Annotated in this window: 50 protein-coding genes, 8 tRNA genes and 1 pseudogene (1 of these 59 only partly in view); 46 read left to right on the forward strand and 13 right to left on the reverse strand. The window is 61.8% G+C overall.

Annotated elements, in window-relative coordinates; all coding sequences use genetic code 11:
• Nucleotides 1-483: 483 nt before the first annotated feature.
• Nucleotides 484-978, reverse strand: coding sequence for a redox-sensitive transcriptional activator SoxR (gene soxR / locus AO268_RS19835; protein ID WP_099169582.1), 495 nt, complete (start codon nt 976-978; stop codon nt 484-486).
• 108 nt (nt 979-1086) lie between these two features.
• Here soxR and AO268_RS19840 point away from each other — a divergent pair, with 108 nt between their 5' ends.
• The 6 genes from AO268_RS19840 to AO268_RS19865 all read left to right on the forward strand — a co-directional run bounded on the left by AO268_RS19840 (nt 1087) and on the right by AO268_RS19865 (nt 10226).
• The gene (locus AO268_RS19840) at nt 1087-2181 is read left to right on the forward strand and encodes an efflux RND transporter periplasmic adaptor subunit (RefSeq protein ID WP_099169583.1); all 1095 of its coding nucleotides are present in this window, start codon (nt 1087-1089) and stop codon (nt 2179-2181) included.
• Nucleotides 2178-5279: a MexW/MexI family multidrug efflux RND transporter permease subunit gene (locus tag AO268_RS19845; protein WP_076961324.1), complete on the forward strand. Its 3102-nt coding sequence runs from the start codon at nt 2178-2180 to the stop codon at nt 5277-5279. The genes AO268_RS19840 and AO268_RS19845 overlap by 4 nt, the downstream gene beginning before the upstream one ends.
• Nucleotides 5276-6715 carry an efflux transporter outer membrane subunit gene (locus tag AO268_RS19850; protein ID WP_099169584.1) on the forward strand — a complete coding sequence of 480 codons (1440 nt, stop codon included), beginning with the start codon at nt 5276-5278 and terminating at the stop codon, nt 6713-6715. The genes AO268_RS19845 and AO268_RS19850 overlap by 4 nt, the downstream gene beginning before the upstream one ends.
• 10 nt (nt 6716-6725) lie before the next feature.
• Complete coding sequence (locus AO268_RS19855) at nt 6726-7211, forward strand: DUF2165 family protein (RefSeq protein ID WP_099169585.1); 486 nt, start codon at nt 6726-6728, stop codon at nt 7209-7211.
• 83 nt (nt 7212-7294) lie between these two features.
• Nucleotides 7295-7990, forward strand: a complete 696-nt coding sequence (locus tag AO268_RS19860) for a tRNA (adenine(22)-N(1))-methyltransferase (protein WP_099169586.1) — start codon at nt 7295-7297, stop codon at nt 7988-7990.
• Nucleotides 7991-8168: 178 nt separating this feature from the next.
• Complete coding sequence (locus tag AO268_RS19865; RefSeq protein ID WP_099169587.1) at nt 8169-10226, forward strand: methyl-accepting chemotaxis protein; 2058 nt, start codon at nt 8169-8171, stop codon at nt 10224-10226.
• Nucleotides 10227-10240: 14 nt separating this feature from the next.
• Here AO268_RS19865 and AO268_RS19870 read toward each other — a convergent pair.
• The 4 genes and pseudogenes from AO268_RS19870 to AO268_RS19885 all read right to left on the reverse strand — a co-directional run.
• Nucleotides 10241-10315 (reverse strand): annotated as a pseudogene (locus AO268_RS19870) (glutathione S-transferase); the annotation flags it as partial.
• A 69-nt stretch (nt 10316-10384) separates the two neighbouring features.
• Complete coding sequence (locus AO268_RS19875; protein ID WP_076961329.1) at nt 10385-10552, reverse strand: DUF2986 domain-containing protein; 168 nt, start codon at nt 10550-10552, stop codon at nt 10385-10387.
• Nucleotides 10553-10699: 147 nt separating this feature from the next.
• Entirely contained in the window at nt 10700-11386 is a 687-nt protein-coding gene (locus tag AO268_RS19880) for an MOSC domain-containing protein (RefSeq protein ID WP_099169588.1), read from the reverse strand.
• The gene (locus AO268_RS19885) at nt 11383-11952 is read right to left on the reverse strand and encodes a MarR family winged helix-turn-helix transcriptional regulator (protein WP_076961331.1); all 570 of its coding nucleotides are present in this window, start codon (nt 11950-11952) and stop codon (nt 11383-11385) included. The genes AO268_RS19880 and AO268_RS19885 overlap by 4 nt, the downstream gene beginning before the upstream one ends.
• Nucleotides 11953-12067: 115 nt before the next feature.
• Here AO268_RS19885 and AO268_RS19890 point away from each other — a divergent pair, with 115 nt between their 5' ends.
• From AO268_RS19890 to AO268_RS19910, 5 genes are all read left to right on the forward strand, one after another.
• Nucleotides 12068-12298, forward strand: a complete 231-nt coding sequence (locus AO268_RS19890; RefSeq protein WP_076961332.1) for a thioredoxin family protein — start codon at nt 12068-12070, stop codon at nt 12296-12298.
• 32 nt (nt 12299-12330) lie between these two features.
• Entirely contained in the window at nt 12331-12585 is a 255-nt protein-coding gene (locus AO268_RS19895) for a DUF2024 family protein (protein ID WP_076961333.1), read from the forward strand.
• Nucleotides 12586-12595: 10 nt separating this feature from the next.
• Nucleotides 12596-12874 (forward strand): Rho-binding antiterminator, encoded by a 279-nt coding sequence (locus tag AO268_RS19900; protein WP_076961334.1) that lies wholly within the window; start codon nt 12596-12598, stop codon nt 12872-12874.
• A gap of 41 nt (nt 12875-12915) precedes the next feature.
• Nucleotides 12916-13617: a glutamine amidotransferase gene (locus AO268_RS19905; protein WP_099169589.1), complete on the forward strand. Its 702-nt coding sequence runs from the start codon at nt 12916-12918 to the stop codon at nt 13615-13617.
• A gap of 67 nt (nt 13618-13684) precedes the next feature.
• Entirely contained in the window at nt 13685-13900 is a 216-nt protein-coding gene (locus AO268_RS19910) for a cytoplasmic protein (protein ID WP_232243855.1), read from the forward strand.
• Between the two features lie 19 nt (nt 13901-13919).
• Here AO268_RS19910 and AO268_RS19915 read toward each other — a convergent pair whose 3' ends face one another.
• Complete coding sequence (locus tag AO268_RS19915; RefSeq protein ID WP_099169590.1) at nt 13920-14966, reverse strand: NAD(P)/FAD-dependent oxidoreductase; 1047 nt, start codon at nt 14964-14966, stop codon at nt 13920-13922.
• A 226-nt stretch (nt 14967-15192) separates the two neighbouring features.
• Between AO268_RS19915 and AO268_RS19920 the strand changes: the two genes are divergently transcribed.
• Nucleotides 15193-15426 carry a hypothetical protein gene (locus tag AO268_RS19920; protein WP_076961338.1) on the forward strand — a complete coding sequence of 78 codons (234 nt, stop codon included), beginning with the start codon at nt 15193-15195 and terminating at the stop codon, nt 15424-15426.
• Here AO268_RS19920 and AO268_RS19925 read toward each other — a convergent pair.
• The 3 genes from AO268_RS19925 to AO268_RS19935 all read right to left on the reverse strand — a co-directional run bounded on the left by AO268_RS19925 (nt 15423) and on the right by AO268_RS19935 (nt 18252).
• On the reverse strand, nt 15423-15659 hold the full coding sequence (locus AO268_RS19925; RefSeq protein WP_076961339.1) for a DUF6124 family protein: 237 nt from the start codon (nt 15657-15659) through the stop codon (nt 15423-15425). The two genes, AO268_RS19920 and AO268_RS19925, sit on opposite strands and share 4 nt — an antisense overlap.
• A 255-nt stretch (nt 15660-15914) precedes the next feature.
• On the reverse strand, nt 15915-16778 hold the full coding sequence (locus AO268_RS19930; protein ID WP_099169591.1) for a sensor domain-containing diguanylate cyclase: 864 nt from the start codon (nt 16776-16778) through the stop codon (nt 15915-15917).
• Nucleotides 16779-16860: 82 nt separating this feature from the next.
• Nucleotides 16861-18252 carry an aldehyde dehydrogenase family protein gene (locus AO268_RS19935; RefSeq protein WP_099169592.1) on the reverse strand — a complete coding sequence of 464 codons (1392 nt, stop codon included), beginning with the start codon at nt 18250-18252 and terminating at the stop codon, nt 16861-16863.
• Nucleotides 18253-18356: 104 nt separating this feature from the next.
• Between AO268_RS19935 and ptrR the strand changes: the two genes are divergently transcribed.
• Nucleotides 18357-19238, forward strand: coding sequence for a putrescine utilization regulator PtrR (ptrR, locus tag AO268_RS19940; protein ID WP_076961342.1), 882 nt, complete (start codon nt 18357-18359; stop codon nt 19236-19238).
• Here ptrR and AO268_RS19945 read toward each other — a convergent pair.
• A complete protein-coding gene (locus tag AO268_RS19945; protein ID WP_057438594.1) occupies nt 19235-19444 on the reverse strand; it encodes a hypothetical protein in 210 nt (69 codons plus the stop codon). The two genes, ptrR and AO268_RS19945, sit on opposite strands and share 4 nt — an antisense overlap.
• A 105-nt stretch (nt 19445-19549) precedes the next feature.
• Nucleotides 19550-20746: an amino acid aminotransferase gene (locus AO268_RS19950; protein WP_099169593.1), complete on the reverse strand. Its 1197-nt coding sequence runs from the start codon at nt 20744-20746 to the stop codon at nt 19550-19552.
• A 343-nt stretch (nt 20747-21089) separates the two neighbouring features.
• Between AO268_RS19950 and uvrB the strand changes: the two genes are divergently transcribed.
• The 18 genes from uvrB to AO268_RS20040 all read left to right on the forward strand — a co-directional run bounded on the left by uvrB (nt 21090) and on the right by AO268_RS20040 (nt 34793).
• Nucleotides 21090-23105: an excinuclease ABC subunit UvrB gene (gene uvrB / locus AO268_RS19955; protein ID WP_076961344.1), complete on the forward strand. Its 2016-nt coding sequence runs from the start codon at nt 21090-21092 to the stop codon at nt 23103-23105.
• Nucleotides 23106-23284: 179 nt separating this feature from the next.
• Nucleotides 23285-24766, forward strand: coding sequence for a glutamate--tRNA ligase (gltX, locus tag AO268_RS19960; protein WP_076961357.1), 1482 nt, complete (start codon nt 23285-23287; stop codon nt 24764-24766).
• A gap of 147 nt (nt 24767-24913) precedes the next feature.
• Nucleotides 24914-24989: transfer RNA gene (locus AO268_RS19965), tRNA-Ala, on the forward strand.
• Between the two features lie 78 nt (nt 24990-25067).
• Nucleotides 25068-25143 (forward strand) — tRNA-Glu (locus AO268_RS19970).
• A gap of 50 nt (nt 25144-25193) precedes the next feature.
• Nucleotides 25194-25269: transfer RNA gene (locus AO268_RS19975), tRNA-Ala, on the forward strand.
• 78 nt (nt 25270-25347) lie between these two features.
• Nucleotides 25348-25423 (forward strand) — tRNA-Glu (locus tag AO268_RS19980).
• Nucleotides 25424-25473: 50 nt separating this feature from the next.
• Nucleotides 25474-25549, forward strand: a tRNA-Ala gene (locus AO268_RS19985).
• Between the two features lie 78 nt (nt 25550-25627).
• Nucleotides 25628-25703, forward strand: a tRNA-Glu gene (locus tag AO268_RS19990).
• Nucleotides 25704-25753: 50 nt separating this feature from the next.
• Nucleotides 25754-25829 (forward strand) — tRNA-Ala (locus AO268_RS19995).
• A gap of 78 nt (nt 25830-25907) precedes the next feature.
• A tRNA-Glu gene (locus AO268_RS20000) sits at nt 25908-25983 on the forward strand.
• Nucleotides 25984-26166: 183 nt separating this feature from the next.
• Nucleotides 26167-26706: a TetR/AcrR family transcriptional regulator gene (locus AO268_RS20005; RefSeq protein WP_076961345.1), complete on the forward strand. Its 540-nt coding sequence runs from the start codon at nt 26167-26169 to the stop codon at nt 26704-26706.
• 30 nt (nt 26707-26736) lie between these two features.
• On the forward strand, nt 26737-27570 hold the full coding sequence (locus AO268_RS20010; RefSeq protein ID WP_099169594.1) for an alpha/beta hydrolase: 834 nt from the start codon (nt 26737-26739) through the stop codon (nt 27568-27570).
• Nucleotides 27571-27625: 55 nt separating this feature from the next.
• Nucleotides 27626-28057 carry an acyl-CoA thioesterase gene (locus AO268_RS20015; RefSeq protein WP_076961347.1) on the forward strand — a complete coding sequence of 144 codons (432 nt, stop codon included), beginning with the start codon at nt 27626-27628 and terminating at the stop codon, nt 28055-28057.
• Nucleotides 28058-28124: 67 nt separating this feature from the next.
• A complete protein-coding gene (locus AO268_RS20020) occupies nt 28125-29084 on the forward strand; it encodes a tRNA dihydrouridine synthase (protein WP_076961348.1) in 960 nt (319 codons plus the stop codon).
• Between the two features lie 117 nt (nt 29085-29201).
• Nucleotides 29202-29651, forward strand: a complete 450-nt coding sequence (locus AO268_RS20025) for an Hsp20 family protein (RefSeq protein ID WP_076961349.1) — start codon at nt 29202-29204, stop codon at nt 29649-29651.
• Nucleotides 29652-30219: 568 nt separating this feature from the next.
• On the forward strand, nt 30220-32058 hold the full coding sequence (locus AO268_RS20030; protein WP_099169595.1) for a hypothetical protein: 1839 nt from the start codon (nt 30220-30222) through the stop codon (nt 32056-32058).
• Nucleotides 32059-32161: 103 nt separating this feature from the next.
• Nucleotides 32162-33127 (forward strand): hypothetical protein, encoded by a 966-nt coding sequence (locus AO268_RS20035; protein WP_306474141.1) that lies wholly within the window; start codon nt 32162-32164, stop codon nt 33125-33127.
• 40 nt (nt 33128-33167) lie between these two features.
• On the forward strand, nt 33168-34793 hold the full coding sequence (locus AO268_RS20040) for a hypothetical protein (protein WP_141562831.1): 1626 nt from the start codon (nt 33168-33170) through the stop codon (nt 34791-34793).
• 30 nt (nt 34794-34823) lie between these two features.
• Here the strand turns inward: AO268_RS20040 and AO268_RS20045 are convergent, their stop codons facing one another.
• Nucleotides 34824-38117: an EAL domain-containing protein gene (locus AO268_RS20045; protein ID WP_076965004.1), complete on the reverse strand. Its 3294-nt coding sequence runs from the start codon at nt 38115-38117 to the stop codon at nt 34824-34826.
• Nucleotides 38118-38180: 63 nt separating this feature from the next.
• Nucleotides 38181-39071, reverse strand: a complete 891-nt coding sequence (locus AO268_RS20050; protein ID WP_099169597.1) for a LysR family transcriptional regulator — start codon at nt 39069-39071, stop codon at nt 38181-38183.
• A gap of 139 nt (nt 39072-39210) precedes the next feature.
• Here AO268_RS20050 and leuC point away from each other — a divergent pair, with 139 nt between their 5' ends.
• The 15 genes from leuC to AO268_RS20130 all read left to right on the forward strand — a co-directional run.
• The gene (leuC, locus tag AO268_RS20055; protein ID WP_099169598.1) at nt 39211-40629 is read left to right on the forward strand and encodes a 3-isopropylmalate dehydratase large subunit; all 1419 of its coding nucleotides are present in this window, start codon (nt 39211-39213) and stop codon (nt 40627-40629) included.
• 10 nt (nt 40630-40639) lie between these two features.
• Nucleotides 40640-41284 carry a 3-isopropylmalate dehydratase small subunit gene (gene leuD / locus AO268_RS20060; protein ID WP_076965007.1) on the forward strand — a complete coding sequence of 215 codons (645 nt, stop codon included), beginning with the start codon at nt 40640-40642 and terminating at the stop codon, nt 41282-41284.
• 136 nt (nt 41285-41420) lie between these two features.
• The gene (locus AO268_RS20065) at nt 41421-42185 is read left to right on the forward strand and encodes a class I SAM-dependent methyltransferase (protein ID WP_099169599.1); all 765 of its coding nucleotides are present in this window, start codon (nt 41421-41423) and stop codon (nt 42183-42185) included.
• A 53-nt stretch (nt 42186-42238) separates the two neighbouring features.
• Nucleotides 42239-43321: a 3-isopropylmalate dehydrogenase gene (gene leuB / locus AO268_RS20070; RefSeq protein ID WP_076965009.1), complete on the forward strand. Its 1083-nt coding sequence runs from the start codon at nt 42239-42241 to the stop codon at nt 43319-43321.
• 64 nt (nt 43322-43385) lie between these two features.
• Entirely contained in the window at nt 43386-44498 is a 1113-nt protein-coding gene (gene asd, locus AO268_RS20075; RefSeq protein ID WP_076965010.1) for an aspartate-semialdehyde dehydrogenase, read from the forward strand.
• Between the two features lie 246 nt (nt 44499-44744).
• Nucleotides 44745-45755: an aspartate-semialdehyde dehydrogenase gene (locus tag AO268_RS20085; RefSeq protein ID WP_099169601.1), complete on the forward strand. Its 1011-nt coding sequence runs from the start codon at nt 44745-44747 to the stop codon at nt 45753-45755.
• Nucleotides 45756-45918: 163 nt separating this feature from the next.
• Nucleotides 45919-48456, forward strand: coding sequence for a FimV/HubP family polar landmark protein (locus tag AO268_RS20090; RefSeq protein ID WP_099169602.1), 2538 nt, complete (start codon nt 45919-45921; stop codon nt 48454-48456).
• 201 nt (nt 48457-48657) lie between these two features.
• On the forward strand, nt 48658-49482 hold the full coding sequence (gene truA / locus AO268_RS20095; RefSeq protein WP_099169603.1) for a tRNA pseudouridine(38-40) synthase TruA: 825 nt from the start codon (nt 48658-48660) through the stop codon (nt 49480-49482).
• A gap of 63 nt (nt 49483-49545) precedes the next feature.
• The gene (locus tag AO268_RS20100; RefSeq protein ID WP_076965014.1) at nt 49546-50178 is read left to right on the forward strand and encodes a phosphoribosylanthranilate isomerase; all 633 of its coding nucleotides are present in this window, start codon (nt 49546-49548) and stop codon (nt 50176-50178) included.
• Nucleotides 50179-50422: 244 nt separating this feature from the next.
• Nucleotides 50423-51343: an acetyl-CoA carboxylase, carboxyltransferase subunit beta gene (accD, locus tag AO268_RS20105; RefSeq protein ID WP_076965022.1), complete on the forward strand. Its 921-nt coding sequence runs from the start codon at nt 50423-50425 to the stop codon at nt 51341-51343.
• Entirely contained in the window at nt 51340-52647 is a 1308-nt protein-coding gene (gene folC, locus AO268_RS20110) for a bifunctional tetrahydrofolate synthase/dihydrofolate synthase (RefSeq protein WP_099169604.1), read from the forward strand. Before accD ends, folC begins: the two co-directional genes overlap by 4 nt.
• The gene (locus AO268_RS20115) at nt 52631-53290 is read left to right on the forward strand and encodes an SPOR domain-containing protein (RefSeq protein ID WP_076965016.1); all 660 of its coding nucleotides are present in this window, start codon (nt 52631-52633) and stop codon (nt 53288-53290) included. Before folC ends, AO268_RS20115 begins: the two co-directional genes overlap by 17 nt.
• A 249-nt stretch (nt 53291-53539) precedes the next feature.
• The gene (locus tag AO268_RS20120; RefSeq protein WP_076965017.1) at nt 53540-54097 is read left to right on the forward strand and encodes a CvpA family protein; all 558 of its coding nucleotides are present in this window, start codon (nt 53540-53542) and stop codon (nt 54095-54097) included.
• A 41-nt stretch (nt 54098-54138) separates the two neighbouring features.
• Nucleotides 54139-55644 (forward strand): amidophosphoribosyltransferase, encoded by a 1506-nt coding sequence (gene purF / locus AO268_RS20125; protein WP_057438614.1) that lies wholly within the window; start codon nt 54139-54141, stop codon nt 55642-55644.
• 66 nt (nt 55645-55710) lie between these two features.
• A protein-coding gene (locus AO268_RS20130) for an O-succinylhomoserine sulfhydrylase (RefSeq protein ID WP_076965018.1) crosses the window boundary here: on the forward strand, nt 55711-56655 show its 5' portion. 267 nt of this gene lie beyond the right edge of the window; 945 of the gene's 1212 nt are visible here — the first part of the coding sequence; its start codon is at nt 55711-55713; its stop codon lies beyond the right edge, outside the window.

Raw genomic sequence — 56655 nt, forward strand, 5'->3', positions numbered from 1 at the left:
GCCGCCGCCATCGCAGCCTCGCCGGGGCTCGACAGCTCCCACCTTGATTTTCGGGGGTTGGAGGCTTGCATTTCAGCCGCCACCGCAGGATGCATGCGGTGCCCAATGCCCTGAAGATCCAATGTGGGAGCTGGCTTGCCTGCGATAGCGGCGGGTCAGCCAACATCCCTCCCAGCAAGGCCGCCGCCATCGCAGCCTCGCCGGGGCTCGACAGCTCCCACCTTGATTTTCGGGGGGTGGAGGCTTGCATTTCAGCCGCCACCGCAGGATGCATACGCTGCCCAATGCCCTGAAGAACCAATGTGGGAGCTGGCTTGCCTGCGATAGCGGCGGGTCAGCCAGCATCCCTCCCAGCAATGCCGCCGCCATCGACCAATGTGGGAGCTGGCTTGCCTGCGATAGCGGCGGGTCAGCCAGCATCCCTCCCAGCAATGCCGCCGCCATCGTAGCCTCGCCGGGGCTCGACAGCTCCCACCTTGATTTTCAGGGTTTGGAGGCTTGTATTTCCGATCCGTTGGCGGCGCGTTCGAGGATCCTCGGCCCCGGGCCTTCCTGGCCCAGGCTGTCGCCCGGGTTGCGCAAGGGGCAGTCGTTGAGCGACAGGCAGCCGCAGCCAATGCAGTTGTCCAGGCTGTCGCGCAGGGCTTCCAGGGTGCGGATGCGTTCGTTGAGGTTGTCGCGCCAGGCCGAAGACATCTCGCCCCATTGCGCGGCTGTCAGTTTGCTGTTCGGCGGATAGCGGCCCATGGCGCGCTTGATCTCTTCCAGGGGGATGCCGGTGCGTTGCGCCACCTTGATAATCGCGATGCTGCGCAGCACCAGCGACGGGAAGCGCCGTTGGTTGCCGGCGTTGCGCGTGCTGGCGATCAAGCCCTTGGACTCATAGAAGTGCAGAGTGGAGATCGGTACGCCGCTGCGCCTGGCCACCTCGCCGATGGTGAGGGAGCGCACACCGTCCGGGTTCTTTTCTGCTGCCATGGGTGTTGCCCTCAAGTTAAGTTGAGGTTTTATAGTCCTGCCCGATCTTGGCTGCAACCGCTTTCCATCGGGGGGCAGCGCACACACTACGGATGAGCGGAGCAGGGCATGGGCAGAAGGATGCGAGTAGGTGGGGGCGTGGCAGGGGTCAGTGTGCTGGCCCTGGTCATCATGTGGTTGGGCAATCAACCCTCAACCCAGGCAGCGGCGACGTGGCCGGTGGCCAAGGTGGCGCTGGCCAGGGTCGGGCAGGGCGAGGCGCCCCGCCAGGCCTTCGCCGCAGGGGAGCTGGAGGCGGCCAACCAGGTGCAGGTGGCGGCGGAAACCGCAGGACGTATCACGCGGATCGCCTTCGAGTCCGGCCAGGCAGTCAAGGCCGGGCAGTTGCTGGTGCAGCTCAATGACGCCCCCGAACAGGCCGACCGTTTGCGCCTGCACGCCCAACTGCGCAATGCGCAGACCTTGTTCCTGCGTATTCAAAAGCTTGAGGCCGTGAATGTCGCGACCCAGGAGCAACTGGACAACGCCACCGCCGCCCTGGACATGGCCAAGGGCGAGCTGCAACAGGTTGATGCGCGGATTGCACAAAAAGCCATCCGCGCACCGTTCGCCGGGCAGATGGGTATCCGTCGTGTGCATCAAGGCCAGTACCTGCAGACCGGCGAAGCCATCGCCAGCCTGTTGGATGGCCAGCGCCTGCACGTGAATTTCGCCTTGAGTGAACAGTCGGCCCCAGGCTTGAGCATCGGCCAGGCTGCCGCGCTCACGGTGGATGCCTTGCCCGGCCAGCAGTTCTCGGCGCAGATCAACGCCATCGACCCGCTGATCGGCCCGTCGCGCTCGGTGCGGGTGCAAGCTACCCTGGCCAACCCGGGCGGGCAGTTGCAGGCCGGCATGTATGCCAGCGTGCGCCTGTCGGCGGTGCAATCGCCCACGGTGCTGGTGGTGCCGGAAACCGCCATCACCTATACCGCCTACGGGCAGACCGTGTTTATCGCCAGCGCCGATCCGGCCGGCGCCTTGAGTGTGCGCCGCGCCCAGGTGACGACCGGGGAGCGCTGGCAGGGCCAGGTGGAAATCACCTCGGGCCTGGCGCTGGGCGAGCAGGTGGTGGTTTCCGGGCAGCTCAAGCTCAGCGACGGCATGCCCGTCGAAGCCGCCGGGCAAAACACCCTGGACGTTGAAGGGAAACCCGCCTCATGAGCTTCACCGACCGTTTTGTACGGCGCCCGGTGCTGGCCCTGGTGGTCAGCAGCCTGATCGTCCTCGCCGGCCTGTTTGCTCTCGGCCAGTTGCCGGTGCGCCAGTACCCGCTGCTGGAAAGCTCGACCATCACCGTCAGCACCGAGTACCCCGGCGCCTCGGCCGAATTGATGCAAGGCTTCGTCACCCAACCGATCACCCAGGCCGTGTCGTCGGTGGAGGGCATCGACTACCTGGCGTCGTCGTCGGTGCAGGGGCGTAGTGTGATCACCCTGCGCATGACCCTCAACCGTGACTCGACCCAGGCGCTGGCCGAGACCATGGCCAAGGTCAACCAGGTGCGTTACCGCTTGCCCGATGATGCCTACGACCCGGTGGTCGAGCTGTCGGCCGGCGACTCCACCGCCGTGGCCTACGTGGGGTTTGCCAGTGACACGCTGTCGATCCCCGAGCTCAGCGACTACCTGTCGCGGGTGGTCGAGCCGCAGTTTTCCGGGATCGACGGGGTGGCCAAGGTGCAGACCTTCGGCGGGCAGCACCTGGCGATGCGCCTGTGGCTGGACAGTGATCGCATGGCCGGGCGCGGGGTGACCGCCGCCGACGTGGCGCAAGCGGTGCGCAGCAATAACTACCAGGCCACGCCGGGGCAGATCCGTGGCCAATTCGTGCTGGCCGATATCCATATCGACACCGACCTGACCAGCGTCGAGGCCTTCCGTGACCTGGTGATCCGCAACGACGGCACGGCCCTGGTGCGCCTGCGCGATGTGGGCACCGTGGAGCTGGGCGCGGCGGCGACCCAGACCAGCGCCACCATGAATGGCCGCCCGGCTGTGCACCTGGGGCTGTTCCCCACGCCGTCGGGCAATCCCCTGGTGATCGTCGACGGCATTCGCCAACTGCTGCCGCAGATCCAGCAAACCCTGCCGCCTGGGGTCAACGTGGCCCTGGCCTATGAGACGGCGCGGTTTATCGAGGCCTCCATCGAAGAGGTGATGCACACCTTGCTGGAGGCCATGCTGATTGTGGTGCTGGTGATCTGGCTGTGCCTGGGCTCGCTGCGCAGCGTGGCGATTCCGGTGCTGGCGATTCCACTATCGATGCTCGGCGCGGCGGCCTTGATGCTGCTTTTTGGTTTCAGCCTCAACCTGCTGACCCTGCTGGCGATGGTGTTGGCTATCGGCCTGGTGGTGGACGACGCGATTGTGGTGGTGGAAAACGTCCACCGGCATATCGAAGAAGGCCTGACGCCGGTGGCCGCCGCGTTGGTCGGCGCCCGCGAGATCGCCGGGCCGGTGATTGCCATGACCCTGACGCTGGCGGCGGTGTATGCGCCCATCGGCCTGATCGGCGGGCTGACCGGCACGCTGTTCCGCGAATTTGCCCTGACCCTGGCGGGAGCGGTGATTGTCTCGGGCGTGGTCGCCTTGACCCTGTCGCCGGTGATGAGCTCGCTGCTGCTCAAGCCGGGGCAACAAGAAGGGCGCATGGCCAAGTTGGCCGAACAGGTGTTTGGCGGGTTGGCCGCCGCCTATGGCCGAGTGTTGGGCCACTCCCTGGCACGGCGCTGGATCAGCGGCGGTATTGCCGTGCTGGTGTGCCTGAGCCTGCCGTGGCTGTACAGCCTGCCGCAGCGCGAACTGGCGCCGCCCGAGGACCAGGCGGCGATACTCACCGCCATCAAGTCACCGCAATACGCCAACCTCGATTACGCGGAACGCTTTGCGGGCAAGCTCAACCGGGTCATGGAGAGCCTGCCGGAAACCACCGACACCTGGATCATCAATGGCACCGACGGGCCGGCGGCCAGCTTTGGCGGGATCAACCTCAGCGCCTGGCAGGCCCGTGAGCGCTCGGCCGAGCAGGTCCAGGCGCAGTTGCAGCAGGCCGTGGGCGAGGTCGAGGGCAGCAGCATTTTTGCCTTCCAGGTGGCGGCGTTGCCCGGCTCCAGCGGTGGCCTACCGGTGCAGATGGTGTTGCGCAGCGCCCAGGACTACCCGGTGCTGTACCAGACCATGGAAACCCTCAAGCAGCGTGCCCGTGACAGCGGCCTGTTTGCCGTGGTCGACAGCGACCTGGACTACAACAACCCGGTGGTCAAAGTCACCGTCGATCGGGCCAAGGCGGCGAGCCTGGGGATTGGCATGCGCGATATCGGCGATTCCCTGGCGGTGCTGGTGGGCGAGCAGTACATCAACCGTTTTGCGCTGTATGGGCGCTCTTATGATGTGATTGCACAAGGCACCGAGGAACAGCGCCTGACCCCACAGGCCCTGGCCCGCCAGTATGTGCGTACCGAGGGCGGCCAGTTGATCCCGCTGTCGGCGCTGGTGCGCCTGGATATCACGGTGGCGCCGAACCGCTTGTTGCAGTTCGACCAGCAGAACGCCAGTACCTTGCAGGCCATTCCGGCGCCGGGTGTGTCCCAGGGGCAGGCGGTGGCCCTGCTGGCGCAACTGGCCGGCGAACTGCCGCCGGGATTCAGCCATGACTGGCAGTCCGAGTCACGCCAATACGTGCAGGAGGGCAGTGCCCTGGTGTTGGCGTTTCTCGCCGCCCTGGTGGTGATCTATCTGGTGCTCGCGGCGCAGTACGAGAGCCTGGTCGATCCGTTGATCATCCTGGTCACCGTGCCCTTGTCCATTTGCGGGGCGCTGATCCCCCTGGCGCTGGGCTGGGCCACGCTGAATATCTACACGCAGATCGGGCTCGTGACCTTGATTGGCTTGATCAGCAAACACGGGATCTTGATGGTGGAGTTCGCCAATGAGATCCAGGTGCGCGAGAACCTTGATCGCGTCAGCGCCATTATCCGCGCCGCGCAGATCCGTCTGCGGCCGGTGCTGATGACCACGGCGGCGATGACCTTCGGCGTGCTGCCGCTGCTGTTCGCCGACGGTGCCGGGGCCAAGAGCCGCTTTGGCCTGGGCGTGGTAATCGTCTGCGGGATGCTGGTTGGCACGCTGTTTACGCTGTTTGTCCTTCCCACTGTCTATGCCTGGCTGGCCCGTGACCATCGGGTGCAGGGCCTGCGCCAGCAGCAACTGGCCGAGGCCGAGCAGAACCTGGTGCCAGGGCATGTCGAGGTGCGCCCATGAAGACGTTTATCCCTTACCCGCTGTTGATGGGCGTGCTGGCGAGCCTGGGCGCCTGCTCCGTGGGGCCGCACTACCACGCGCCCGAGATCGCGCCGATTCAACTGGCCAGCCCGCAGGCCGAGGCTTTTGCCGGGCGTGCCGTGCAGCCGGTAGCCGCCTGGTGGAGCTTTTTCGACGACGCCCAGTTGGCGCGCTTGATCGACGCCGCCGTGGCCCATAACCACGATGTGCGCCAGGCGCGTGCGAGCCTGCTGCTGGCCCGTGCGTCGGTCGACGAGCAAGCGTTGCAGCGCCTGCCGATAGTCACCAGTACGGCGGCGTACCAACGCAGCCTGGAGCAACAGGCGGTGACGGGCGCGCGGCCCAGCCGCAGCTTGTCCGAGTCCTGGCGTGCCGGCCTGGACTTGCAATGGGAGCTGGACTTGTTTGGCCGTCTCGACCACTTGAACCGTGCCGCGCAATCCCGTGCCGAGGCTTCCCAGGCCGACCTCGAACAGGTGCAACTGAGCATTGCCGCGCAAGTGGCCCACGCCTATTTCGCGGCGCAGGGGCAGCGCGAGCAACTGCGGCTGGCGCAAGACGCGGTGCGCAGTTGGCAAGAGACCGTGGGCCTGACCGACGCGCAATACCAGGCCGGCAGCGGCTTGCCTGAAGAGCTGGAGAGTGCCCGGGGCAATACGTTGCGTGCCCAGGCGGCGATTGCGCCGCTGCAGAGCCAGCTGCAACGCAGCCTGTACCGGTTGCAGGTGTTGTCGGGGCAGCGGCCGGGCAGTGTTGGCGTCGAACTCGACGCCCTGGCGCCGGGGCCACTGGCGCGGCAATTGCCGTTGGGGGATGTCGACCAGTTGATCCGCAATCGACCGGATGTGGTGCAGGCCGAGCGGCGGCTGGCGGCGCGCGTGGAGGATGTGGGCGCGGCCACCGCCGACCTGTACCCACGCTTCAACCTGGGCGGGTTTATCGGCTTCTTTGCCTTGCGCGACGGTGACCTGGGCAGTGCGTCCCGGGCATTCGAGCTGACTCCGGGCCTGACCTGGCCGGCACTCAACCTGGGCACGGTGCGGGCGCGGCTGCGGGGTGCCCAGGCGCTGTCGCAGCGGGAGACCGCGCATTTTGAACAGGTGCTGCTGGTGGCTGTGGAAGAAGTGGAGGGCGCCATCACCCAACTGGCCGAGCATCAGCGCTATCTGCTCGGCCTGGTGCAATCGGCGCGGCATGCCGAGGCGGCGCTGGATATCGCCCAGCGCCGTTATGGCGCGGGCTCTGGCAGCTATTTATCGGTGCAACAAAACCTGCGCGAGCTGCTCAGCCTGCGCCAGGCCATTGCCCAGGCGCAGGCCGCGTCCTATGGCAATGCCGTGGACCTGTACAAGGCGCTCGCCTGGCGGGCGCCGACGGCTGTGGCGCTCAGCGCCAAGCACTTGCCCACTCAATAAGGAGTGAACCATGGATCTCCCTACCTCGCTGCTGATTTTCCAAACGGTGCTTAGCCTGGGCTTCGGCCTGTGGCTGAGCCTTGCCCTGATCAACAACCTGCACGCGTTTGCCGGCTCGGCAGGCGCGGTGGGGGCCACGATGTCAATGGCGCCGCTGCGTGAGCATCCGCCGATCGGCACGCCGTTGCTGGTGCGCGCTGTCCCGTCGGCCACCCTCCATCGCCTGGCGTTGGCCCTGATTATCCTGCTGCAGGCGGGGGCGGTGCTGACGGTGTGGATTGGCTGCTACGCCTTGCTATGGGGCACTGGCCTGGAGGCGGCCCGGCCCTGGTTGAACCTCGCCTTGAGTGCTGCCCTGGGGTTCGTCATGCTGATGCTGCTGGCAGGGCTGTGGTTTGGCTACTGGATACGCCAGGAGGGCCTGCAGTTGACCCATCTGCTGCTGGTGGTCTGGGTGCTGCTGGGGTTTGTGGTGCTTAACCTGCGCTGGGTTTAGCGGCGGCGCTTTACCCTGTCGGGCGTACCGCGCATCATGCGCGCCCGCACTGAGGGCAAAAGTGCCGTGAAAAGGAACAACCGTTGAACCAAAACACCTTGTCCGTGCGCCTGGAACGCGTGGCCGCGCAGGTGCCGGCCGGCGCGCGCCTGGCCGATATCGGCTCGGATCACGCTTACCTGCCGGTGGCGCTGATGAACCGTGGCGCGATTGTCGCGGCGGTGGCCGGCGAGGTGGCGTTGACGCCATTCCGAGCCGCCCAGCGCACCGTGTGCGACAACGGCCAGCAATTGCACATCCAGGTGCGCCTGGCCAACGGCCTGGCGGCCATCGAGCCGGCCGACCGGATCGACGCGGTGAGCATCTGCGGCATGGGCGGCGAGACCTTGCGTGACATCCTCGAACGCGGCAAGGCGTACCTCAGCGGCCGGGAGCGCCTGATCCTGCAACCCAACGGCGGCGAACAACCGCTGCGCCTGTGGCTGATGGACAACGGCTATCGCATCCTCTGCGAGGAACTGCTGCGGGAAAACCGTTTCGATTACGAAATTATCGTTGCCGAGCGCAGCGGGCCGGTGAGCTACAGCGCCGAGCAACTGTATTTCGGCCCGATACAGATGCAGGCCCGCAGCCCGGCGTTCCTGGCCAAGTGGCAACGCCTGCTGCGCTACAAGCAACGCACCCTGGATCAATTGGCCCGGGCGCGACAAGCACTGCCCGAACAGAAGGTGCAGGAACTGGCGCAGGAGGTGCGCTGGATCACTGAGTTACTGGCGTAGATCTTTGATCTTCGCTGGGCGTGCGTTTTGTGCCATCTGGTATACCCTTGGAGAGAGTCATGCCGCCTGGCTGGCAGTGCCCGGGCCATGCTCGGGTACTGCTAGCCGATAATGTATGTTGCAATGCCATTTCAAGGCTTGAAGGCATCGGTTATTCACAAGGAAGGAGTCATCGGACATGCACAGTGTGTTGTTGCCAGGTATCCGCCTGCTTGGGCGTTTCGGTTTTGCGCGCAAGTTCCAGATCTTGCTGATCCTGATCATGCTGCCCTTGGCCGGTAGCCTGTGGATGGTCGAGCAGGACTACAGTGCCCAGCTTGATGTGATTGCCAGTGAGCAATCCGGTGTGCACCAACTGCTGGTGCTCGACGCCCTGGATGCTCAGTTGATCGTGCAGCGCAATCTGGCGGCACGCTGGAAGGCGCTGGATACCCAGCCGCAACCCACGCCCGCCGCGCAGGCGGCGATGGCCGAAGTCGATGCCTTGACCCCGGGTATGGTGCAAAACCTGCAAACCCTGGGCGCAACGCTCAAGGAGCACAACGCCAGCGCCGACACCCAGGCGCGCTTCGACACATTGCAGGCCTCAGTCAAGGGCCTGGACACCTCATCCCTGCGCACTGTGGGCTGGTGGCCGGACGGTTACGATCGCTTCACCGCTGCGTTGACGGCGATGCAGGCCTTGCGCGAGCAGATCACCCTGGACACCGGCCTGATCCTCGACCCCTGGCTGGAAACCTACCTGCTGATGCAGATCTCCACCCAGCAGTTGCCCGAATTGATTGAGCGTATCGGCCGCATGGCCAGTATCGGTCAGTCGTCCATCGCCGCCGGGCAGTTCACCTTGCAAGGTCGCTTGCAGATGCGCGATCTGCGCGGGCGTGTAGGCGATGCGCGAGACTCGTTGATCAAGGCTGCGACCTCGCTCAAAACCCGCCCGTACCCTGGGCTGGCCAGCTGGAGCACGCAATATGACGAGAGCGTGCAGCGCTTGGATAACCAGCTCAAGTCCCTGGACGACGGCGTGTCTGGGGACACGATCACACTCGACCCCGCCGCTTTCGACAGCAGTGTCGACGACATGCTGGGCAGCTTGAGCGCATTGCGCAAGCAGTCGCTCAACGCCCTGCATGCGCGCCTGAGTGATTACCGCGACAGCGCACTGGCGCAAGTGATCCCTGTGGGGGTGACCTTCAGCCTGCTGGTCCTGGCGGCGTTGTACCTGTTTATCTGCCTGCAGGCTTCTATCCGCCGTAGCGCCAGTGGCATCACCACCCTGGCCGAGTCCTTGCGCGATGGCAACCTGTGCGTCGAGGTGGCGGTGCACGGGCGCGACGAACTGGCGGCGATCAGCACCGCGCTCAATGTTGCGGTAAGGCAGCTACGCACCAGCCTGCTGGGCGTCAACCACGAAACCCAGCAACTGGGGGCTGCCGTGCAAACCCTTAACACACAATCGGGCAGCACCCTTACCGAAGTGGAAGACCAGCAACACCAAATCAGCCAGATCGCCGCAGCGGCCACCCAACTGGCCGCCACTTCCCTGGGCGTGGCCAAAAGCTGCGAACAAGCATCAGACAGCGCTCAGCAGACCCGTTCTATCGCCGAGGACAGCAGCCGCGACAGTCTGCGCACGACCGCCAGCATCCAACAGCTCAACCAGCGCCTGACCGAGACCGCCAATGCCTTGGGCCAGGTCAGCGAGCAGGGCCAGCAAATCCAGTCGGTGGTTGACACCATCCGCGACATTGCCGAACAGACCAACCTGTTGGCGCTCAATGCCGCCATTGAAGCGGCCCGTGCCGGCGAACAAGGCCGAGGGTTTGCCGTTGTCGCCGATGAAGTGCGCAGCCTGTCGCAACGGACCCAGGCGTCCACCGCACAAATCGCCGGCACTGTGGAGAGCTTGCGCAGCACCGTGAGCCAGGCCGTCAGCCTGATGGGCGCCGCCTGTGAACAGGCGCTGAGCGATGCAGAGTCCGTGACGGGGCTGGGCAGCCGCCTGGGAGAAATTGCCAGCGCGGTGCAGCACGTGACGGATACCCTGGCGCAAATCGCGGCGGCGGTGGAGGAACAGGCGGCGACGGCGGATGAGGTGAGCGGCAATATCCAGCAGGTGGACCAGGCGGCTGGGCGGCTGCTGGACGGGGCCCGCGCGGTGAATCAAGCCGCAGACATGTTGAGCGAAGGCAGCCGGGCACTGAGCGGGAACACGGCCAGGTTTCGTCTGGACTGAAAATCATGCGCCTGGGGCGGGCCGAGTTCTTCGAGCAGCCAGAGAATGCGCTGCGAGCGTGAGTTGTTGAGGGGGTGAACAATCATCATGGGAAGTTCCGCCAGGCGAGAGTGGGGTGTCTGGGAACAGACTGCTGCGCCGGCGTAGAGTGCCCTGATTCAGCTTGGCGTGTCAGGGGCAATCGGCGTGTCCTGGGCGGGGTCGCTCTCCAGCTTCAAGCGGTCGGCCTTGCTGATGTACTTGTCTTTGCTTTTGGGGGCCAGTTTGGCATTGGCCTTTTTGGCGTTGGCTTTCAATATCTGATTGAGTTTCTTACGACGGTTCATGCTTTCTACTCAGCGCGTTAATGCCTGGATGATATCAGTTCAACACCCTGGTCGAATGCTTCTGTAGGCGCCGGCTGGCTGGCGAAGCACCCGGCGACGCGACGTCGTCAACCACCAAGCCCCAGTTATAGCAGAGCCCTATGGGGTTCAGCCCTGCAGGCGGGGCGCCCAGTCCTCGATCAGGCCTTTCTCCAGCCGCCGCTCCAGCGTACGCCGCCACGAGGGCACCAACGGCAGGGCCAGGCATTCGCGCAGCAGTTCGGGCTCCACCCGTTTGTCGAACAGCACGGCGGACAAACGTGCCAGTGACCAGTCGGCAAATGGCCGCTCGACCATTTGCAGGTTGTCGCCCGCACTCACCAGGCCTTCCTCCAGCACCCGGTAGTACCAGCCCGTGCGGCCCGACTGCTGCACGCGCAGGGCCAGTTGGGGGACGGCGAAGCGGTCACTGAGCTTCCAGCACGGCATACGCCCCTGGGACACCTCAAGCAGTGCCGTCCCGACCTGGATACGATCGCCCAGGCAGACATCATGCTCGCTCCAGCCGGTGGTGCTGAAGTTCTCGCCAAACGCCCCTGGCTGCGCGAGCAATGGATGGGCGCCCAACTCGTCGGCCCAAAGAGCGTAGTGTTCGAGTGGGTAGTGGTGAATGGCTTTTTCCACCCCGCCATGGATGCGCAGGTCACCCTGTTCGTCGCCGCTGAGGCCGAGGGTGGAGAGCTTGAGTTGGCCGTGTCGCGGCTGTTTGTCGATGGCGCTCTGCGAGCCCGGGCGGGTGAATGGCTGTGCGCGACCGGTGAGCAGGGTGTCGAGGCGAATGGTGGGCAAGCTCATGCAGGGACCTCCGGGGTTTGATGTTCACGACAGATCAGCGCGGCGTCGCTTGGCGCCAGAGGCTCCTGGGTCAGACCGCAGAACGGCAGGTCCCCGGCCTGCTGGTGGAAGCGACAGGTGCGGCACAGGCCGAAACTGGGCACATCCGCGCTGCGCTGCACTTCACGCAGTAACTCGCCCAACAGCGCCTCCAGTTGCGCGCCGCGTGCGCCCATGCGCGCTTCACCGGCGGCGAGGAAGTCCGGCGGCAACAAAGCGTCCAGCAGGCTGCGCGCCGTGTCGGTCAACTGCAGATGCACGCTGCGCTTGTCGCGCGCATCCTGGGTTTTGACGATCAGCCCCTTGGCCTCCAGCGCCTTGAGCGACTGCGACACCGTGCCCTTGGTCAGGCCCAGGTAGTCGGTCACGCCCAACGGCGTATTGGAGTAGCGGTTGCAGCGCGCCAGGTACATCAGTGCGCTCAACTGGATGGGTTGCAACTCGGCCAGCAGCGGATGCTGGCGGAACCAGATGCGGCTGAGGCTGGCGAGTCTTTCAAGCAGATCGAAAAGGGTTGTGTCGGACATAAGTCACTCCTGTCGATACATAGTATCGATTAAATACTATATTGACAAATGGCGAGGTGAGGGTAATCTGGCGCCAGGTGTCGATCCGATACCAAGTCAACGAAGGAGACTCAACATGTCCACAGCACGCTTCTACCACGCCGGCTGCTCCGTGTGTATTTCCGCCGAGCAGACCCTGCTCAACCTGCTGGATCCGGCTCTCAAGGTCGAGGTTGTCCACCTTGGCGAACAACCCCAGCGCATTGCTGAAGCCGAACTGGCCGGGGTCAAGTCGGTCCCCGCGTTTGTTCACGATGACCAGGTGCTGCATCTGAATTTCGGTGCGTCCATCGACGACCTGAAGTAAGGCGCAGCGGGCTACCTGAAGGAGGAAAAGTGATGAGAGTCAATGTATTCGACACCCATGTGCGTACCCGCGAGGGCCGTTACCTGCATTTCGATGTGCTGATTGAAGGCACCGATCAGGCCCGCGCGACCCAGTACGCCCGCGACTGGATGGCCACGCGCGGCGTGCAGGATGCCGATATCGAACAGAGCCGGTGCCAGTTCTGCCACAGTGAGCCGGCTCACCCCGAAATCGCTGCAGCCGTTACAGGGCAGGGCTACTACATCATTCCCCTGGAAGGTTGCTAGGAGACACGCCATGAACGCGTATCAGCCCCTGCACTGCGATTTGCACGACTACCTGGAGATCGCTTGCCTGTATCGTTACCGCCTGCTGATCGAAACCGTCGATGGGCGTACCTTCGCAGCCAGGGCGCTGACGACGCGGACTGCGGCGAGCAAGGAAGAATTTTTGGTGCTGCACCGCGATGACGAGCCGGTCGAACTACGTCTCGACCAACTGCTGGCGATCACGGCGCTTGAGCCCCATGCCAGTTTTGGCCGTATCGAGCTGGCGGGAAGTCACTGCGCGGTCTGAACCGTGTTTTACATATCACTGGATTGATCGAGAGGCCCACCATGAAAACCGCCCTTGCCATTCGCCATCTGCACTTTGAGGACCTGGGGACGCTGGAACCGCTGCTGCACGAACTGGATTATCAGGTGCAGTATGTCGATGCCACCCTGGATAACCTCGCTGGACTGGATGTGGAAAGCCCGGAGCTGCTGGTGGTTCTGGGTGGCCCCATCGGCGCTTACGATGACGCGCTGTATCCCTTTTTAACCATTGAACAGGAGCTGCTGCGCCGACGCCTGGCCAGCAACCGACCGCTACTGGGCATCTGCCTGGGAGCCCAATTGATCGCCCGCGTCCTGGGTGCCAGTGTCTACCCCCTGGGCCAAAAGGAAATCGGTTTTGCCCCCCTTGCCCTGACCGCCGCCGGACACGCCTCGCCCCTGGCTGCGCTGGACCGTGTGGCTGTCTTGCACTGGCATGGTGATCAGTTCGATATACCCCGTGGTGCCGACCACCTGGCCTCCACGGCCATCGGTAAAAACCAGGCCTTCGCCCTTGGCCAGCACGTGTTGGGCTTGCAGTTTCATCTGGAGGCCGATCCTTCACGGATAGAAAGCTGGCTGGTGGGCCACGCCAGCGAGCTGCAACAAGCCGGCATCGACCCGCGCACCCTGCGCGCCCAGGCGCATGCGACGCAGCCCGACCTGGCCAGCGCGGCTTGCCGGGTAATCACGCGCTGGTTGGAGGCTTGCCGTCCGGTATAGCGTGTATCACCCTATGCGCCTTCGCGCCGAATAATGTTGAGAGAACACAATGAATAGATACCGACTCATGATTAATAGCAGCGACAGGCTGTTAGGGCATTTTGAATCCGCCACCCCGTGGGCGCATGAGGCCGTGCAGGAAATTGCGCGCTGCCTGGCGGGTGCCGGTTACAGCGTTGAACTCCTGGTTGCCGACAGCGAGCGCCGGTTGCTTGAAAGCGGCCCGGATGGGGTTCGAGTCCTGTACAGCGAACCGGTTTTCAAGCGGGCTGCCTTGCCCTAGGTGATGGCACAGGCATTTCCTACTCTTGGAAAAAACGATCTGGACGACAGGCCCCAAGCGCATCTGATTCCTTCTCGTCAATCATCTCCTCACTGGCCAGCCGGCCCACGACCGCAGCCAGTGCGACCCCGGGGTGCATCGCGCAAACATAAACGCCCCGCACCTTGGGCAGGTAACCAATGATGGGGATGCCATCGGCAGGTATTGGCCTGAGCCCGACACAGGCCAATTGCGGTTCAAGCGCAACCACCCCCTTGAGTTCATTGTGGATGGCCTTGGCCGTTCGCAGCGCTATCGCTCCTGGCTGGTTTTCCAGGGCGTCGTCCAGGTAATCCTCTGCCGCCAGTAGCGTGCCATCCGCGCTTTGGCGCACTTCCATGTCAGGGCTGGAGATAAGGGTATGCACAAGCTGGGGTTGTGGCTTGTAGCGGATGAAGATGGAGGGAGAGGCGGTTATGGGCAGGGAGAGTTGCAGCATGTCTGCCAGTTTCACGGTGCCTGTCCCGGCGGCCAGTACAACGAGATCGGCCTTGATGATGCCCTTGGGGGTCTTGACTCCCGTCACCTGCCCACCCTCGGTTGTAAAACCGAGTACGGGGGTCTGAGTGAGCACCGTGGCCCCATGCGCCCGGGCGCCGGCGATCAACACATGGGTGGCGGCCACCGCGTCCAGCGCGCCTTCTTCGGCCACGTACGTTGCATATTGAGGGGGGTGCTTGAGGTTGGGTTCTAGGTCAAGAATCTGTGAGCGTGACACCCGGCCTGTCGGGGCCGGTAACAACCCACTGTAAGACAAGGCGCCCGTCCAGCGTATCTGCAGCCCAGGCAACTGGGTTTCGAGTCGGTGGTATTCGGCTATCGCCGCATTGCGTAATGGTGCAATGGGGTCGGGGCCAGGGTGGTTGGCGTTGATCCAGGCGAATGAAGTGGCGGTCACTCCAGAGGCTATCTCTTGAGCCTCGACCAGGCTGACCTTCGCGCCTTTCTCCGCCAGGTGATAGGCCAGGGACGCTCCCACGATGCCGGCACCAATGACAACGATTCGTTTGTTTAGCGTGTTTTCCATGTCGACCGAGGCTCCATTGACCTGACGATGCTATGCAAGGTGAGCAATCCTATGGCAGGGGATCCTGATCGTTTATGGGGCGAAATCAACCCTTTTCACCCATCCCGGTCTACCATGCCATCCCGGCAGTGGTTACACGCGCTATCGGCCCCAAGCTCTCTTAGGTACCGCACATGACCTTGTTAACCCGCAATACCCCATCCCCAGCCTCGTCCGAGGTGTCGCAATGAGCATCGACCAGATCAGCCTGCCCAAGGGGGTTGGCCCGCACGCGGCCAAGTTGCTGGACGCGATCACCGGCGCCAGCACCCTTGAAGACCTGAACCGCGCTGGCGGCAAGGCCGAAGGGTTTGTGTTGGGGCTGGAGGCCAGCAAAGCCATCAAAAGCCAGGTCGCCGAGTCGTTGTATGTCGCGTATGACGACGCGGCGAGTCATCGGGCAGGTGAGTTGCAGGGCTAGCCGAGGCAGGGCGTTTCGCGGTCGAGGAGCTTGGCCGTGAGCAGGACGCCCAGTTCGCTCAGTTGGTAGATAGCCAGGGCGATGTCCCGGTGTTTGCCGTTCAGGTCGTCGGACAGGACGAGCAGCAAGGTGCTGACTGAGGTGAAGGTCTCGTAGCTGTTGGTGATCAGGGTTTCGTTGCTGGCGTCGGGAGCGACGCTGAACAGGGTTGAACCTGGTTTGACCTTGTACATGTTTGAATTCCTGAGGGTGGCCTCCATCCTTGAGCTACTAAACAAAAGGGTGCAGCTGCGCGCAGGTTGGTCGACCGGGGGAATCCAAACCAAGGCCGGCGCCCCCTCAGGCTACTAAACCCGATCACCTAAATGTTGATGACCGCGCAACCTTAAGCACGTCTACCCAAGCACACAAGCCGGCGGATTCTGACGTGACCGTAGGCAACGGAGCAAGGTTGTGTGGCTGTTTGAGGGAGGGGTGTAGCGGCCTCTTCACCCTGCCGCGCGCTGGAGTTTCTTCACCCGGTACATATCGCCATCGGCATGGCTGAGCAGGGTATCGGCATCTTCCCCGTCGGCCGGGTACCGGGCCACGCCGATACTGCACGACGGCATTTTCACCGGGCCAAACTCGGGGCCCAGGGGCTCGGCCATGATGGCGAGAATCTGCTGCACCTTTTCGCTCACCGTGTCGTCTGACTGGAGGTCCGTCAACAGCACGGTGAATTCATCCCCGCCCATCCGCGCCACGGTGTCGGTCCCGCGCACGCAGGCTTCCAGGCGTCGGGCAATGGTGCACAGCACGCGGTCGCCCGCGACATGCCCGTGCACATCGTTGATGCCCTTGAAGTCATTGATATCCAGGAACAGCAAGGCCAGCGTGCTCTTTTGCCGGCGTGCGTTGCGCAAGGCCGAGTCCAGGCGATCATTGAACAGCGAGCGGTTGGTCAGGGCCGTCAGTGGGTCGTGATGGGCGAGGAAGCGCAGTTCTTCCTCGGCCTGGGTGAGGGCCGTGATGTCCCGCGCCACGCCGATCCTGGCGCCCACATCCGCAGACCAGAACGCCGCCCACAGGATATGCACGACGCTGCCATCCTTGCGCAAATAGCGGTTGCGGAAATCCACGTGGGGCTGGCCGTTCATCACCCGGATAATCGAGGCCCGGGTGGCCGCCAGGTCTTCGGGGTGCATATAGTCGGTGATCAGGTTCCCGGTCAGTTCGTCGGCACGGTAGCCGAGCAGCGCCTCGCAGGCGTCGCTGACAAATGCAATCTGGTTGTCCCTGTCGACCACGAAAACCGTATCCAGCATCAGGTGGATCAGTTTGGGATAAAGCGCTTGCAGGTCAACGGGCATGGTTCAGGGGAGTCCGGTTCATATAACGGCCTGATCATATCCCGAACCCGCAAGCGGGCCACGAGGAATCTTGACGATCGGCCTACCGCCGATCTACCCATACCGTCTGCGCATTGCAGAATTCCCGCACGCCGAAATGTGACAGTTCGCGGCCAAACCCACTCTTTTTCACCCCGCCAAACGCTACCCGAGGGTCGGACACGCTGTAGGCGTTGATAAAGATCCCGCCGGTTTCCAATTGGTTGGCGATCTCCCGTGCCTTGGCTGCGTCAGTGGTGAAAATGCTGGCGGTGAGGCCGAACTCGCTGTCGTTGGCCAGGGCCACGGCATGCTCGGCGTCGCGGGCGCTGATGATCGAGGCCACGGGGCCGAACAGTTCCTGTTTGAACGCGGTCATTTGGTCGGTGACATTGGCCAGGACGGTGGGCGCGTAATAGTTGCCCGCTCCTTCGACGGGATGGCCGCCCAGCAGTAGGGTGGCGCCTTCGGCCAGGGTCGCCTGGACTTGTGCGTGCAGCTCGTCGCGCAGGTCGAAGCGGGCCATGGGGCCGATATAGGTGTCGCTTGATGTCGGGTCGCCCATCACCAGTTGGCGGCTGGCTTCAAGGAACTTGGCGGTGAAGGCTTCGACCACGCCTTGCTCGATGATCAGGCGCTTGGCGGCGGCGCAGACCTGGCCGCAGTTCTGGAAGCGGCCGATCACCGCGGCTTGCACGGCGGCGTCGAGGTCGGCGTCGTTGAGCACAATAAAGGGGTCGGAGCCGCCCAGTTCCAACACGCACTTTTTCAGCGCGGCGCCGGCTTGCGCGCCGATGGCGATGCCGGCGCGCACGCTGCCGGTCAGGGTCACGGCGGCGATGCGTGGGTCGGCGATGGCCTTGGACACGCCGTCCGGGGTGACGTTGATCACTTCAAACAGGCCTTCGGCAAAGCCGGCTTTGTGGAAAGCCTGTTGCATCAGGTAGGCGCTGCCTATCACGTTGGGTGCGTGTTTGAGCACGTAGGTGTTGCCACTGAGCAGGGTCGGTATGGCGCCGCGCAGCACTTGCCATACGGGGAAGTTCCACGGCATGACGGCGAGGATCGGGCCCAGTGGGCGGTATTCGATCCGGGCGCTGCCGTTGTCCACCAGGGTCGGCTCCGGGGCGAGCATGGCCGGGCCGTGGGCGGCGTACCATTCGGCCAGCAGGGCGCATTTCTCGATTTCGCCACGGGCCTGGGCGATGGGTTTGCCGATTTCCAGGGTGATCATTTGCGCCATCGCTTCGGCCTGTTCACGCAGGGCGCCGGCCAGGGCCAGGAGTAATGCCGCGCGTTGTGCCACAGGCGTGTTGCGGCCGTGGCGGAAGGCGGTGCTGGCGCGGGTGAGGGCGGCGTCCAGTTGCGCGGCGGATTGGTACGGGTAGCGGCCGACGGTTTCGCCAGTGGCGGGGTTGATCGACAAGGCATGGGTCTGGTGAGTAATGGCGTTCATGGCACCGTCCTGCGCAGTATTTGGGAAGGATACCAGCGTACGACGCTGTACCTTTTCCGGGAACTGAATAATATTAAGTAATACGTTCACGATTGGAGAATGACTTGGATCTGGTGCAACTGGAAATTTTCAAGGCCGTGGCCGAGCAAGGCAGCATCAGCGCCGCCGCGCAGTTGATTCATCGGGTGCCGTCGAACTTGACCACGCGCATCAAGCAGTTGGAGCAGGACTTGGGCGTCGAACTGTTTATCCGTGAGAAAAGTCGACTGCGCCTGTCGCCTGCTGGCTGGAATTTCCTCGGCTATGCGCGGCGCATTCTCGACCTGGTGCAAGAGGCCCGCGCCACCGTGGCGGGGGAGGAGCCCCAGGGGCCTTTTGCCCTGGGCTCGCTGGAAAGCACTGCCGCCGTGCGTATCCCGGCATTGCTGGCGGCCTACAACCAGAAACACGCCAAGGTCGAACTGGACCTGACCACCGGGCCCTCGGGGACCATGATCGAAGGCGTGCTATCGGGCCGGCTGGCAGCGGCGTTTGTCGATGGCCCGGTCTTGCATCCGACCCTGGAAGGCGTGGCGGTGTTTGAAGAAGAGATGGTGGTGATTGCGCCACTGCACCACGCGCCGATCACCCGTGGCCAGGATGTGAACGGGGCGAGCATCTATACCTTTCGTTCCAATTGCTCATATCGGCACCACTTTGAGCGCTGGTTTTCCCAGGACGACGCGGTGCCGGGGAAGATTTTCGAGATGGAGTCGTACCACGGCATGCTCGCCTGCGTCAGTGCCGGCGCAGGGCTGGCGCTGATGCCACGCAGTATGCTGGAGAGCATGCCGGGGTTTACCACGGTGAGTGTGTGGCCGTTGGCAGATGAGTTCCGTTTGCTGAACACCTGGCTGATCTGGCGCCGGGGTACGGTGTCGCAGAGTCTGGACAGCTTTGTGCAACTGCTGGAGGAACGCATTCCCCTGCAGGAGCCGGCAAGCTAGCCACCAAACTGCAGGGTGCCCATCGCCAGTTTCGCCATCAGCGCCGTGGCGCCCAGCTGCACCAGCCACAGGGCCAGGCCGCCAAGGAAGACGCCCAGGGCCACTTGCAGCACCAGGCTTTTTTGCCGTTTGGCTGGGGGCGTGCGTGGGGTGAAGTGGTCCAGTTCGTCGCGGTCGGCACGCAGGTCCAGGTCGTCGTTTCTCATAGGGCTCTCACAGCAAAGGGGCAATCGGTGTCCAGTCTAGGGGGTGGGCGCCGCAAATAGAAAGGGGAAGCCATTGGCTTCCCCTTTCTGGCTGCGCGATCAGGCCTACAGCACCTGCACAATCGCCTTGGTCACGGCACCGATGTTCGCCTGGTTCAACGCCGCCACGCAGATGCGGCCGGTGTCGAGGGCGTAGATACCGAACTCGTTGCGCAGGCGGGTGACCTGCTCTACGGTCAGGCCGGAGTAGGAGAACATCCCGCGCTGGCGACCGACGAAGCTGAAGTCGTGGCCTGGCGCGGCCTTGGCCAGTTCGCTGACCATCTGCTCGCGCATGTCGCGGATGCGCAGGCGCATTTCGGCCAGTTCGGCTTCCCACTGGGCGCGCAGTTGCGGGCTGTTGAGCACCGCCGCGACAATCGCCGCGCCATGGGTCGGCGGGTTGGAGTAGTTGGTGCGGATCACGCGCTTGACCTGGGACAGGATGCGCGCGCTTTCTTCTTTCGACTCGCTGACGATCGACAGGGCGCCCACACGCTCGCCGTACAGCGAGAACGATTTGGAGAACGAGCTGGACACAAAGAAGGTCAGGCCCGATTCGGCGAACAGGCGCACGGCGGCGGCATCTTCGTCGATACCGTCGCCAAAGCCCTGGTAGGCCATGTCGAGGAACGGCACCAGGTTCTTGGCCTTGACCACTTCCAGCACGTCTTTCCAGTCGGCCGGGCTCAGGTCGACGCCGGTCGGGTTGTGGCAGCAGGCGTGCAGCACCACGATGGACTGGGCGGGCAGGGCGTTGAGGTCTTCCAGCAGGCCGGCGCGGTTTACATCGTGGGTGGCGGCATCGTAGTAACGATAGGTCTGCACCGGGAAGCCGGCTTTTTCAAACAGCGCCTGGTGGTTTTCCCAGCTCGGGTCGCTGATGGCGACCACGGCATTGGGCAGCAACTGCTTGAGGAAATCGGCACCGATTTTCAGCGCGCCGGTGCCGCCAACAGCCTGGGCGGTGATCACGCGGCCAGCACTCAGCAATGGCGACTCGGCGCCAAACAGCAGCTTCTGTACGGCCAGGTCGTAGGCGGCAATGCCATCGATCGGCAGGTAGCCACGGGCGGCGTGTTGCGCCACGCGAATGGCTTCCGCTTCGGCAACGGCACGCAGGAGTGGAATCTTCCCCTCCTCGTTGCAGTAAACGCCTACGCCAAGGTTGACCTTGGTGGTACGGGTATCGGCGTTGAATGCTTCGTTGAGGCCCAGGATAGGATCGCGTGGTGCCATTTCGACAGCGGAGAACAGGCTCATTTTTGCGGCAGCTCTATGGGGGAATGGAGGGACGTGTCGCGCTCCAGCCGAATGCACTAGAGCGGTGCACAAACGGGGAGCTAGTATAGAGGCCAACACCGCTCGCGGCGACAGCCGAAACGGCTTTTCGGCCAAGTTTTTCGGTTTATTTATCGACCGTTAGTCTTATTGCAATATTGACGGCCAGCGGCATGTAGGGCGATTACCTTGAAACCCGTCACATTCGTCTCCACTTCTACAGTTATCATGGTTTTTTCCTACGGCCTGCTCTGGAATTGAGCGGGCCGTGGTCTTTTTCGTCCCCGACGGGTTTACAGTCTGGGGTGACTTCAAGAGGTACGTTATGTCGGATTTCCAACTAGTCACCCGCTTTGAACCGGCCGGCGACCAGCCCGAGGCCATCCGCCTGATGGTCGAAGGCATCGAAGCCGGCCTGGCCCACCAGACATTGCTCGGGGTGACCGGCTCCGGCAAGACTTTCAGCATTGCCAACGTCATCGCCCAGGTGAACCGCCCGACCCTGGTGCTGGCGCCGAACAAGACCCTGGCTGCGCAGTTATACGGTGAGTTCAAGGCGTTTTTCCCGAACAACGCGGTGGAGTACTTCGTTTCCTACTACGACTACTACCAGCCGGAAGCTTATGTGCCGTCCTCCGATACCTTTATCGAGAAGGATGCGTCGATCAACGACCATATCGAGCAGATGCGTCTGTCGGCGACCAAGGCGCTGCTGGAGCGCAAGGACGCAATCATCGTCACCACGGTCTCGTGCATCTACGGCCTGGGCAGCCCGGAAACCTATTTGAAGATGGTGCTGCACGTCGATCGCGGCGACAAACTCGACCAGCGCGCCTTGCTGCGGCGCCTGGCGGACCTGCAATACACCCGCAATGACATGGACTTTGCCCGCGCCACCTTCCGGGTGCGTGGCGATGTGATTGATATCTACCCGGCCGAGTCGGACCTGGAAGCGATCCGTATCGAGTTGTTCGACGATGAGGTCGAGAGCCTGTCGGCCTTCGACCCGTTGACCGGCGAGGTGATCCGCAAACTGCCACGTTTTACCTTCTACCCCAAAAGCCACTATGTGACGCCCCGTGAAACCCTTTTGGATGCCATGGAAGGGATCAAGGCCGAGCTGGCCGAGCGCCTCGAATACCTGCGCGCCAACAATAAGCTGGTGGAAGCCCAGCGCCTGGAGCAGCGCACGCGTTTTGACCTGGAGATGATCCTCGAGCTGGGCTACTGCAACGGCATCGAAAACTACTCGCGCTACCTGTCGGGCCGTGAGTCCGGTGCGCCGCCGCCGACCCTCTACGACTACCTGCCGGCAGACGCCTTGCTGGTGATCGACGAATCCCACGTCAGCGTGCCGCAAGTCGGCGCCATGTATAAAGGCGACCGTTCGCGCAAGGAAACCCTGGTGGAGTACGGCTTCCGCCTGCCCTCGGCGCTGGATAACCGGCCGATGCGTTTTGACGAGTGGGAAAGCATCAGCCCGCAGACCATCTTTGTGTCCGCCACGCCGGGCAACTATGAGGCCGAGCATGCTGGCCGGGTGATCGAGCAGTTGGTGCGCCCCACCGGCCTGGTCGACCCGCAAATCGAGATCCGCCCGGCCCTGACCCAGGTCGATGACCTGCTGTCGGAAATCACCAAGCGCGTGGCCCTGGAAGAGCGGGTGCTGGTTACCACGCTGACCAAGCGCATGTCCGAAGACCTCACCGACTACCTGGCCGACCACGGCGTGCGCGTGCGTTACCTGCACTCGGACATCGACACCGTGGAGCGCGTGGAGATCATCCGCGACCTGCGCTTGGGCACGTTCGATGTGCTGGTGGGCATCAACCTGCTGCGCGAAGGCCTGGACATGCCCGAGGTGTCGCTGGTGGCGATCCTGGACGCGGACAAGGAAGGTTTCCTGCGCTCCGAGCGCTCCTTGATCCAGACCATCGGCCGGGCGGCACGTAACCTCAATGGCCGCGCGATCCTGTATGCCGACCGTATCACCGGTTCCATGGAACGGGCCATCGGCGAGACCGAGCGCCGCCGCGACAAGCAGATTGCGTTCAACCTGGCCAATGGCATCACCCCCAAGGGCGTGTTCAAGGACGTGGCCGACATTATGGAAGGCGCCACCGTGCCCGGTTCGCGCAGCAAGAAGCGCAAAGGCATGGCCAAGGCCGCCGAGGAAAATGCCAAGTACGAAAACGAACTGCGCTCGCCCAGTGAAATCACCAAGCGTATCCGCCAACTGGAAGAGAAGATGTACCAACTGGCGCGGGACCTGGAGTTTGAAGCGGCGGCGCAGATGCGCGATGAGATTGGCAAGTTGCGTGAGCGCTTGCTGACTGTCTGAATGTGCAGGGCCGGGCGATCGTTCCCACGCTCTGCGTGGTAACGCCGCCCAGGACGCTCTGCGTCCAAAGAGCGAGCGCCGCAGGTATTGATCGGCCCATGCTGGAGCCGGGGGGCTTGGGGCTGTTACCATTCGCCCCTTGTTTTATTTTCAGCTTTATTGCCCATTCGAGACTCGCCATGACCACCGTCCGCACGCGCATCGCGCCATCGCCTACTGGGGATCCCCACGTCGGTACTGCCTACATCGCCTTGTTCAACTACTGCTTTGCCAAGCAGCACGGCGGTGAATTCATCCTGCGGATCGAAGACACGGACCAGGTGCGTTCGACCCGTGAGTCGGAACAGCAGATTTTCGATGCCCTGCGCTGGCTGGGCATTACCTGGGCCGAAGGCCCGGATGTCGGTGGCCCGCACGGCCCGTATCGCCAGAGCGAGCGCAGCGACATCTACAAGCAGTACACCCAGCAACTGGTCGATATGGGCCACGCCTTCCCGTGCTTCTGCACCAGCGAGGAACTGGACCAGATGCGCGCCGAGCAACAGGCCCGTGGCGAAACCCCGCGCTACGATGGCCGTGCGCTGCTGCTGTCGAAAGAAGAAGTGGCCCAGCGCCTGGCCGCCGGCGAGCCGCATGTGATCCGCATGAAGGTGCCGAGCGAAGGCGTGTGCGTGGTGCCCGACATGCTGCGTGGCGACGTGGAGATCCCCTGGGATCGCATGGACATGCAAGTGCTGATGAAGACCGATGGCCTGCCGACGTACTTCCTGGCCAACGTGGTCGATGACCACCTGATGGGCATCACCCATGTGCTGCGTGGCGAAGAATGGCTGCCGTCGGCCCCTAAATTGATCCTGCTCTATGAATACTTCGGCTGGGAACAGCCGCAGCTGTGCTACATGCCGCTGCTGCGTAACCCGGACAAGAGCAAGCTGTCCAAGCGCAAGAACCCGACCTCGGTGACCTTCTACGAGCGCATGGGCTTTATGCCCGAGGCGATGCTCAACTACCTGGGCCGCATGGGCTGGTCGATGCCGGACGAGCGCGAGAAGTTCTCGCTGCAGGAAATGGTCGATCACTTCGACTTGTCCCGCGTCTCCCTGGGCGGGCCGATCTTCGATATCGAGAAGTTGTCGTGGCTCAATGGCCAATGGCTGCGGGACCTGCCGGTGGAAGAATTCGCCAGCCGCGTGCAGCAGTGGGCGTTGAACCCCGAGTACATGATGAAGATCGCCCCGTTGGTGCAGGGCAGGGTGGAAACCTTCAGCCAGGTCGCGCCGCTGGCCAGCTTCTTCTTTGCCGGTGGGGTGAGCCCGGATCCTAAGCTGTTCGAGTCCAAGAAGCTCTCGGGCGATCAGGTTCGTCAGTTAATGCAGCTGATCCTGTGGAAGCTCGAAAGCCTGCGCCAGTGGGAGAAGGATGCCATCACTGCGACGATCCAGGCGGTGGTCGAGTCTCTGGAGTTGAAACTGCGCGATGCGATGCCGCTGATGTTTGCCGCCATTACCGGGCAAGCCAGTTCGGTGTCGGTACTCGATGCGATGGAAATCCTCGGCCCTGACCTGACCCGTTTCCGTCTGCGCCAAGCCCTTGATTTGCTGGGCGGTGTGTCGAAGAAAGAAAACAAGGAATGGGAAAAGCTGCTGGGTGCTATCGCCTAGTTAAGCGTTGCCAAGGTCAAAACCCCGGCTTTCCGGGGTTTTGATGGTAAGTGATTGTTATCCCGGCAAAAAATTTTGAAAATTGTTGAAAATAAATTTGACAGCCCTTCAAAGCGCCATTAAGATTCGCCCCGTCCTCACCGATGAGGGGCTATAGCTCAGCTGGGAGAGCGCTTGCATGGCATGCAAGAGGTCAACGGTTCGATCCCGTTTAGCTCCACCAATTTACAGGTTCAAGGTTCTGGCCACACCGTCCTTGAATCGATCAGGCCCAGCTTGATCATGTTGTACAGAAGGTTTTGTCCCCTTCGTCTAGTGGCCTAGGACACCGCCCTTTCACGGCGGTAACAGGGGTTCGAGTCCCCTAGGGGACGCCAGTTTCAACAAGCAGCTCGCAAGGTCTGCTGCGCCGCGAGGCGAAAAATCCGGGGCTATAGCTCAGCTGGGAGAGCGCTTGCATGGCATGCAAGAGGTCAACGGTTCGATCCCGTTTAGCTCCACCAATTTACAGGTTCAAGGTTCTGGCCACACCGTCCTTGAATCGATCAGTCTCAGCCTGGTCATGTGTATAGAAGGTTTGTGTCCCCTTCGTCTAGTGGCCTAGGACACCGCCCTTTCACGGCGGTAACAGGGGTTCGAGTCCCCTAGGGGACGCCAGTTTCAACAAGCAGCTCGCAAGGTCTGCTGCGCCGCGAGGCGAAAAATCCGGGGCTATAGCTCAGCTGGGAGAGCGCTTGCATGGCATGCAAGAGGTCAACGGTTCGATCCCGTTTAGCTCCACCAATTTACAGGTTCAAGGTTCTGGCCACACCGTCCTTGAATCGATCAGGCCCAGCTTGATCATGTTGTACAGAAGGTTTTGTCCCCTTCGTCTAGTGGCCTAGGACACCGCCCTTTCACGGCGGTAACAGGGGTTCGAGTCCCCTAGGGGACGCCAGTTTCAACAAGCAGCTCGCAAGGTCTGCTGCGCCGCGAGGCGAAAAATCCGGGGCTATAGCTCAGCTGGGAGAGCGCTTGCATGGCATGCAAGAGGTCAACGGTTCGATCCCGTTTAGCTCCACCAATTTACAGGTTCAAGGTTCTGGCCACACCGTCCTTGAATCGATCAGTCTCAGCCTGGTCATGTGTATAGAAGGTTTGTGTCCCCTTCGTCTAGTGGCCTAGGACACCGCCCTTTCACGGCGGTAACAGGGGTTCGAGTCCCCTAGGGGACGCCACGATTACCCGCTCTGCGGGATTTTTAAGGGTCATTCAATTATTGAATGGCCCTTTTGTTTGTCTGGCGTTTGGGTTTTCTCCCTCCCTCTTCCAAAAAACTTCTTCTGACCAGCGGTCGAATTCAGCGCTTGCCAAAAATTATTATGCGTATAATATTTTGAGTGTAATATTTGGAGGCCATCATGAGCGATAAAAAAGCGCAAACCCGTGAACGTATTCTGCAGGCTGCCAGCTCCGCGCTGATCCAGCATGGCCCGGTCGAGCCGAGCGTGGGTGACGTCATGGGGGCGGCGGGGCTGACCGTGGGGGGGTTCTACGCCCACTTTGAAAGCAAGGACGCCTTGATGCTGGAGGCGTTCGAGCGGCTATTGGCGCGGCGCCGGGCGTCTATCGACGACATGGACTCCAGCCTGACAGGCGAAGAGCGTCGAACCCTGGCGGCGGCGTTCTACCTGTCGCGCAAGCACCGCGATTCTACTGCCCAGGCCTGCCCGATCCCGGCCACGGTCGGCGAGATGAACCGTCTGCCGGATGAGTTTCGCAATGTACTGAACCAGCATGTCGAGCTGATGGCCGCACAACTGGCCGCCAGCCCGGAAGACACCGACAAGGCCCTGGCCGACATGGCCTTGATGATTGGCGGCCTGGCATTGGCCCGGGCCTTGGGGCCGGGAGAATTGTCGGACCGTGTATTGCGCGCCTCCAAGTCGGCGGTGCGTTGAACAAGGCTTGTGAGCCTGGGGAGTGAGTGGATGAGCACCTTGAGCTGGATTCGCCGTGTCAACGGCACCGTGGGCAGGCTGGCGCCGCAGACCATCGCCAACCAGATGCGTCGCGCCTTCATGACACCACGGGAGCTGCCGCCCCGGGATTGGGAATTGCCGCTGCTGGCGCAGGCCGAGCGCATCACCTTGCGTTTTGGCCTCTCGGCCCTGCGCTGGGGCCAGGGCCCGGCGGTGCTGATGATGCACGGCTGGGAAGGGCGCCCGACCCAGTTCGCCAGCTTGATCGACGCCCTGGTGGGCGCCGGCTATTCGGTGATTGCCCTCGACGGCCCGGCCCATGGTCGCTCGCCGGGCCGTGAAGCCCATGTGGTGCTGTTTGCCCGGGCGATGCTGGAGGCTGCCGCTGAGTTGCCGCCGCTGCACGCGGTGGTAGGCCACTCCATGGGAGGCGCCAGTGCGATGCTGGCTATCCAGTTGGGCCTGCGTACCAAGGCGTTGGTGAGCATTGCTGCTCCTTCACGCTTGCTCGATGTATTGCGCGGCTTTGCCGGGGTGGTCGGCATGCCGGAGCGGGCGCGGGCGGCGTTTATCCGGGAGGTCGAGTACTCCCTCGGCATTCCGCTCAAGCACCTGGATGTGGCCCGTTATCAAATGAATATCCCGGGGCTGATCGTACATGCCGAAGACGATACCTTCGTCCCGGTCAAAGCCTCGCAGATGATCCACGAGGCCTGGTTCGACAGCCGCCTGTTGCGCCTGGAGCAGGGCGGGCACCAGAGGGTCCTGGCGGACCCGCGAGTGGTCGAAGGCGTGCTGGCGCTGCTGGCCGGCTGTCGTGAGCCGGCGCGGCAAACCGCTTGAGCCCAACGATGGGTTACACTGCTCCCCGCCGACATTCATCGACCGGGAGCTGGGCATGGGCTGGGACTTGGCAAAGCCGTTTATCATCGATCTGCAGGTGGCCCCTGAGGACATCGACGGCCTGGGGCATGCCAATAATGCCGTCTACGTATCCTGGCTGGAGCGCTGCGCCTGGCGCCACTCCCAGCGCCTGGGCCTGGACCTCACCGAATACCGCCGCCTGGATCGGGCGATGGCGGTGGTGCGTCATGAAATCGATTACCTGGCCGCCGGCTACGAAGGCGATGAGCTGCAACTGGCGACCTGGATCGTCGATTGGGACCAGCGCCTGAAAATGACCCGGCGCTTCCAGCTGATGCGCCCCAGTGATGGCACCACCTTGTTGCGTGCGCAAACCACCTTTGTCTGTATCGAACTCTCCAGCGGCAAGCCCAAGCGCATGCCGGCGGAGTTTATCGAGGGCTATGGCGTGGCGCTGCACATCTGACAAGGGAGTTAACGGTTACTGTGGGAAACCCAGTAAACTGCGCCACGATTTTCGTTGAGTGTTTTCCATGCAAATTGCTTTGGCGCCCATGGAGGGGTTGGTCGACAACATCCTGCGGGACGTGCTGACCCAGGTCGGCGGTATCGATTGGTGCGTGACCGAATTTATTCGGGTCAACGACCGCCTGCTGACCCCGGCCTATTTCCACAAGCTTGCCCCTGAACTGCTGCACGGCGCCAAGACCGCTGCGGGCGTGCCGTTGCGCGTGCAGTTGCTGGGTTCCGACCCCGTGTGCCTGGCGGAAAACGCCGCGCTGGCCTGTGAACTGGGTTCTGAAGTGATCGACCTGAACTTCGGCTGCCCGGCCAAGACCGTCAACAAGTCCCGTGGTGGCGCGGTGCTGCTCAAGGAGCCGGAACTGCTCAACCAGATCGTCGAGCACGTACGCCGTGCCGTGCCGGCGCATATCCCGGTGACCGCCAAGATGCGCCTGGGCTTCGACAGCCCGGACGGCGCGCTAGTGTGCGCCACGGCCCTGGCCGAAGGCGGTGCGGCGCACATTGTGGTACATGCGCGGACCAAGGCCGATGGCTACAAGCCGCCGGCGCACTGGGAGTGGATCCCGCGTGTGCAGGACGTGGTCAAGGTGCCGGTATTTGCCAATGGCGATATCTGGAGTGTCGAAGACTGGCGCCGTTGCCGGGAGATCAGCGGTGTCGAAGACATCATGCTCGGTCGCGGCCTGGTCGCACGTCCCGACCTGGCTCGGCAAATTGCTGCTGCGCGGGTTGGCGAAGACGTGGTAGAGATGACCTGGGAGGCTATGCAGCCCATGCTCCAGGCGTTCTGGACGCAGTCTGTAGCGCAATTGACTGAGCGCCAGGCACCGGGCCGCCTGAAGCAGTGGCTAGCGATGCTGACGCGAAATTATCCGCAAGCGGTGGAGTTGTTTACCGCATTGCGCCGGGAAACCGACCTTCAGCAGGTCAGCCGTTTACTCGGTATGCCCCACCCCCAAGGGGCTTGAAAATTTTCTTACGGCCTCTCTTGAAATGTAAGTGGCGGTCCTTATCTAGGGATTACACGATGCCGAATTCGGGTCGTGGAGATAAAGAACCTTGCTGATATTTCAGGAGATTTGACCATGAGTACCGCATTTTCCCTGGCGCCGCTGTTCCGCTCTTCCGTGGGTTTCGATCGTTTCAACGACCTGTTTGAAACCGCATTGCGCAATGAGCCGGGCAGCAGCTACCCACCCTACAACGTCGAGAAACATGGCGAAGACCAATACCGCATTGTCATCGCGGCCGCCGGTTTCCACGAAGACGATCTGGAGTTGCAGGTGGAGAAAGGCGTCTTGACCGTCAGTGGCGGCAAGCGCGACACCCAGGCTGAAAGCGTCACGTATCTGCACCAGGGCATTGCCCAGCGCGCCTTCAAATTGTCGTTCCGCTTGGCAGACCATATTGAAATCAAGGCTGCCGACCTGAGTAATGGCTTGCTGAGTATCGACCTGTTGCGGGTTGTGCCGGAAGAGGCAAAGGCCAAGCGCATTCCGATCAATGGGGCGCAGAAACCGGTCCTGCAACATTGAGTTCATGTTTTTAAGTTTTTCATTACCTCTATAAAGGGCGCCCCAGGCGCCCTTTTTTTGTTTAAGACGTTGCGCTGAGCGTCAATGATTGAGTGCGCAAGGATGGGAGTTTTGTTTAGTGGGGTGAGTGTGCTTGATTATTTTTTATAACGGGTGTGTGTAACTTTTTTGTGATTTTTTTCATGTTTTATATTGAGTCGCCCTTTTGTTTTTTGATTTTTCCGAGAGTGGTGCAGCATTAACCGCGCGGGAAATATCATGAGCTGTATCTGTAGGGATTCAATGAATCATATCGTTTTTTTTCACTAAGGCACTTTATTAGCGTGTATGACATTGTTTTGATCAGGAAAGCGCTGGAGAGAGCAGTTTTTACAGGCGTCCATAGGTAAAAGTCTGAAGTTTTCATTTGGTGTCCTTATGTTTTTGGCGATTTCTGGAACTCGAATGCTTTTTTCTCCACGAAATACAGGACTTCGATTCGGTTGCTGCCGTTTCAAGTCACAAGCCAATAGTGTTTGTTATGGGTGAATAAAAAACCCAGGTGCTATTCTGAGAAGAGGAATGACTAATGTCTTATATGTCTGTTAATACTCCGCTGAGCACTAAGCTCGCAAACCACCCACTAGACCTTCCTACGCCCTTATCCAGCGCACTTGGAGGGGGGGAGGCCAGTAAGGTTCTTGACAAAAAACAGAGTGCCTTGCCGGAATATAGCCGCAATGTTGAAACGGGGCGGGAAGGTGCAGTTGGTAATACCGATGCTCTTTCAAAGCTACTTGATATGTTTGAGCTTCTCTTTAAGGCAATGCGAGATATCTTGTCTGGCAAAAAACATCCTCCTGAGCTCCAGCCCTCTCCTGATAAGTCGTCTGAGGCGAAACCCTCGCTTGGGGGCATGCCCTTGACTCCGAGCAAGGAGACCAAGGTGGCGCTTGAGACAGACAAGCCACTTCAGAAAAAGCTGGAGGCCGATGGCAAGCCTGCGGTTTCGGGCAATGATCTCAAGATGCTGCTTGACGCCAACAAGCCGCTGCAGAAAAAACTGGAGGCTGATAGCAAACCTACGACTCCGGGCAATGATCTCAAGGTGCCGCTTGAGGCCGACAAGCCGCTGCCGAACAAGTTGGAGGCCGACGGCAAGCCTGCGATTCCGGGTAATGACCTCAAGGGGCTATTGGATGCTGGCAAGCAACCAGTGGTGATACCGCAGATCAAGGTTCTGCCAGGCACCGACTCCAAAGTGGAGTCTGACGCCTCTGTGCGGGTGAACGTTGACGTCAAGGTGAACAATTGCCACTGCCCAGGGCACGACCATCCAACGGTTCCAGGGATTGACGTGAAGCTAAAGCCCGGCCCGGATGGTCAGGTGAGGCCTGGCGTGGAGATAAAGCCCACAGTGGTGCCCGGCCCGGATGGCCAGGTGAGGCCTGGCGTGGAGATAAAGCCCACAGTGGTGCCCGGCCCGGATGGTCAGGTGAGGCCTGGCGTGGAGATAAAGCCCACAGTGGTGCCCGGCCCGGATGGTCAGGTGAGGCCTGGCGTGGAGATAAAGCCCACAGTGGTGCCCGGCCCGGATGGTCAGGTGAGGCCTGGCGTGGAGATAAAGCCCACAGTGGTGCCCGGCCCGGATGGTCAGGTGAGGCCTGGCGTGGAGATAAAGCCCACAGTGGTGCCCGGCCCGGATGGTCAGGTGAGGCCTGGCGTGGAGATAAAGCCCACAGTGGTGCCCGGCCCGGATGGTCAGGTGAGGCCTGGCGTGGAGATAAAGCCCACAGTGGTGCCCGGCCCGGATGGTCAGGTGAGGCCTGGCGTGGAGATAAAGCCCACAGTGGTGCCCGGCCCGGATGGTCAGGTGAGGCCTGGCGTGGAGATAAAGCCCACAGTGGTGCCCGGCCCGGATGGTCAGGTGAAGCCTGGCGTGGAGATAAGGCCCACAGTGGTCCCTCCCCTGGAGGGCCAGGTGAAGCCTGGCGTGGAGATAAAGCCCACAGTGGTGCCCGGCCCGGATGGTCAGGTGAAGCCCGGCGTGGAGATAAAGCCCACAGTGGTGCCCGGCCCGGATGGTCAGGTGAAGCCCGGCGTGGAGATAAGGCCCGCAGTGGTCCCCCCCCTGGAGGGCCAGGTGAAGCCGGGCGTGGAGATAAAGCCTGCAGTGGTGCCCGGCCCGGAGGGCCAGGTGAAGCCCGGTTTGGAGCCAAAGCCCGCTCTCGTACCCGGTACTCCCCCTCAGGTAAAGCCCGGTTTGGTGCATGAGCCGGCCGTACCCAGAACTCATGCGGGGGTGAAGCCGGATGCCCCCGAGGTACTGCCGAACAAGCCCACGCCAGAGTCTGACTTAACTGCCCCGGGCCCCGGCTGTGGCCCTGATGAAATGAGCGGGGTTGAGGCTCTTTATCGCCGGTCGTAGTGTGCCAGTCGAGTCAATAAACGATAACTAAAAATCTTAAACCAAAAGAGTTGCTTCTCCGGTCAACTGCCGGCCGGAGGAGCGCTTTGTGGGAGAAGACTGTATGTCTATTTTAAATATCAGTAGTCCTTCAAGCAGCACGTCTGCGTGTTTAAGTGGGGGGGGGAGTGCGTTTGATGTTGCGACTAAACGCCCATGGGTATCTGGTGCAGGTGTAAGTTGGGTTTCAAATAATTACGCTGTCAATAATAGTCGCATTGAAGAGAGCGGTTATATGGCGGATCAGGATGTGGATTTAAACAGTGTTATTTCAATGCTCAGGCTTTTTTTAGATCAGGTATTGGCCCTTTTGTCAGACAGTAAGGGAAAAAAAGTCAAGGTTGATAGTGTTCCCGAGCCTGTCAAGCCTGAGGTGAGTCCGATACCGGTTGTGCCAAAGCCTGAATCGACCCCAGCGCACCTTCCCGATCTATCGTCTAAGCGTGATGGTGCAAAGCCTGACGACATCTGGGGTGGCTTTCGCCAAGGGCCTGATGGTAATTGCGTGACTGTTTCGGCGATCAAGGCGGCCATGTATAAGTTTGGGCAGAGCCCGACCGATATTTATAAAAATGTCAGTAAAACCGAGAGTGGCTATCAGGTCACGATGCGCGATGGTTTTCGCCTGGTCCTGACAAACAAGGAGTTGAAGCAAGCAGCGGAGGGGGCAAAGTTTTATGGCCGAGACAGAGGGATGCTCAAGGACGCCCAATTCCTGTTCGCGGTCAGTTGCAAGCGCGCCCATCTTGAAAACAACGATGGCAGAGCGGCTAGAAGTTTTAGTGCGGCCATTCGCAGCCTCAACGACGGTGAGGATGAGAACCCGTGGGCGCCGGGAGAAGGATTCCTGCGGTTGGGGTTGAAGAAGTATATGAAGCAAGTTCCTGTCAGTACTTTGGCCCGTGGGCAAGTTGGTATGGTTAATCGGGCCTTGCATTCGGTGGCGGTGATTGATGGCAAGGAAGAGTTGTGGGGGCGCAAAGGAAAGGCACCCACGCGTGGGAACGCTGTGGCGTTAATCGGTGATTGAGGTTATGGGTAGGTCTTGTATTAATAATAATTAATATTGTGTGATTATTTTTCCTGCGCAGGTTTTTTTGTTGTTTGTTGTGTTTGTCGATTTCTACTTTATGGGTTTTGTCGTTATTTGGCGGCATCTGTGTGGTCATGAATTTAATAGTTTAACTATGGGGGTTGTCATGAGTATCGATATGGGTGGTCGGTTGTTTCTTGGGAATTATAGTTTGAATCATGAGCCTGCCAGTGGAATGAGTGCCCCTGCCGCCCCTGAGAAACGCAATGGAGAGGGAGTCAGCATCGATGGGTGGGAGGAGATTGAGCAAAGACTTTCCGAAGGTCTTCGTTCTGTCAGGCAGTTGCTCACCCACCAAGGCACTTCGCTGTCCTGGGTGGCACCGAGTACAGAAAATAATGTTGATAAAACGTTGCCCCCACCTGTGTTTTCAACGAAGCGGGATGAGAAACCCAGCGATATTCTGGGTGCGCTTACGGCCACCAGGCGCCATTTCGGCGAAAACTTTGACAACAGTACTCATGCGGCAGTTATCCAAATGATGATGATGACATTTGGGCAAAGCCCGCTCGACCTATTTGATGAGGTGAAGGCCTCCGGCGACGGGTATGACGTTACGATGAAAGATGAGTTTAAGGTGCATGTGTCTCAAGAAGAATTAAAGACTGTCGCCCAGGCGTCGCGGTTTGCGGGTAATGATAGTTCGGTCATAAAGGATGCCAACTTTGTGCTCGCGGCTTTTGCCAAACGTAAACAGCTTGCAGGCAAGCATGGCAGTTTCGAGAAGGCCCTGACGAAGACCCTGGAAGGAGAAACGCTACTCAACTGTTTGCGGGGAATGGGGGTGAGTGCTCTGGCCCAGTATATGCCTGCCAGTGAAATGGCCGCTAGCGGTGCAACAGGGGTGGTGGGAACCCATAACTTTGGCGGGGCGCTTGTAATGAATAACGCCCAATACAGTTATGCTGAAAAACGCAGTGTTGATAACCGCTATGGTTATAGGTTGTTCGATAACAAAAAAATTCCTGACGAACCACCTGTAGCCATTGATCGCAATGATCTGAATTTATTCAGTGTCCCAGTAGGTACTAAACCCACCGATATCTGGAGTGGTTTTTATCAGAGCGTGGAAGGCAACTGTGTCACCGTGTCTGCGATCAAGGCGGCGATGATGCGATTTGGGCAGAACCCACAAGGCATCTATAAAAAAATCTCGGCCACTACGGATGGTTATGAAGTCATCATGAGGGATTCTTTTAAGTTGAGAGTGACACACGAGGAACTGAGAAAGGCTCGTGAGGCCTCCGGCTTGAAGGGCAACAATCAGGCGCTGCTTGACGATGCCAACTTTCTATACTGTGTGAGCGCCAAGCGGGCAGAGTTGGAGGACAACGACTTCCGTGGCAGGCAAGGGTTTGAGGTCGCCATGCAAACGCTTAACGACGGTGAGTACCCAGGAGAAGCGCTGCACAGGTTAGGGTTGTCCGCCTATGTCAGTGAAAGCAGCGTTCAAGAACTGGCAGAGGGTGCCATTGGAACCCTGGCCGATGCCCGCCACTCAGTGGCGGTCATTGATGGGATGGTGGACATGTATGGGCAAAAGCGCAGCCTGGTGCAGTCGGACTGGAAAGGCTATTTCATCCGGGCATTGAAATTAGTGTAATGCGCGGCACCGGGGCCGAGGGGGGAGCTCTCAGGTCCCGGCGCCTTGCCTTAATAGCTGCATGAACGCCTCCATGGGCAGGGGGCGGCTGTGCAGATAGCCTTGATATAAATGGCAGCCCAGCCCTTGCAGGAAGGCCAGTTGCTCGGGGGTTTCCACGCCTTCGGCAATCACTTCCAGATTGAGGCTGCGCGCCATGGCCACGATGGCGCGGATGATCTCGGCGTCGTTCGGGTCGTGGGTGGCGTCCCTTACAAAGGATTGATCGATCTTCAAGGCATCCACCGGCAGGCGCTTGAGGTAGGTCAATGACGAATAACCGGTGCCGAAATCGTCCATGGCAAAGCTGACCCCGAGTTTTTTCAGGCGGCGCATTTTGCCGATGGTGTCATCCAGGTTCTGGATCACGATGCCTTCGGTGATTTCCAGTTTCAGCAGGCTGAACGGCAAGTGATGCTGCTTGAGGCTGCGCTCCACCCGTTCAACAAAGTCATTCTGACGGAACTGCCGGGGGCTGATATTCACGCATAGGCTGAAGCCCTCGGGCTCCACCAGGCCTTCGGCAATCAAGCGGGCAAACGCGCCGCAGGCTTCGTCGAGAATCCAGGTGCCCACCTCCAGGATCAGCCCACTGTCTTCCAGGACTTTGATGAATTCGGCGGGGGATTGCGCGCCCAGTTGCGGATGCTGCCAGCGCACCAACGCCTCGGCGCCGACAATGCGATTGCCCCGGGCATCGACCTGGGGTTGGTAATGCATGCTGAACTCGCCCCGTGACAAGGCCTGGCGCAGGTCTGTCTCCATGCGCAGGCGCTCGCTGGCGGTGCGTTGCATGCTGTTATGAAACATCTGGGTGGTATTGCGCCCCGAATCCTTGGCCCGATACAGGGCGATATCCGCGCGCTTGAGCAAATCCGCCGGGGTCGAGCCATGGTCGGGAATCAATGCCACGCCGATGCTGGGGGTGACCTGCAAGCGATGGCCATCGAGGAACATCGGTTCGGACAGCAGTTCACGCAACGTGTCAGACAGCTGTTGCACCTGTTTGCTGACCTCCATCCGCGAGCCCTCCAACCCGCTGAGCAGCACCACGAACTCATCGCCGCCCAGGCGCGCCACGGTGTCTTCCAGGCGCACACTGGCTTCCAGGCGTGCCGTGACGATTTTCAGCACGGTGTCGCCCACCGGGTGCCCGAGTGAATCGTTGATGTGCTTGAAGTGGTCCAGGTCGAGGAACAGCAGCGCGCCCCGTAGGTTGTGGCGCTTGAGCAGGGCGATCTGCTGGCTCAGGCGGTCCATCAGCAGGGCGCGATTGGGCAGGTTGGTCAGCGGATCGTGATAGGCCAGGTGACGGATCTGCGCCTGCGCGCTTTTCAGCAGGCTGACGTCCCGCGCCGTCAGCAACAGGCATGGCGTTTCATTGAGGGTAATCGGCTCCACCGACACTTCTACCGCCAGCAACTCGCCGCGCTTGTTATGCCAGAGCATGTCCAGGTGATGGATGCGCCCCTTGATCTGTAATTCGGCCAACAGTGCGGCGCGCTGGTTTTCATCGGCCCAGATGCCGATCTGGTACAGCGTCAGGCCAATGGCCTCCTCGGCGCGGTAGCCGGTCAAGCGACAAAAGCCATCATTGACCTCGACATAGCGCCCGGTGTTGCGCTCGGTAATGGACACCGCATCGGGGCTGGAATGAAAGGCCTTGGCGAACTTCTCCTCGCTGGCCTTGAGCGCCGCCTCGGAACGTTGTTGCTGGGTGATATCGCGCAGGGTGGTGACCACGCAGGACTGGTTGTCGACCTTGATCAAGCGGCTGGCAATCATGCACGTCAGGCGCTGGCCATCCTTGTGGCGGACGATGATCGCCACGTTGTTCAGCGCCTGCTCGCGGATCACCTGCTCGATGCGGTGCAGGCGTTGGGTGGGTTCATCCCACAGGCCGATCTGCTCGGCGGTGTGGTTGATGACTTCGGCGGCGGCCCAGCCAAAGGTCTGGGTGAAGCTGGGGTTGATTTCGATGAACTCGCCGCTGGCCAGGCGGGTGACGCAGATCGGGTCGGGGCTGACGAGGAACAGGCTGGCGAACTTCTCTTCAGAGGCGCTCAAGCGCTGTTCGCGTTCCACCTGGTCGGTGATGTCCAGCAGGGTGCCCGCCATGCGCAGCGGCGCGCCCTGTGCGTCGCGGTAGAGGCGGGCACGGCTTTCCAGGTAGCGCGAGCTGCCATCTTCCAGTTGCACGCGGTACGTCAGTTGGTAATTGCCGGCCGGGCCTTCGCGCAAGGTGCGATAGGCATCGCGCATGCTGGCGCGCTCTTCATCGGGCATGCCTTCAAAAAATGCATCGAACGACTCATGGAACGGCTGTGGCTCCAGGCCGTGCAACTGTGCCGCCCGCGCCGAGCCATAGAGCATGCCGCTGGGGATATGCCAGTCCCAGGTGCCCAGTTGGGCCGAGTCCAGGGCCAGGTCCAGGCGTTCCTGGCTGTCCTTTAAGGCCTGCTCGGCGTTCTTGCGCTCGGTGGTGTCGAGGAAGGTGCTGATCAGGTAGGCCTGGCCATCGAGCTCGACCTTTTGTGCGCTGAGGGTGCCGTCATGGATTTGCCCATGGCTGGCGCGAAACTGCACCTCCATGGTGATGGGTTCGCCCTTGCGCTGGGTCGCCTTGACCAGCAGGGCCCGTTGCTCCGGGTGGACCCACAGCCCCAGGTCGAGGGTGGTACGGCCAATGGCATCGGCCACCGGCCAGCCGAACAGGCTTTCAAAATACTGGTTGGCCTCGCTGATCAGGCCATCTTCCTGGCGGGTCAGCAGGACCATGTTCGGGCACAGGTGGAACAGGGTGGCGAAGCGTTTTTCCGAGTGGCCCAGGGCATATTCGCGCTCGCGCTGCCGGGTGGTTTCACGAATCACCCCGATCATGCGCCGGCGCCCGGAGGCGTCCGGCAGCAGGCTGCCGTTGATTTCCAGCCAGTGCAGGCTGCCGTCCGGCCACTGGATGCGGTGATGCATGGCTTGTTCAAAGGGCTCGCCGGCCAGCACCGCATGAAAGGCCCGTATTACACGGTCGCGGTCCTCGGCGGCCAACAGGTCAAGGTAGTCCAGGTCCTTGGGCAAGGGCTGGCGGGGATCGAAACCGAACAGCGCCTGGGTGCCGCGCGACCAATTGATCCGCCCGCTGTCGATATCCCAGCTCCAGGCGCCCAGCCGTGCGCCATTGAGCGCCGCCAGCAGGTGCGGGGCATTGTCCCAGCTTTGCTCCGCCTGCTGGGGGTCCAGGGCGTGGATGCGGGGCAGCGGCGGCACGGGATCGACGGGGTTGGGCATTATCAAGGGGCCTTGGCTCGATGGGCATTCGGCACGGGAGCAGGGTCTACGGGCCGCACGGCCTTATGCTGGCATCCCTGCCGGATCGGCCTGTGCATCCAATAGACTCATAAAAGCCCGTGCAGCGTTCGACAGCGTCCTTTCGGTGTGCACGATATAGCCTAGCTGGCGACTGAGTTGTATGCCCGGTAAAGCGATACTGGCCACTTGTTCATCGAGCATGGTACGCGGCAGAACACTCCAGGCCAGGCCGATAGAGACCATCATCTTGATGGTTTCCAGGTAGTTGGTGCTCATGGCGATGTTCGGCGTCAGGCCCTGGGCCTCGAACAGCCGGTGCACGATATGGTGGGTAAAGGTGTTGCCGCCGGGGAACACCGCCGGATGCCGGGCGATATCGGCCAGGCTGATAGTGCTGTTATTGGCCAGGCTATGCTCGGGGGCCACCACGAAATCCAGGGGGTCGTCCCACACCGGGGTGGCCCGCACCAGGCTGTGGGGCTCCGGCGCCAGGGTGATGACGGCCACTTCGGCACGGCCGTGGAGGATTTCTTCGTAGGCGACTTCCGAGTCCAGGAACTGAATATCCAGGGCCACATTCGGGTATTCCCGGGTAAAGGTGCGCAATATCGGGGGCAGGCGGTGCAGGCCGATGTGATGGCTGGTCGCCAGGGTCAGGCGCCCGCTGACCTCGCCGGTCAGGTTGGTCAGGGCGCGCCGGGTGTCGTCCAGCACATTGAGGATCTGATAGGCGCGGGGCAGCAGGGCGCGCCCGGCCTCTGTCAGGCCGACTTCACGGCCCAGCCGGTCGAACAAACGCACCTTGAGCTGCTGCTCCAGGCCGGCGATACGCTTGCTGATTGCCGGCTGCGTCAGGTGCAGGCGTTCCCCGGCCCCGGAGAAGCTGCCGGTTTCGGCGATGGCAATAAAGGCATTGAGGTTGGCCAGGTCCATGGTGGTATTCCAGTAGGTTATCCAAAGTATAAAAAATATGAATTTGAGTTATTTAATGTAACGCCATAGCATCAGCCTCACAAGCCAAAGGGTTATTGAAAGGCCCGGGGCATAGAAAGACGCTGATGAGGACCGACTGATGGCCGGCAAAACGCTTTACGACAAGCTCTGGGATTCCCATGAAGTGAAACGGCGCGATGATGGGTCGTCGCTGATCTACATCGACCGTCACATCATCCATGAAGTGACCTCGCCCCAAGCGTTCGAGGGCCTGCGGCTGGCCGGGCGCAAGCCTTGGCGCGTCGACTCGATCATCGCCACCCCGGACCACAACGTGCCGACCACCCCGGAGCGCAAGGGTGGTATCGAAGCCATTGCCGACCAGGTCTCGCGTTTGCAGGTCCAGACCCTCGACGACTATTGCGACGAGTACGGCATCACCGAATTCAAGATGAATGATGTGCGCCAGGGCATCGTCCACGTGATCGGCCCGGAGCAGGGCGCAACCTTGCCGGGCATGACCGTGGTCTGCGGCGACTCCCATACCTCGACCCACGGCGCATTCGGCGCCCTGGCCCACGGTATTGGCACCTCCGAGGTGGAACATGTGTTCGCTACCCAGTGCCTGGTGGCCAAGAAAATGAAGAACATGCTGGTGCGCGTCGAAGGCCAGTTGCCGTTTGGCGTGACGGCCAAGGACATCGTGCTGGCCGTGATCGGCAAGATCGGCACCGCTGGCGGTAACGGCCATGCCATCGAGTTTGCCGGCAGCGCCATTCGCGACCTGTCCATCGAAGGCCGTATGACCATCTGCAACATGTCCATCGAAGCCGGTGCCCGCGTGGGCATGGTGGCGGCGGATGAAAAAACCGTCGAATACGTCAAAGGCCGCCCTTTCGCCCCGGCGGGCGCCGATTGGGAGGCCGCCGTCGAGGCCTGGAAAGACCTGGTGTCCGATGCCGATGCGGTGTTCGACACCGTGGTCGAGCTCGACGCGGCCCAGATCAAGCCACAAGTCAGCTGGGGCACCTCGCCGGAAATGGTCCTGGCCGTTGATCAGAACGTGCCGGACCCGGCCAAGGAAGCCGACCTGGTCAAGCGCGGCTCCATCGAGCGCGCCTTGAAGTACATGGGCTTGAAAGCCAACCAGGCGATCACCGACATCCAGTTGGATCGCGTGTTTATCGGCTCCTGCACCAACTCGCGGATCGAAGACCTGCGCGCCGCGGCGGTGATCGCCAAGGGCCGCAAGGTGGCCTCGACCATCAAGCAAGCCATTGTGGTGCCAGGTTCGGGCCTGGTGAAGGCCCAGGCCGAAGCCGAAGGCCTGGACAAGATCTTCCTCGAAGCCGGTTTTGAATGGCGCGAGCCGGGCTGCTCGATGTGCCTGGCAATGAACCCGGACCGTTTGGAGTCGGGCGAGCATTGCGCGTCCACCTCCAACCGTAACTTTGAAGGGCGTCAGGGCGCCGGCGGGCGTACCCACCTGGTCAGCCCGGCCATGGCCGCGGCCGCTGCCGTCAACGGTCGTTTCATCGACGTTCGCGAATTGATCTGAGGAATCCCCGATGAGAGCTTTTACCCAACACACAGGTCTTGTCGCACCGTTGGACCGTGCCAACGTGGACACCGACCAGATCATCCCCAAGCAGTTCCTGAAATCGATCAAGCGCACCGGTTTTGGCCCCAACCTGTTCGATGAGTGGCGCTACCTGGACGTGGGCTACGCCTACCAGGACAACTCCAAGCGCCCGTTGAACAAGGAGTTTGTGCTTAACGCCGAGCGTTACCAGGGTGCCAGTGTGTTATTGGCCCGGGAAAACTTCGGTTGCGGCTCCAGCCGTGAACACGCGCCATGGGCCCTGGAAGAATATGGCTTTCGCAGCATCATCGCGCCGAGCTACGCCGATATCTTCTTCAACAACAGCTTCAAGAACGGCTTGTTGCCGATCATCCTGACCGATGAAGAAGTCGATGAGTTGTTTCAGCAAGTGGAAGCCAATGTCGGCTACCAGTTGACCGTCGACCTCGCCGCACAGACCGTGACCCGTCCAGATGGCAAGGTGTACCACTTTGAAGTGGACGCCTTCCGTAAACACTGCCTGATCAACGGCCTGGACGATATCGGCCTGACCTTGCAGGACGGCGAGGCGATTGCCGCGTTTGAAGCCAGGCACCGGGCGAGCCAGCCTTGGTTGTTTCGTGATGCCTGATTTGCGGTAGGCCGTGCGGGCCCCATCGCGGGCAAGCCCGCTCCCACAGGTTGATCTGTGAACACGGTCAAGTGTGGGAGCTGGCTTGCCGGCGATAGCGCCAGTACTAACACCACAAAACCCAAGGAAAACCACCATGACCCGCACCGCCCACACCCAAGTCGTGCAAAAACAATTCGGCGAGCAGGCCTCGGCCTACCTGAGCAGTGCCGTGCATGCCCAGGGCAGCGAGTTCGCATTGCTGCAGGCCGAACTGGCCGGGCAGGGTGACGCGCGCCTGCTGGACCTGGGCTGTGGCGCCGGGCATGTGAGCTTCCACGTAGCGCCGCTGGTCAAGGAAGTGGTGGCCTACGACCTGTCGCAGCAGATGCTCGACGTGGTCGCCGCCGCTGCCGCAGAGCGTGGCCTGGACAATATTCGTACCCTGCACGGCGCCGCCGAGCGCCTGCCGTTCGCCGATGGCGAGTTCGACTTCGTGTTCAGCCGTTACTCGGCCCACCACTGGAGCGACCTGGGCCTGGCCCTGCGCGAAGTGCGCCGGGTGCTCAAGCCGGGCGGCGTGGCGGCGTTTGTCGATGTCTTGTCACCGGGCAGCCCGCTGTTGGACACTTACCTGCAAACCGTCGAAGTGCTGCGCGACACCAGCCATGTGCGCGATTACTGCGCCGGCGAATGGATGCGCCAGCTCAGCGAAGCCGGCCTGCATGTACGCAACAGTAGTCGCCAGCGCCTGCGCCTGGAGTACACCTCGTGGGTCGAGCGCATGCGCACCCCGCCAGTGTTGCGCGCAGCAATCCTGGCGTTGCAGCAGGCGATGGGCCAGGAAGTGCGCGACTACTATGAAATTCAAGCCGACGGCACCTTCAGCACCGACGTGCTGGTGGTGTTCGCTGAACGCTGATTGATTTTTCCCGACCTGCCCACGGGCGGGTCGCTTGATGAAATGAGGAACGCATGAGCAAGCAGATTCTGATTCTCCCTGGCGACGGTATTGGCCCGGAAATCATGGCCGAAGCGGTCAAGGTCCTGGAATTGGCCAACAGCAAGTACGGCCTGGGCTTTGAATTGAGCCACGACGTGATCGGCGGCGCGGCCATCGACAAGCATGGCGTGCCCCTGGCTGACGAAACCCTGGACCGTGCCCGTGCTGCCGATGCCGTGCTGCTGGGCGCCGTGGGCGGGCCGAAATGGGACAAGATCGAACGCGACATCCGCCCGGAGCGCGGCCTGCTGAAAATCCGCGCGCAACTGGGCCTGTTCGGCAACCTGCGCCCGGCGATCCTCTACCCGCAACTGGCCGATGCGTCGAGCCTCAAGCCGGAAGTGGTAGCGGGCCTGGATATCCTGATCGTGCGTGAACTGACCGGCGGTATCTATTTTGGCTCGCCACGGGGCGTGCGCCAGTTGGAGAATGGCGAGCGCCAGGCCTACGACACCCTGCCGTACAGCGAGAGCGAAATCCGCCGTATCGCCCGTGTCGGTTTCGACATGGCCCGGGTGCGCGGCAAGAAGGTCTGCTCGGTGGACAAGGCCAACGTCCTGGCCTCCAGCCAGCTGTGGCGCGAAATCGTCGAAGAAGTGGCCAAGGACTACCCGGACGTCGAACTCAGCCACATGTACGTCGACAACGCCGCCATGCAACTGGTGCGTGCGCCCAAGCAGTTTGACGTGATCGTCACCGACAACCTGTTCGGCGACATCCTGTCCGACCAGGCCTCGATGCTCACCGGTTCCATCGGCATGCTGCCGTCGGCGTCCCTGGACACCCACAACAAGGGCATGTACGAGCCATGCCACGGTTCGGCGCCGGACATCGCGGGCCAGGGCATTGCCAACCCGCTGGCGACCATTTTGTCGGTGTCGATGATGCTGCGCTACAGCTTCAACCTCAGCGAAGCGGCGGATGCCATCGAGCAGGCAGTGAGCCGGGTGCTGGACCAGGGCCTGCGCACCGGCGACATCTGGTCGCAGGGTTGCACCAGGGTCGGGACGCAGGAAATGGGCGATGCAGTAGTCGCCGCGCTGCGGAATCTGTAATCTCTCGGGCCCGCTTGCAGTTGTTGCTGCAAGGCGGCCCACTTTTTAACAAGGTGTAGTTGCGATGAAACGTGTAGGTCTGATCGGTTGGCGCGGTATGGTCGGTTCCGTGCTCATGCAGCGGATGCTGGAAGAGCAGGATTTCGATCTTATTGAGCCGGTGTTTTTCACCACTTCGAATGTCGGTGGCCAAGGGCCGTCCGTGGGCAAGGATATCGCCCCGCTCAAGGACGCCTACAACATTGAAGAGCTCAAGACCCTCGACGTCATTCTGACCTGCCAGGGCGGCGACTACACCAGTGAAGTCTTCCCCAAGCTGCGCGAAGCCGGCTGGCTGGGTTACTGGATCGACGCGGCGTCCAGCCTGCGCATGCAGGACGACGCGGTGATCATCCTCGACCCGGTCAACCGCAAGGTCATCGATCAGCAACTGGACGCCGGCACCAAGAACTACGTGGGCGGCAACTGCACCGTCAGCCTGATGCTGATGGGCCTGGGTGGCCTGTTTGAAGCCGGGCTGGTGGAGTGGATGAGCGCCATGACCTACCAGGCGGCCTCCGGGGCCGGCGCGCAGAACATGCGTGAGCTGATCAAGCAGATGGGCGCTACCCATGCGGCCGTGGCCGATCAACTGGCCGACCCGGCCAGCGCGATCCTCGATATCGACCGCCGTGTGGCCGAGGCCATGCGCAGCGAAGCCTACCCGACCGAGAACTTCGGCGTGCCCCTGGCCGGCAGCCTGATCCCATGGATCGACAAGGAACTGCCGAACGGCCAGAGCCGCGAAGAGTGGAAAGCCCAGGCCGAGACCAACAAGATCCTCGGGCGCTTCAAGAACCCGATCCCGGTGGACGGTATCTGCGTGCGCATCGGCGCCATGCGCTGCCACAGCCAGGCGCTGACCATCAAGCTCAACAAAGACGTGCCGATCGCCGATATCGAAGGGCTGATCAGCCAGCACAACCCTTGGGTCAAGCTGGTGCCCAACAGCCGCGAAATCAGCATGCAGGAGCTGAGCCCGACCAAGGTCACCGGCACCCTGAATGTACCGGTGGGCCGTCTGCGCAAGCTGAACATGGGGACCCAGTACCTGGGCGCCTTCACCGTGGGTGACCAACTGCTGTGGGGCGCGGCCGAGCCGCTGCGTCGGATGTTGCGGATCCTGCTGGAGCGTTGATCGCTGTGTGCTGTTGAAGAAACCCGCGCCCTGGTGACAGGCGCGGGTTTTTTATTGCGCCTGAGGCCGTGATCGTTCCCACGCTCCGCGTGGGAATGCCTCCCCTGACGCTCCGCGTCACAGCCTCAAGAACGGACGCCGAGCGTCCATGGCAGCGTTCCCACGCAGAGCATGGGAACGATCATTGCCTCACCCCCCACCACCCGGTAAAGTGCCGCTCCCCCCGCAATGCCCGAGGCAGCCTCCATGACCCAGACCCTTGATATCGCCGTGATCGGCGCCACCGGTACGGTGGGCGAAACCCTGGTGCAGATCCTCGAAGAACTGGACTTCCCGGTGGGTACCCTGCACCTGCTGGCCAGCAGCGAGTCGGCGGGCGCGTCGGTGCCGTTTCGCGGCAAGAATGTGCGGGTGCGGGAAGTCGATGAGTTCGATTTCAGCAAGGTGCAACTGGCCTTTTTCGCCGCAGGCCCGGCGGTCACCTTGAGTTTCGCCCCGCGTGCCACGGCAGCGGGTTGCTCATTGATCGACCTATCCGGCGCCTTGCCGGCCGAACAGGCGCCCCAGGTGGTGCCGGAAGCCAATGCCCAGGTGCTGGACGCTTTGAAAAAGCCGTTCCAGGTGGGCAGTCCAAGCCCGTGCGCCACCCACCTGGCGGTGGTCCTTGCACCGTTGTGCGGCCTGTTGGACATCCAGCGCGTCAGCGTCACTGCCAACCTGGCCGTGTCTGCCCAGGGCCGTGAAGCCGTCAGCGAACTGGCCCGGCAAACCGCCGAGCTGCTGAATGTACGGCCCCTGGAGCCCAAGTTCTTTGATCGGCAGATGGCCTTCAACCTATTGGCCCAGGTCGGCATGCCCGACGCGCAGGGCCACACCGCCCTGGAAAAGCGCCTGGTCCACGAACTGCGTAGCCTGCTGGGATTACCGTTACTGAAAATTTCCGCGACCTGTGTTCAAGCTCCGGTGTTTTTTGGCGATAGCCTGAGCGTATCCCTGCAACTGGCGGGCGCTGTGGACCTGGGCGCAGTAAATCGCGTGTTGGAGGCGGCGCCGGGCATCGAGCTGGTGGAAGAGGGCGATTACCCTACAGCGGTTGGGGATGCGGTCGGTCAGGACGTGGTCTACGTGGGGCGCGTACGGGCCGGCATTGATGACCCGGCGGAACTAAACGTGTGGCTGACGTCAGATAACGTACGCAAAGGCGCGGCGCTTAACGCGGTACAACTGGCACAATTGTTGATAAAACACCTTGTGTAAAAGATACTTGGCGGCAATTTGTAGATTGATTCTAACCAAGCGCTATGCTTGGTCCCATGCAGGAAAAGTTGCGCGTCGGTGACCCATCGGCTCGCCATGCCGAATGGCAAGCGGTACCCAACCTTCTCGCGGGCCGAGGAGTGTTCAAACAAAGGATGAGGCTATGGTTCAAGTTCGCAAACTGGTGTTAGCAATAGCGGCCGTCTCGGCGCTGTCCTCCGGTATGGCGCAAGCGCTGCAACTTGGGGAGATGACCCTCAAGTCGAAGTTGAACCAGCCGTTGTCGGTGGAGATCGAGCTGCTCGACGTGGGTGGGCTGACGGCCTCCGATATCGTGCCCAGCCTCGCATCTTCCCAGGCCTTTGTGGATGCGGGGGTTGATCGCCAGGCATTCCTCGACGAACTGACCTTTACCCCAGTGCTCAACCCCAGCGGTCGCAGTGTGGTGCGCGTCACCTCCAGCAAGCCGTTGCCCGACTCTTACGTACGCTTCCTGTTGCAGGTGCAATGGCCTAACGGTCGGTTGATGCGGGACTACAGCGTCTTGCTGGACCCGGCCAAGTTCGAGCAAAAGGCCCCGGAGGCCAGCGCCCCGGCGCCGCGCCTTGCCACGCCTGCTGCTGGCAGCGTGACCAAGGCAGCTGAACACACCACGACTTCCCGCGACACCCTGTGGGAAATTGCCGCCAAGCACCGCAACGGCGGGTCGATCCAGCAGACCATGCTGGCGATCCAGGCCCTGAACCCGGGGGCCTTTGTCGACGGCAACATCAACCGTATGAAGACTGGCCAGGTGTTGCGCCTGCCGGATCCGGTACAAAGCACCAGCCTGCCGCAACCCCAGGCGCTAGCCGAAGTGACTGTGCAGAATGCGGCCTGGCGTCAGGGCCGTCGTGGCGCCATCAATCAGGCTGCCGGGCGCCAGCAACTGGACGCGACCAAACGCACTCAGGCTGGCGCCGCGCCGTCGCAAACGGCGGCGAAGGATAACCTGAGCCTGGTCTCGGCCGAGGCCGCGAAGACGGGCGTCAAAGGCGCCGCAGCTGATAGCAAGGATTTGAGCAACAAATTGGCGGTAACCCAGGAAAGCCTGGACTCCACCCGTCGCGAAAATGAAGAGCTGAAAAGCCGCATGGCTGACCTGCAAAGTCAGTTGGACAAGCTGCAGCGGCTGATCGAGCTGAAGAACAATCAACTGGCCAAGTTGCAGGCCGAGGGCGGCGCCCCGGCGCAGCCTGCGGTCATGCCTGCCGAGTTGGCTGCGACGCCGGCCACACCCGCGTCGGCAGCCGAAGCGCCGGTGGTTGCCCCCGTGGAAACACCGCCACAACCGGCAGACGCTGCCAGTACCGAAGGCAAATTCAATGACCTGCTGACCAACCCTATCGTCCTCGGGGTGATTGGTGGGGCCGCCGGCCTGCTGGTGCTGTTGCTCCTGCTGCTGTGGGCGCGTCATCGCAATGCGCGCCTGGAAGAAGAAAAACACCTGCGCATGGCGCGGGCGCTGGCCGAAGAGCCGGAGTTTTCCTCGAACATTGACCAGGACATGCCGTCGGACAGTTTTGAAGGCCTTGAAGTCCCGGCAGCCAATGTCAAGCTGGCTCCAGCTCCAGCTCCAGCTCCAGCTCCGGTTGCCGTGGCACCAGTGCCGGCACCGGCGACCAGCATGGCGCCGCCGAGCAAGCCTATCATCGAGCCCGGTTCCTCCGACGCCCTGGCGCAGGCCCAGTCCCATCTGGACCGTGGCCACTTGAACCAGGCGGCCGCGGTGCTGGAGGAGGCGATCAAGCTGGAGCCCAAGCGCAGCGACCTGCGCCTCAAGCTCCTGGAGGTCTACGGCCAACAAGGCGACAAGGACGGTTTCGTGACCCAGGAGCGCCAACTGGTCGCCAATGGCGAGAACCACGCCCAGGTCGAACTGTTGAAAAAACGCTACCCGGCCATGGCTGTGCTGGCTGCCGGCGTCAGTGCTGCAGTCGCGGCTGCCGCGCTGGATGCGCAGTACGTCAAGGATCTGCTCCAGGAAGAGCCGCTCCCTGCGGCCACGCCTGAGGCGGATGCGTTCAATACCGACTTCGACCTGAGCCTGGACGACCTGGAAGCCGCGTCGCCGGCGGTGGTTGCCCCCGAGGTCGATGAGCTGAGCTTCGAGTCGGTGTTGCAACAGCAGGCCGAAGCCAAGGCCAGCGAAGACGATTTGTCCGATTTTGACCTCGATTTGCAGCTGGATGCGCCAGCCTCCCAGTCCGACGACGACTTTCTCTCGGGCCTGGAGGAAGAGATGAAGGACCTGCCGCCGGTCGAGCCGCCGACCCTGACGCCGGGGGCATTGGATGATTTTGACCTGCCGGAAGACTTCGACCTGTCCCTGGCCGACGAGCCTGCGCCATCGGACAAGCCGGACGCATTCGCCTCGGAGCTTGACGATGTCAACGCCGAACTCGAACGCCTGTCCCAGAGCCTGGAAAACCCGTCGATCGAACCGAGCTTCACCGCTGAAGATGCTGCAAAGGGCGATGATGAGCCGGAGTTCGACTTCCTCTCGGGCTCCGATGAAGTCGCCACCAAGCTCGACCTGGCCCAGGCCTATATCGACATGGGCGATGAAGGCGGGGCGCGTGACATCCTGGCCGAAGTCCTGGCCGAAGGCGATGAAAAACAACGGGGTGAAGCCAAGGAAATGCTCAGCAACCTGGCCTGACGCCACGTACCCTCTGTAGGCGCGAGTGTGCTCGCGAAATCGTCAACGATAATGCGCCCATCCTGGATGATCGCGGCGTCCTTGGGTTTTTCGCGGGTAAGCCCGCTCCTGCAAAAAGCTTCAAGCCATATATAATGGCGACCTTTGCGCAACTCATCAGGCTCTCAGCTCTTGGCAAATATAGATAACGCGGCCGCCGAAATGGCGGCCGCCGGCTTTTTCAGAATCGCCCTGGGCGTGGAATACAAAGGCTCGCGCTATCGTGGCTGGCAGCGCCAGGCTTCCGGCGTGCCGACTGTGCAGGAAACCCTGGAGAAGGCCCTGTCGAAGGTCGCCGACTCGCCGGTTTCCTTGATGTGCGCCGGGCGCACTGATGCGGGCGTGCATGCCTGCGGGCAAGTGGTGCATTTTGACACCCAGGCCGAGCGTTCGATGAAAGCCTGGGTCATGGGCGCCAATATCAATCTGCCCCACGATGTCAGCGTCAGTTGGGCCAAGGTCATGCCGGCGCACTTCCATGCGCGGTTCAAGGCCATTGCCCGGCGTTACCGCTATGTGATCTACAACGATCAGATCCGTCCGGCCCACTTGAACGAAGAAATCACCTGGAACCACCGCCCCCTGGACGCCGAACGCATGGCCGAAGCGGCCCGGCATCTGGTGGGGGTCCATGATTTCAGTGCCTTCCGTGCCGGCCAGTGCCAGGCCAAGTCGCCGATCAAGGAAGTCCATCACCTGCGGGTGACCCGTCACGGCAAAATGATTGTCCTGGATATCCGCGCCGGGGCGTTCCTGCACCATATGGTGCGCAATATCGCCGGGGTGCTGATGACCATTGGCACCGGTGAGCGCCCAGTGGACTGGGCCCGGGAAGTGCTGGAAAGCCGGGTACGGCGTACCGGTGGGGTCACGGCACACCCGTTCGGCCTGTATCTGGTGGATGTGGAGTACCGCGACGAGTTCGAGTTGCCGCAGCGTTTCATCGGGCCACACTTCCTCACAGGTTTCACTGAACTTGGCGGCTGACGCCCGGAAAAGCATTTGTTACCATCCGGGACTTTCCTGGACAGCCCCTGAGGTTTTGACGATATGTCAGGCGTTCGCAGCAAGATTTGCGGGATTACCCGCATGGAAGACGCGCTGGCAGCAGTCGAGGCGGGGGCTGACGCCATTGGTTTTGTGTTTTATGCCAAGAGCCCGCGGGCGGTGACGGTGCAGCAGGCGCGGGCGATCATTGCCGGCCTGCCGCCATTCGTGACCACCGTGGGGCTGTTCGTCAACGCCAGCGCCTGTGAACTCAACGAAACCCTGGATGCCGTGCCCCTGGACCTGCTGCAGTTCCATGGCGACGAAACCCCGGACGAGTGCGCCGGCTACCATCGCCCGTATATCAAGGCCCTGCGGGTCAAGGCCGGGGATGATATCGCCGCCCGTTGCGCGGCCTACACCGGGGCCAGCGGGATTTTGCTCGATGCCTATGTCGAGGGCATTCCTGGCGGGACGGGCGAGGCCTTTGACTGGTCGCTGATTCCCCAGGGCTTGAGCAAGCCGATCATCCTGGCGGGTGGCTTGCACGCCGGCAATGTGGCGCAGGCCATTGCTCGGGTCCGTCCGTACGCTGTCGATGTCAGTGGCGGGGTAGAGCAGGCCAAGGGCATCAAGGACCCTGGCAGGATTCACGCATTCATGCAGGCAGTGCGCAGCAGCAGTGGCGCGATGTGACGGCTGGCAGTCTGCCGCCGTCAGTAACTACCCCTGTGTAAAACAGGCCGGCGTTGCCCTCGGGCGGCGCCAATGAAGTGGCAACCCCGCACTGGCGGGTTGTCTGGAAGGCTGAGGGCAGGTGCAGGAAATGGCTGGTCGAACGTCTGACCCCGTCCTGCAGCGGTTATCGCCACATCAATGAATTTAGCTCAAGGGCATACGCGGGGCTGTGTTCAAGCCACCGGTACTGGAGAAAGAAAGCATGAGCAACTGGTTAGTAGACAAACTGATCCCCTCGATCATGCGTTCCGAGGTGAAGAAAAGCTCGGTCCCTGAAGGTCTGTGGCACAAGTGCCCCTCTTGCGACGCGGTGTTGTACCGCCCGGAGCTGGAAAAGACCCTGGACGTTTGCCCCAAGTGCAACCACCACATGCGTATCGGCGCCCGCGCCCGTATCGACATCTTCCTCGATGCCGATGGCCGTGCCGAACTGGGCGCTGACCTGGAGCCGGTGGACCGCCTCAAGTTCCGCGACGGCAAGAAGTACAAGGACCGCCTGAGCGCTGCGCAAAAGCAGACCGGCGAAAAAGACGCGCTGGTCTCCATCAGCGGCAAGCTGCTGGGCATGCCCGTGGTGGTGTCGGCGTTTGAGTTCTCTTTCATGGGCGGCTCCATGGGCGCCATTGTCGGTGAGCGTTTTGTGCGCGCCGCCAACTACGCCCTGGAAAACCGTTGCCCGATGATCTGCTTCGCCGCCTCCGGTGGTGCGCGGATGCAGGAAGCGCTGATCTCGCTGATGCAAATGGCCAAGACCTCTGCGGTACTGGCGCGTCTGCGTGAGGAAGGTATCCCGTTCATCTCGGTGCTGACCGACCCGGTCTACGGCGGCGTTTCCGCCAGCCTGGCGATGCTGGGCGACGTGATCGTCGGCGAGCCCAAGGCGCTGATCGGCTTTGCCGGCCCGCGCGTGATCGAGCAGACCGTACGTGAAAAACTGCCGGAAGGCTTCCAGCGCAGTGAGTTCCTGCTGGAGCACGGCGCCATCGACATGATTATCGCCCGTTCCGAGTTGCGTCCACGCCTGGGTAACCTGCTGGCGCAGATGATGGGCCTGCCGACGCCTGAATACGTCGCCGCGCCTGTCGAGCCAATCGTGGTCCCACCGATCCCTGCAAACCTATGACCCAAAGAACCCTGGGCGAATGGCTCGCCTACCTTGAGCAGTTGCATCCGTCAGCCATCGACATGGGTCTGGAGCGCTCGCAACAGGTAGCGGCCCGCCTTGGGTTGGGGCGGCCCGCGCCACGGGTGATCACGGTCACCGGCACCAACGGCAAGGGCTCTACCTGTGCCTTTGTCGCAGCATTGCTGCAGGCCCAGGGCTTGAAAGTAGGCGTCTACAGTTCGCCACATTTGTTGCGCTACAACGAGCGTGTGCAACTCAACGGTGTCGAAGCCAGCGATGAGCAATTGTGCGAATCCTTTGCCGCGCTGGAGGCCGGGCGTGGCGAAACTTCCCTGACCTATTTCGAGATGGGCACCCTGGCCGCGTTCTGGCTGTTCGAGCGCGAACAGCTGGATGCGGTGGTGCTGGAAGTCGGCCTCGGTGGCCGCCTGGATACCGTCAATGTGGTGGATGCCGACCTCGCGTTGGTGACCAGCGTTGGCGTGGACCATACCGATTACCTGGGTGATACCCGCGAATCCGTGGCCTATGAAAAGGCCGGGATCTTCCGCCAGGGCAAGCCGGCGCTGTGTGGCGACCTGGATCCGCCGCATACCTTGCTGGACAAGGTGCGCGAGCTGGACTGTCCGTTTTTCCTGCGGGGCCGGGACTTCGGCCTGGAAGTGGCAGGCGATCGGTGGTCGTGGCACGGTGTCGATGCACGGGGCCAGGTCGTCGAGTTGCACGGCCTGCCGCTGCTGAACCTGCCCATGGAAAACGCGGCACTCGCCCTGCAGGCCTACTTGTTGCTGGATCTGCCGTGGAATGCCGCGCAGATCGCCGATACCTTGCAGCGTACCCAGGTGGTCGGGCGCCTGGATCGTCGCTCGTTCGCGTGGCGGGGCAAGCGCTTGAACCTGTTGCTGGATGTTGGGCATAACCCGCATGCTGCGCAGTACCTGGCACGCCGTTTGGCGAGCCAGGCACCGGCGGGTCGACGCCTGGCCGTGTTCGGCCTGCTGTCGGACAAGAACCTGGACGGTGTGGTGGCGCCCTTGCTGGGCAGTGTGCAGTCCTGGGCGGTTGCCCCGTTGGATACACCGCGCACCCGTACGGCCGATGATGTACAGGCGGTGTTGCAGAACCTTGGCGCGACGGTGACGTCCCATGCAAGCGTCACCGCAGCGTTGGAGGCTCAGTGCGCGGTGGCAACGGCCGAAGACGAGATTCTGTTGTTCGGATCATTTTATTGTGTTGCCGAGGCGCTTGAGTGGTTGGCCCGGCGCTCCACGGAGGAAGCTGCACATGGCATTACTGGATAGCGCATACAAGCAGCGAATGGTCGGAGCCCTGGTGCTGGTGGCATTGGCGGTGATTTTCCTGCCGATGCTGTTTTCTCGCCAGGACGAGCAGCGCCAGGTTACGGTTGAGGCCCCGGCCGCACCCCAGGCCCCGGTCATGCCGCAGGTCCAGGTCGAGCCGGTGGTGGTGCCTGAGCCGCAGGCGCTGCCCGAGGAAGAACCGGTGCCGACTGATCTGGAGATTGCCGAACAGCAAGCACCTTCGACGCCGATCCAGCCGAGTGTGCCGGTGGTAAAGCCGACCCCTGCGCCCGTGGTGGCGGCCAAGCCCGTTGCGCCAGCCCCGGCACCGAAGCCGGTTGCGCCGCAGCCGGCAGCCCCGGGCAAGCCGGAGGTGGGGCAGAGTCGTATCGATCCCAACGGCCTGCCGATCAGTTGGTCGGTGCAGCTCGCCAGCCTGTCCAATCGTGAAAGTGCCGAAGCCTTGCAGAAAACCCTGCGTAGCCAGGGCTATAACGCCTATATCCGTACCGCCGATGGCAAGAACCGGGTATTTGTCGGGCCGCTGATCGAGCGCGCCGAGGCAGATCGCTTGCGTGACTTGCTGGGGCGCCAGCAGAACCTGAAGGGTTTTGTGGTGCGCTTCCAGCCAGAACGCGGCTGATTCTGGCAATACACTGGGCAGGCTTGTGTGGGAGCGGGCTTGCCCGCGATGACGGTGCATCAGTCAATATTATAATTGGCTGACCCACCGCTATCGCGGGCAAGCCCGCTCCCACATTGGTTTCTGCCTGTCTTGAAGTGGCTGCAGCTTGCCACAACCCATTGATTTGCAATGGACCACCAAACACCGCTTACCGATAGCCCAGCGCTCTGCTAAAATGCGCCGCCTTATCCGTCTGTAGGCTGCACTGTGCCATTTACCTGGGTTGATTGGGCGATCGTAGCCATTATCGCCATCTCCGCATTGATCAGTCTAAGCCGCGGTTTCGTCAAAGAAGCCTTATCGCTGCTGACCTGGATCGTTGCAGGAGTCGTCGCCTGGATGTTCGGCGGATCCCTGGCCGTTTACCTGGCTGGCTATATCGAAACACCTTCGGCTCGTGTCATCGCGGGCTGCGCCATCATGTTCATCGCCACGCTGCTGGTGGGGGCAATGGTCAATTATCTTATCGGCGAATTGATACGTGTCACCGGCCTCTCCGGGACCGATCGATTTCTCGGCATGGCCTTCGGCGCCGCGCGTGGCGCGTTGCTGGTGGTTGTTGCGGTCGGGCTGTTGAGCCTGGGCCCGGTACAGCAGGATTCGTGGTGGCAGGAGTCGAGTCTCGTGCCAAAATTTCTATTGGTTGCAGATTGGTCCAAGAACCTCATATTGGGGTGGAGCAGTCAGTGGCTGGCCAGCGGTATCAGCGTACCCGCTGATATTCCGTTCAAGGAACACCTCTTGCCGGGCAATGCGCCGCAGTAAGTCGTGTTCAGTCAAGATTCATTAAGTAGGGGTTGCGTCGCATGTGTGGCATCGTCGGTATCGTCGGTAAGTCGAACGTCAATCAGGCGCTGTATGACGCGCTAACCGTCCTCCAGCACCGCGGCCAGGACGCTGCCGGTATTGTGACCAGCCACGACGGCCGGTTATTCCTGCGCAAGGACAATGGCCTGGTACGTGACGTGTTCCATCAGCGTCACATGCAGCGCCTGGTCGGGCATATGGGCATTGGCCATGTGCGTTATCCGACTGCCGGTAGCTCGACTTCGGCCGAAGCTCAACCGTTTTACGTCAACTCGCCCTACGGCATTACCTTGGCGCATAACGGTAACCTGACCAACGTTGAGCAACTGGCCAAGGAGATCTACGAATCCGACCTGCGCCATGTCAACACCAATTCCGACTCGGAAGTGCTGCTCAACGTGTTCGCCCACGAACTGGCCCAGCGCGGCAAGTTGCAGCCGACCGAAGAAGATGTATTCGCGGCCGTGACTGACGTGCACAACCGCTGCGTGGGTGGCTACGCGGTCGTGGCAATGATCACCGGCTACGGGATCGTCGGTTTCCGCGACCCCCACGGCATCCGCCCGATCGTGTTCGGCCAGCGTCATACCGACGAAGGCGTCGAGTACATGATTGCCTCCGAAAGCGTGTCCCTGGACGTGCTGGGCTTCACCCTGGTGCGCGACCTGGCGCCGGGCGAAGCGGTGTACATCACCGAAGACGGCAAGCTGCACACCCGTCAGTGCGCGATCAACCCGAAACTCACCCCCTGCATCTTCGAGCACGTCTACCTGGCGCGCCCGGATTCGATCATCGACGGTGTCTCGGTGTACAAGGCGCGTCTGCGCATGGGCGAGAAGCTCGCCGAAAAGATCCTGCGCGAGCGCCCGGAGCACGACATCGACGTGGTGATCCCGATCCCGGACACCAGCCGCACCGCCGCGCTGGAACTGGCCACCCGCCTGGGCGTCAAGTTCCGCGAAGGTTTCGTCAAAAACCGCTACATCGGTCGCACCTTCATCATGCCGGGCCAGGCGGCTCGCAAGAAGTCGGTACGCCAGAAGCTCAACGCTATCGAGCTGGAATTCCGCGGCAAGAACGTGATGCTGGTGGACGACTCCATCGTGCGCGGCACTACGTGCAAGCAGATCATCCAGATGGCCCGTGAGGCCGGGGCGAAGAACGTGTACTTCTGTTCTGCCGCACCTGCCGTGCGGTACCCGAATGTGTACGGTATCGACATGCCGAGCGCCCACGAACTGATCGCACACAATCGTTCGACCCAGGATGTGGCTGACCTGATCGGCGCTGATTGGCTGATTTACCAGGATCTTCCTGACCTGATCGAAGCAGTGGGCGGTGGCAAGATCAAGATCGAGCAGTTCGATTGCGCGGTCTTCGATGGCAAGTACGTGACCGGTGACGTCGACGAGGCTTACCTGAACAAGATCGAGCAGGCGCGCAACGACTCCTCGAAGATCAAGACCCAGGCGGTCAGCGCGATCATCGATCTGTACAACAATTGAGTAATCACCGGCCCTGAGGGGCCGGTTTTGTATCTTAAATAAAGAATTGAGTGAAGGAGTGGCAGCATGAGTCAGGAGTGGGATGCCGGTCGGTTGGACAGCGACCTCGATGGTGTGGCTTTCGATACCCTGGCTGTGCGCGCCGGCCAGCACCGCACGCCGGAAGGTGAGCACGGCGACCCGATGTTCTTCACCTCCAGCTACGTGTTCCGCACTGCGGCGGACGCGGCGGCGCGCTTTGCTGGCGAAGTGCCGGGTAATGTCTACTCCCGTTACACCAACCCGACGGTGCGCGCCTTTGAAGAGCGCATTGCGGCGCTGGAAGGGGCAGAGCAGGCCGTCGCCACGGCAACCGGCATGGCGGCCATCCTTGCGGTGGTGATGAGCCTGTGCAGTGCTGGCGACCATGTATTGGTGTCGCGCAGCGTGTTTGGCTCGACCATCAGCCTGTTCGAGAAGTACTTCAAGCGCTTTGGCATTGAAGTCGACTACGTGCCGCTGGCAGACCTGTCGGGCTGGGATGGGGCGATCAAGGCCAATACCAAATTGCTGTTCGTCGAGTCGCCGTCCAACCCGTTGGCAGAACTGGTGGACATCACGGCCCTCGCCGAAGTGGCCCACGCCAAGGGCGCGATGCTGGTGGTGGATAACTGCTTCTGCACGCCAGCCCTGCAGCAGCCGCTGAAGCTGGGCGCAGATATCGTGGTGCATTCGGCTACCAAGTTCATCGATGGCCAGGGCCGTTGCATGGGCGGCGTAGTGGCCGGCCGTGGCGAGCAGATGAAGGAAGTGGTGGGCTTCTTGCGCACCGCTGGCCCGACCCTGAGCCCGTTCAATGCCTGGGTTTTCCTCAAGGGCCTGGAAACCCTGAGCCTGCGGATGAAAGCCCATTGCGCCAACGCCCAGGCCCTGGCCGAGTGGCTGGAGCAGCAGGACGGCATCGAGAAAGTCCACTACGCCGGCTTGAAGAGCCACCCGCAACACGAGCTGGCCCAGCGTCAGCAGCGCGGG

Origin of the sequence: Pseudomonas sp. ICMP 8385 (assembly GCF_002699915.1) — a bacterium.
GTDB classification, from domain to species: Bacteria; Pseudomonadota; Gammaproteobacteria; order Pseudomonadales; family Pseudomonadaceae; genus Aquipseudomonas; species Aquipseudomonas gessardii.

What these genes read in the sequence shown, in the direction of transcription:
- AO268_RS19840 (WP_099169583.1), top strand. Translation starts at nt 1,087, where the DNA reads ATGGGCAGAAGGATGCGAGTAGGTGGGGGCGTGGCAGGGGTCAGTGTG.
- leuC (WP_099169598.1), top strand. Translation starts at nt 39,211, where the DNA reads ATGGCCGGCAAAACGCTTTACGACAAGCTCTGGGATTCCCATGAAGTG.
- folC (WP_099169604.1), top strand. Translation starts at nt 51,340, where the DNA reads ATGACCCAAAGAACCCTGGGCGAATGGCTCGCCTACCTTGAGCAGTTG.
- AO268_RS19910 (WP_232243855.1), top strand. Translation starts at nt 13,685, where the DNA reads ATGATTAATAGCAGCGACAGGCTGTTAGGGCATTTTGAATCCGCCACC.
- AO268_RS19945 (WP_057438594.1), bottom strand. Translation starts at nt 19,444, where the DNA reads ATGAGAAACGACGACCTGGACCTGCGTGCCGACCGCGACGAACTGGAC.
- AO268_RS19915 (WP_099169590.1), bottom strand. Translation starts at nt 14,966, where the DNA reads ATGGAAAACACGCTAAACAAACGAATCGTTGTCATTGGTGCCGGCATC.
- AO268_RS19890 (WP_076961332.1), top strand. Translation starts at nt 12,068, where the DNA reads ATGTCCACAGCACGCTTCTACCACGCCGGCTGCTCCGTGTGTATTTCC.
- AO268_RS19950 (WP_099169593.1), bottom strand. Translation starts at nt 20,746, where the DNA reads ATGAGCCTGTTCTCCGCTGTCGAAATGGCACCACGCGATCCTATCCTG.
- AO268_RS20090 (WP_099169602.1), top strand. Translation starts at nt 45,919, where the DNA reads ATGGTTCAAGTTCGCAAACTGGTGTTAGCAATAGCGGCCGTCTCGGCG.
- AO268_RS19885 (WP_076961331.1), bottom strand. Translation starts at nt 11,952, where the DNA reads ATGTCCGACACAACCCTTTTCGATCTGCTTGAAAGACTCGCCAGCCTC.
- AO268_RS19930 (WP_099169591.1), bottom strand. Translation starts at nt 16,778, where the DNA reads ATGCCCGTTGACCTGCAAGCGCTTTATCCCAAACTGATCCACCTGATG.
- AO268_RS19900 (WP_076961334.1), top strand. Translation starts at nt 12,596, where the DNA reads ATGAACGCGTATCAGCCCCTGCACTGCGATTTGCACGACTACCTGGAG.
- AO268_RS19935 (WP_099169592.1), bottom strand. Translation starts at nt 18,252, where the DNA reads ATGAACGCCATTACTCACCAGACCCATGCCTTGTCGATCAACCCCGCC.
- leuB (WP_076965009.1), top strand. Translation starts at nt 42,239, where the DNA reads ATGAGCAAGCAGATTCTGATTCTCCCTGGCGACGGTATTGGCCCGGAA.
- uvrB (WP_076961344.1), top strand. Translation starts at nt 21,090, where the DNA reads ATGTCGGATTTCCAACTAGTCACCCGCTTTGAACCGGCCGGCGACCAG.
- AO268_RS20045 (WP_076965004.1), bottom strand. Translation starts at nt 38,117, where the DNA reads ATGCCCAACCCCGTCGATCCCGTGCCGCCGCTGCCCCGCATCCACGCC.
- AO268_RS20100 (WP_076965014.1), top strand. Translation starts at nt 49,546, where the DNA reads ATGTCAGGCGTTCGCAGCAAGATTTGCGGGATTACCCGCATGGAAGAC.
- purF (WP_057438614.1), top strand. Translation starts at nt 54,139, where the DNA reads ATGTGTGGCATCGTCGGTATCGTCGGTAAGTCGAACGTCAATCAGGCG.
- AO268_RS20035 (WP_306474141.1), top strand. Translation starts at nt 32,162, where the DNA reads ATGTCTATTTTAAATATCAGTAGTCCTTCAAGCAGCACGTCTGCGTGT.
- asd (WP_076965010.1), top strand. Translation starts at nt 43,386, where the DNA reads ATGAAACGTGTAGGTCTGATCGGTTGGCGCGGTATGGTCGGTTCCGTG.
- AO268_RS20025 (WP_076961349.1), top strand. Translation starts at nt 29,202, where the DNA reads ATGAGTACCGCATTTTCCCTGGCGCCGCTGTTCCGCTCTTCCGTGGGT.
- AO268_RS19880 (WP_099169588.1), bottom strand. Translation starts at nt 11,386, where the DNA reads ATGAGCTTGCCCACCATTCGCCTCGACACCCTGCTCACCGGTCGCGCA.
- truA (WP_099169603.1), top strand. Translation starts at nt 48,658, where the DNA reads ATGGCGGCCGCCGGCTTTTTCAGAATCGCCCTGGGCGTGGAATACAAA.
- AO268_RS19925 (WP_076961339.1), bottom strand. Translation starts at nt 15,659, where the DNA reads ATGTACAAGGTCAAACCAGGTTCAACCCTGTTCAGCGTCGCTCCCGAC.
- AO268_RS20065 (WP_099169599.1), top strand. Translation starts at nt 41,421, where the DNA reads ATGACCCGCACCGCCCACACCCAAGTCGTGCAAAAACAATTCGGCGAG.
- AO268_RS20015 (WP_076961347.1), top strand. Translation starts at nt 27,626, where the DNA reads ATGGGCTGGGACTTGGCAAAGCCGTTTATCATCGATCTGCAGGTGGCC.
- AO268_RS19850 (WP_099169584.1), top strand. Translation starts at nt 5,276, where the DNA reads ATGAAGACGTTTATCCCTTACCCGCTGTTGATGGGCGTGCTGGCGAGC.
- AO268_RS20020 (WP_076961348.1), top strand. Translation starts at nt 28,125, where the DNA reads ATGCAAATTGCTTTGGCGCCCATGGAGGGGTTGGTCGACAACATCCTG.
- AO268_RS20030 (WP_099169595.1), top strand. Translation starts at nt 30,220, where the DNA reads ATGTCTTATATGTCTGTTAATACTCCGCTGAGCACTAAGCTCGCAAAC.
- AO268_RS19845 (WP_076961324.1), top strand. Translation starts at nt 2,178, where the DNA reads ATGAGCTTCACCGACCGTTTTGTACGGCGCCCGGTGCTGGCCCTGGTG.
- AO268_RS20085 (WP_099169601.1), top strand. Translation starts at nt 44,745, where the DNA reads ATGACCCAGACCCTTGATATCGCCGTGATCGGCGCCACCGGTACGGTG.
- AO268_RS19905 (WP_099169589.1), top strand. Translation starts at nt 12,916, where the DNA reads ATGAAAACCGCCCTTGCCATTCGCCATCTGCACTTTGAGGACCTGGGG.
- AO268_RS20115 (WP_076965016.1), top strand. Translation starts at nt 52,631, where the DNA reads ATGGCATTACTGGATAGCGCATACAAGCAGCGAATGGTCGGAGCCCTG.
- AO268_RS20005 (WP_076961345.1), top strand. Translation starts at nt 26,167, where the DNA reads ATGAGCGATAAAAAAGCGCAAACCCGTGAACGTATTCTGCAGGCTGCC.
- AO268_RS20050 (WP_099169597.1), bottom strand. Translation starts at nt 39,071, where the DNA reads ATGGACCTGGCCAACCTCAATGCCTTTATTGCCATCGCCGAAACCGGC.
- AO268_RS19920 (WP_076961338.1), top strand. Translation starts at nt 15,193, where the DNA reads ATGAGCATCGACCAGATCAGCCTGCCCAAGGGGGTTGGCCCGCACGCG.
- AO268_RS19875 (WP_076961329.1), bottom strand. Translation starts at nt 10,552, where the DNA reads ATGAACCGTCGTAAGAAACTCAATCAGATATTGAAAGCCAACGCCAAA.
- gltX (WP_076961357.1), top strand. Translation starts at nt 23,285, where the DNA reads ATGACCACCGTCCGCACGCGCATCGCGCCATCGCCTACTGGGGATCCC.
- soxR (WP_099169582.1), bottom strand. Translation starts at nt 978, where the DNA reads ATGGCAGCAGAAAAGAACCCGGACGGTGTGCGCTCCCTCACCATCGGC.
- AO268_RS19855 (WP_099169585.1), top strand. Translation starts at nt 6,726, where the DNA reads ATGGATCTCCCTACCTCGCTGCTGATTTTCCAAACGGTGCTTAGCCTG.
- leuD (WP_076965007.1), top strand. Translation starts at nt 40,640, where the DNA reads ATGAGAGCTTTTACCCAACACACAGGTCTTGTCGCACCGTTGGACCGT.
- AO268_RS19865 (WP_099169587.1), top strand. Translation starts at nt 8,169, where the DNA reads ATGCACAGTGTGTTGTTGCCAGGTATCCGCCTGCTTGGGCGTTTCGGT.
- AO268_RS20010 (WP_099169594.1), top strand. Translation starts at nt 26,737, where the DNA reads ATGAGCACCTTGAGCTGGATTCGCCGTGTCAACGGCACCGTGGGCAGG.
- accD (WP_076965022.1), top strand. Translation starts at nt 50,423, where the DNA reads ATGAGCAACTGGTTAGTAGACAAACTGATCCCCTCGATCATGCGTTCC.
- AO268_RS19895 (WP_076961333.1), top strand. Translation starts at nt 12,331, where the DNA reads ATGAGAGTCAATGTATTCGACACCCATGTGCGTACCCGCGAGGGCCGT.